This is a genomic window from Butyrivibrio sp. Su6 (assembly GCF_900108105.1).
Classification (GTDB): Bacteria; Bacillota; Clostridia; order Lachnospirales; family Lachnospiraceae; genus Butyrivibrio.
Map to the genome: position 1 here is coordinate 115,343 of NZ_FNUR01000007.1, position 57,671 is coordinate 173,013.

Consider the following 57,671-nt stretch of genomic DNA (forward strand, 5'->3'; position numbering starts at 1 on the left):
AGCATTCCTGCGGATAATGTCCCGCGCCTCTGCAGGCTCTAACACCTCTGCCTTTGCCCCAAAGGTCATTAACCATGTCACAAGGTTTTCCATATCTGTATAATCTGCCGTAAAGAGTAGCCTTCCATCATCGGCTTCTGTAAAACAATGCGGCCCGAATTCTTCAACCAGCCGCCACTTTATATCCGGTGTAAAAAGAGCCTTTACTTTTATACTGCCCGGAAAGATCTTCTCATTCGACAGGTCAGGCATAGGTGCATACCTACAAGTGAAATTCACATCCATTTCTGCAACACAATCCATACGGTTCAGCTTGAACAGCCTGTAATCTTTGCGCTCTAAGCACCATCCCCATACATACCAGCTTGACCACCGGAAGACAAGATAATATGGTTCTATCCTTCGATTGCTCTCTCCATTCGGTCCATAATATTCAAACTGTATAAGATGCCTGCTCTCTATCGCTCTCTGGATCACTTCAATCTTTGGAGCAAGGGAGCCCTTATACCATGAGGACAGATCGATAAGTATAGAATCCCTGCCACTGATAAACTCAGATGATCCGGTTTGGATTTTCTCCATCAACTGGCCATAGTAGCTGCTTCCGCTCACACTGTCCAGACTCCGCAGTCCTGCAAGTATCATCTGCATGTCCTTCGATGTCAGAATAGTCCTGTCCATGCGATAGCCATCCATGATGCTGATTCCTCCGCCAACTCCCTGGGAAGTCTGTATAGGAATCCCTGCTTTACACAGAGCCTCGATGTCTCTATTGATAGTTCTTTTTGAAACCTCGTAGCGTTCTGCCAGCTCAGGTGCTGTAGTTTTCTCTTCCTGAAGTAATACAGAAAGTATTCCAATCAGCCTGTCTATCTTCATTATCTTTCACTCCACTAAAACCATATCATTGCAAACACGACATCTATATGTCATGTTTATTATAACATTTTTTTATTTGATATAAAAAACCTCTATCTCATTACAAGATAGAGGCTTAAAATTATATGATTATATTCGGATAGAACGCTCCACTTTCTAGGGACTTTGAGCGGAAAACTGAAAGTTATATTCCATTGATTTACTTTGACTGTATTGAACAAATCCTCATCTTATTGTTTATCGTCAGAACGCCCCACGCCTTCCTGTTTACGGGAGATGCCGGCGGAATGAATACACCCTCTCTTATAGTGTTGCTCTCCGTTCTTCCAAGGTTCGTGATACAATGGCCGTCGCGCTTTTCATAACCGAACATCTTGCTACCGACAAATCTGCCGGCCTTGCTCTCAAAACTTCCAAGAGTCGATATAGCTATGGCATCGAGGAGTTCCGGTTCCATATTGAAATAACACGAGAGAACGAGCATCTCCCTATCCGGCTTACTTATTATGCTCCTGACTTCATGATCTACAGCCCTTGCGAGTTCCATGATCTCATAGGTTTTCTTCTTAACCACCACGCTGAATGCTGTAGCATAGTTTCCAAGCGAGCCTTCCTTATAGTTTTTAATCTTATTCCTTATGTCAGAAGCTATGACCACCTTATTTGTTTTCTCATCGATCATCATCTTAGCAACAAGATAGTCATTGAGCGATACCCCGTTTTCTCTGCATAGACCAAGGAGCGTATCAAGCTCTTCTCCATCAACTCTCTTTATCTCACGCTTTATATCCTGTTTGCGATCATGATCACGTTCAAACTCAAGATACTCGTCGTAGCTGACCCTATGCCCTTCTTTACGCCACTTCTTATTGGCATCTCTGATCAGCGCCCTGCTGATAAACCTAAGGTCGCTGCCATTCGGAAGATCATCAAGGCTTTCCATCAGCTTCTCATCAACAAGGTGCGGCCTGGCACCGCTAGTATAATGATCCGCAAACTCCTGCACCAACTGTAGAAGCCCTCTCCCGTCGCAAAGAAGATGATGTGTTATAAAAAGGACTCTCGTTCCGCTCTCGGATGGATAAGCATAGACCTTGAGCAGCGCTTCCTTCTGAACATTCCATCCAGCTGAAGATACCGCCTCATAATCAGTCTGCCAGTTATCGTCTGCCTCTTTTATCGTTATCGGAATCTCAAGTTCAGGATGCTCCTCATAATATATCAATGAACTTCCCTCCTCCTCGGCTATCAGACTTCTCATAAGCGGATGAGCCGATCTAAGAACACCAATGCTCTCGATGATACCGTCCGCATCGAACTCCGCTCCGATTTCCGCCATGATACCGAAGTGCATGTTCGGGGACATATAGTGCGCCCTTTCCGTATATAAGTATTTCCTACCTGGCATAAATCTCTCTTTCTCCTTATGAACTACATTCTTTTAGTCAGTTATACTTTCTTTCGCACTGTTGATAAGACCGAGAAGGCCCGTCTCCTTAATAAGAGCTATACCCTGGAATTCATCTCCGAGGACAATCAGATTGTCGCCTGTGTTAATATCGAAGATTTTTCTTGCTTTGGCAGGAATGACGATCTGACCCTTATCTCCCACTTTGACCATTCCAAAGATATGTTTTCCTTTCGGCGGTATAGTATATCCCAGGTTGTCCGAATCATTCTTTTCATATGAGATAAGGTCGTCCATGGATACACCAAAGAGGTCAGCCAGCATCTTACATCTCTTTATGTCCGGCAGCGACTCTCCGGTCTCATATTTTGAAAGCGTCTGTCTGGATACGCCTATCTTCTCTGCAATTTCCTCCTGTGACAGGTTATTAAGCTTTCTTAATTCCATAAGATTGTCTGCAAAACTCATGTTTTCTTCTCCTTTTTTATTCCCAGAACACACCACCTTATGAAAGGTATGCGGCTCATGATTTCATACAGAAGGTAGGAGCCTGCGAATGCTGCTATTGCAACCAACAGGTATACGATGACAGGGGCAAGGAACGGACATAATGTATGCAGATACCATCCGCTGACCGCTATCATCAGATAATGGAATACGTAGAGGCCCCATGATTTTCGGCACATCCACTTTGAGAAAGCATTCGTGAAATTTCCCCATTTTTTCATGAAGGCAAGTATACCGAGAGTTCCAAACCATGCGTATACATTGCACATGATTGTGTCCAGAACTACATGATCCGGATAAGGCTGACCTATATATAAAATCACGAAGGCTACGCAGGATGCGATGGCAAGAATGCTTAATAACAGCCAGCTTTCGCCAAGTCGATCCATCACTTCGTCATGGGACAGTACAAAGTAGCCTATCAAAAAGCCCAGTCCGTAAATACCGAATCTGTATACCACTATTATCGGTGTGTTAAGTATCTGCGCTGCTCCGTATACGGGTATGACAAGAAGTATAAGTGTCAAAAGATTTGCTTTGCCGCATATATTATAGAATCTGTCTTTTTCAATCCTTCTGATCAGTACCAGTATCAGGCTGAAGAGCCAAAGCATCTGAATGTACCACAGCGGACCTGATCCGCTGACTGCCATTATCAGGAAAAGGATTGGCCCTGATACGTTGTTCATGGAATTAAAAGCACCGGACATCAGCATGTTGTAATAGCCAAGAACCCAGCCGAAAACCAAAAGGCCGATTGTTGATGGCACAAGATACTTTCTCGTCCTTACGCTGATAAATTCCTTTTCTGTTCGTTTAATTAGTTCATAGCGGGCTGACATGCCGGATACCACAAACAGAAGTAACATGAACCAAGGATATACAATGTACTGATATATATCCTGTGGCTGATGTTTACTGAAAGGTCCGATGATGCCATGTTGTGTTACACCGTTGAATATGTAGATTACATGATAGATGACAACCAGCACTACTGTTATCCAGCGAATATTATCCAAATACACCTTCCTCATATTTCTACCACCTTTGCCAAATATTTTAACATTTTTATCAATCATAAAAAAGTAAGCTCCACCTGTCTACCAAGCGAAGCTTACATATTTTGCTATTTTTTGTTAAATTTGGTTGCGAGCGCATAGTTTTATAAAAGCGCTCATTCACTGTAACTGTACAAACCTTATATCCAAGTTTCCCCATGAATGGAACCTTTTCATATTTCCTAGTTTCAGTATCAATAATGATCATGGCTGATTCTCCAATCTGCCTTCCATCACTATATGTTGAAAATACATCTGTAGAAATGAAGCCATTCTTTTCTCTAAGTATTATAGCAAGAAATTATCAATCATTTTCTTTATGGTTCTATCATTAAGCACTATGTTTGATGTCTCGAAGGTAAGCATTAGTCTATCCCCGGGTATTATTCCATTATAAATATATGAATTAATCTTCCTTACTGCTTTTTCGGAGTATTTAGGATCATCCATTTTTCCATCATGCTCCCAATATACTTCTTTTCCTGTCTTGCGACTGAGAATTGTAAAGTCCGGATACACCACCCCATAGCCTTTTAAGACAATAGGACATTCATATTTGTATTCAATTCCCAAATCGAATAAAGTATCTGCGATCAGCTTTTCTGACTTTGATCTTACCCTCTCTCCTTTTTTGGTATATATTTCAGGTGTACCTTCATCAAACGCTTTTCCTGTATATGGGATTGCTTTCCAATCAGCCACTTTCTGCTCCCATGTCTTTTCAACAGGTGTAACCAGAGCCTGCCTATTGACGTTCATATTGGTATAGATAAGTTCAAGCTCATCTTCCGAATACTCTTTACTAATGATCTGGATTTGCTTAAGTCTCCTATCTACCAGCTTTTTCATCTTCTGGTCATAAGACTTTTGAGCCAGTCTTCTAACAAGAGGCATATCCTCTTTCTTTAGGTATTCTCCTTGTTTTTGATACTTACCATCCTTTTCTTTGCAATGCATGTACTGAATATGTTTGCCGGATGATGTTATCCTAAGATTGCCTTCAGGCACTTCAACAAGTCTTTTATCTACATCCTGTTTGATTTTCTTTAGTCTTTTCTCTTCTGCAATTAAGTATTTCTTTAGTCCTATCATTTTTTATTTCTCCTTTTTGTTTTTTACTTGTTTGTTACTTGTTTCTTACTTGTTTCTTCTTTTACTTGTTGTTTCTATTGCTTGTTGTTTTTTGCTTGTTTTTTTTGGGGGCAGTGGTAATTGTTTTAGGCTTCCTGCCTATATTAGGCGTTTTCCTGAAAGGAGCATTGCTTTATTCACCATTCGTTCTGCCACTATTCAGTCTTCAGCCAATATAGGCATTGCAATTATCAATTGCTGTTCTGCCTAAATCCAGTTCTCTTGCAATATAGGCATTGATTTTAAGTAGCAATTTTCTGCTACCATTTGCCATTCCCGCCATATAGGCAGTTTGTCCAACGTAAAATTAACTGCCTATAGTGGCAATACTCGGTATATAGGCAGAACTGATACTTCAAAATCAACTGCCTACACAAGCGATACTCAGGATATAGGCATAACTGATCCCTCAAAATCAACTGCCTACACAAGCAACACTAGGAATATAGGCAGACACCCCCCATTTTATTTATAATGATCAACTGCCTATATCAACAAGTCTCGGAATATAGGCAGAGTTCACCTCACTAAAATCAACTGCCACTATCACAGAAATTGCTCAAGTACCAGAAATCATGCCATAAGAAGCAGAAATCATGCCACAAGCAGCAAAAATCATGCCATAAGTAGCAGAAAACATGCTATATGTCGTTAAACTTTGGAATATCAGCAGCGAAAAGAATATAAATAATCACTGCCTGTCTTTCGAATGAAAGAATAGTAGCAGTCCGCCAAGAACAGCGGACTGCAAATTAGTCATATAATTGTTATCTCGCAAAAACAACCGCTCCTGTAAAACTCAGCCTTCGCTGCCGCTCGTTTTCGTTAAGAGAACGACGGTTTCTACATGGCTTGTCCATGGGAATTGATCAACAGCTACTGCGCGGCTCATCATGTAGCCGTTTTGCTGGAAGATCTCCAGGTCGCGGGCAAGAGATGTTGGTTTGCAGGAAACGTAAATTATATAGTTTACGTCATAATTTATGATCTTAGTAAGAGCCTTAGGATTAATTCCATCACGAGGCGGATCAAGGATAATAAGATCTGGCTTTACCTCTATATCATCTAAAACCTTAAGCACATCGCCTGCGATGAATTCGCAGTTATCGAGGTGGTTAAGCTTTGCATTCTCTTTTGCAGCCTCAACAGCCTCCTCAACGATCTCAACACCAATGACCTTTGTGGCAACAGGCGCAAGGAGCTGAGCAATTGTGCCGGTTCCTGAATAGAGGTCGTAAATTACGCCGTCCTGCTTTATGTTCTTCTGATCATAAAGACTCTGGATATAGCCTCTTACTGTCTGATACAGAACCTCAGCACTTAAGCTGTTAGTCTGGAAAAATGAGAAAGGTGTGATCCTGAACTTAAGGCCTAAAAGCTGCTCATAGAAAAAGTCCTGACCATATAAGATCTCAGTGCCTTCATCAATTACAGCATCAGCAAGAGAATCATTCTTTGTGTGAAGAATTCCTGTGATCCTGCCCTCAAGCTCAAGGTTTAAAAGAGCTTCCTTAAAGCCTGTAAGATCATGCTCTTCCTGAGTTGTTGTGATAAGGTCAACCAGGATATCTCCGGTTCTGACTGCCTTTCTAACAAGGAGATGCCTTAAATAGCCCTCCTGTTTCATCCTATGGTAAAAAGAGATTTCTTTTCTGTCATACATAGGTGAAAAATAATCCAGTGTTGCTGAAAGGATAGCCCTGTAATCATCATCGACAATTCTGCAGCCGCTGACAGTTACAATGTCATAAAAGCTTCCTTTTTTGTGCATGCCAAGACAAAGGGGTCCTCCCATGACTTCGTCACCAAATGAGAACTCCATCTTATTTCTGTAGGCAAACTTAATAGGGCTTACTTTGATGCCCTCCCAGGTAAACCTTGTAGTATTTCTTTCTACTGCAGGCTTAAGTAAGCTTCTTACCTGCTGTTCCTTAAGGCCAAGTTCCTTAACATAAGGCATTGTAAGGTAACTGCAGCCACCGCATTTACCAAAATGCATACATGGACTTTCAATGCAGTCAGGAGCTTCTTCTAAGACTTCCAAAAGTCTTCCTTCTGCCTTACCGTTTCTTACTTTCTGTATCTGTACTGAAACTTTCTGATCAGGAAGAACGCCCTTAACAGCGATCTTCCCGTCAGGAGCCTCTATTATTCCTTTGTTAGGGAATTCAACCCTTTTTACTATTCCTGTATAAACTTCTTTTTTCTTCACTTTTTAATTCTTAACTTTCCTTGATGAAGTCATCGTCGTCGAAGTCATCTTCGAAATCATCGAAGTCATCATCATAATAATCATCTTCAAATGCCGGTGTCATGTAGCGATAAACAAGATAAGAAATGATCGCAACAGCTGAAATAGAACCAAGAACAGCCAAACACCACAGGATCACGTTGGAAGGCTTCTTAGCATTTGCAGCCTCTCTCTTGTCGAGAAGTTCGTTAATACGTGTCATTTCAATAATGTCATCGATCTTTGTTTTTACTTCCATAAGTAACCCCTTTCTATAAGAAAAAAATTTATTAATATCAGTATACCATAATTCCCAGCTCATTCATTACTTCACTGAGAATTGTGACATACTCACATCTTTTTTAATTTTGCAAAAGCGGCATACATGATTTTCTGTCCGCAATCGTCAAAATTAACTGTTACCTTGTAATCCCTAGGTCCTTCTTCCAAAGAAGTGACTGTGCCAATACCATATTTGATATGAGAAACTCTGTCTCCTGTCTCATATTCAGGCTTTGCAGTCTTCATAGGCATGCCTTTGGAGATACCTGCAAGTGAGCCCTTAACATGAGTCTTGGCTGCTGTTGCGATATATGGCTTACTCTGCGGAACAGCTCTTGGCTTTTTAGGAGCAGGCTTTGCTTTTATCTTGTAGCTGTTAGAAAGCTGGGACGCGCCATTATCGCTTCCAAAGTTCTTATTCTGGTAGGATGACTTTACGCCAATTCCGGAATATCCGCCTAATTTCCCGTAGGAATCTCCATTGCCGTATCTTCCGGAACTGCGATAGGAATCATCCTCATCACTATATCTTCCAGAAGTTCCATAGGTATTCTCAACACCCTCGTACTCATCGATAGAGTCGCCATCATCAAAAAGAAATGCCGGCTTATCAAGCTGTGGTTTCTCCCTGTCTAAATACTCGCTGGGAATCTCTTTTACAAATCTGCTGAGCTGGTTAAACCATGTCTCTCCTCTTACCATTCTACGCTTTGCCGCTGTAAGAGTTAAGTTTCTCTTTGCTCTTGTTATTCCAACATAGGCAAGTCTTCGCTCTTCCTCTATTCCCTCAGGATCAGAATCTTCAGTCTGCAAAGTCATATATGAAGGGAAAACATTTTCCTCCATTCCTGCCAGATAAACATGTTCAAACTCAAGTCCCTTGGCACTGTGAAGAGTCATAAGAAGAACCTTCTCATTGTCCTCTCCAATCCTGTCTATATCAGCAACAAGGGCAACTTCTTCAAGGAAGCCTGAAAGAGTTGGTTCCTCAACCTCATCATTTTCCTCATATGCTGCGATCTTGGATATAAGTTCGTCCACGTTGGCAGCTCTGTCGTTATCTCCGCTGTCATCGTCATCATCAAGAGTCTTCAAGAAGTCCATATAACCTGTAACATCGATGACATCCTTAAGGAGTTCTTCTAATGAATAGGATTTCTGCTTGGTCCTGAAAGCCCTTATCATAGTCACAAAGTCTTTTAGCTTAGTTACGCTTCTGCTAACAGCCATTATCTGGTCAGCTTCGCACAGAGCATCAAAGAAGCTTATCTGCCTCTCATCCGCATAATTCTGCACATACTCAAGTGTAGTAGCGCCAATGCCCCTCTTGGGCACATTTATTATTCTTTTAACTGCAATGTCATCTCTGCCGTTATCAATAGTCTTAAGATAAGCCAAAAGATCTTTTATCTCTCGTCTGGAATAGAAGTTCGTACCACCGACGATGTCATAAGGAATTCCCTCATGGACAAATCGCTCTTCTATAAGTCTTGACTGTGCATTTGTTCTGTATAAAACAGCTGTATCGCTGTAAGAAAGCTTGCCGCTTCTCTTAAGTTTTCCTATGTCTGAAGCAATAAACTCTGCCTCATCATATGCAGTATCAAACTGACGAAGGTGAACCTTTTCACCATCTTTTTCTTCTGTCCAAAGAGCTTTTTCCTTACGTCCGTAGTTATTTCCAATAACTGCATTGGCTGCATCAAGGATCTGCTGCGTTGAGCGGTAGTTCTGCTCAAGCTTTATGACAGTTGCATCAGGGTATACCTTTTCAAAATCAAGAATATTCCTGATATTGGCTCCTCTGAAGCGATAGATACTCTGATCATCATCACCAACTACACACAGATTTCTGTATTTATCAGCAAGAAGTCTAATGAACTCAAACTGGGCATTATTGGTATCCTGATACTCATCCACCATGATATAGCGGAATCTGTCCTGATAATATTCTAGAACATCGGGATTCTTTTTAAAGAGCTCAACCGTATTAAAAATAAGGTCATCAAAATCCATGGCATTGTTCTTTTTAAGAGCATTCTGATACTCAGTGTAAGCCTTGGAGATTCGTACCTTGTTATATTCATTCTGAGTGTTTAATGCATACTCATTGGTTGTTACCAGATTGTCCTTGCACTTCGAAATACTTCCCATAATACCACGAAGCTTAAGTGTTGTAGTTTCAAGCTGATATTTTTTGCAAATGTCTTTCATGAGAGACTTGGAATCATCTGTATCATAGATTGTGAAGTTGTTTCCATATCCAAGTCTGTCGGCATATCTTCGAAGGATTCTTACGCAACTTGAATGAAAAGTTGAAACCCAGATGCTCTCTGCTCCGAATCCTACAATCTTATCAACCCTTTCACGCATCTCACCTGCTGCCTTGTTGGTAAAGGTGATTGCCATTATATTCCAGGGATTGACATTGCATTCATCTATCAAATAGGCAACCCTGTGCGTTAAAACCCTTGTTTTCCCGGAACCGGCTCCGGCAAGTATCAGCACAGGTCCGTCTGTCTGAAGCACAGCTTTTTTCTGCTGCGCATTAAGTGTATCGTAAATTCCCATTAAATCTTATTCCTTATTTTTTCTTTTTGTCCTTCGCTTTATCTTTTTTGCTGCCATTTGCTTTCTCGTCAAGGACAACATTATCAAGTATCTTCTCTATCAACAGTTTTTTTACATAAACGTCATAGGATAAAAGAGTTATAAAAGAAAACATCTGCATTCGTTTTCTCTCTTCTTCAGAAATATCCGCATCTTCGTAAGTCTCTAATGAACGGGCATATTTCTTTTTCAGATCCTCCATCACCGGCTCAAGCTCTTCGTTCTGAAGCTCATAGGTAGTCTCGTAGATCTTACTTAAATTAAACTCATCGTCACTTATATGAAATCGTTCTTTTAAAGGCTCAATAAGTGTCTGTATGTCATTTATGGACAATATACTCTTGTAGTAATAAATAAAAATGAGCAGTATCAAATGATCTTTTGAATACTTCTTCCTTACAGGAGGAGGTAAAAGATTATTCTTGGCATAGTTATTGATCATGGTCTTAGTCAGTATCTTGTCTGTATCAGGATACCTGGTTGTCTTTTTAAGTCTCTCATCCATGAATGTTGTAAGCTGATCCATATACAGGTCAATATTTGGCATATCTGACAGGGAAATTGTATCTATCCTCCCAAGTGAAGCCATAACACTATTTAAAAGATCATCATTGTCGATAGTCATTTCATTATCCTCGTTTAGTTTCTTCCGCCAGCTGTCGCATTTCTTTCGCGTTTTGTAAACTTGCCTCAGTAACTTCATCTCCGCCAAGGAGTCTTGCAAGTTCTTTCGTTCCATCATCTTCTTTAAGTCTGTAAATATTTGTTACAGTTCTTCCATCTTCAAGACCTTTTTCAATCATGAAATGGGTATCAGCCATAGCTGCGATCTGAGGAAGATGTGTAATGCAGATGATCTGATGCTCTTTTGAAAGCTCTCCAAGTTTTTTGGATACCTTCCAGGCTGTCTTTCCGCTTATTCCCGCATCTATTTCATCAAAAATAAGTGTATTGATATCATCCTTGTCAGCAACCACTGTCTTAAGGGCAAGCATGATTCTTGAAAGCTCACCGCCACTTGCTATCTGGTCCATAGCGCGCAGACTCTCGCCGGGATTGGTTGATATCATAAACTGAGCATCATCATACCCACGTGCCGATATCTTATCTTCATCACTGGTAATCCTTATCTCAAGTTTGACATCAATGAAGTTAAGGTCTATCAAAGCATCTTTTAAGCTTTCCTGTAAAACTAAAGCCTGCTTTTTCCTGATATCTGATATCTTTTTACACAGAGAAAGAACTATCTCCTTCTGAGCCGCTATGTCAGCTATCATCTTGTTTCTGTTGGCATCAAGATCACTTAATGTCTCAAGGCGGGCCATCTTTTCATTGTAGTACTCAAGAACTCTTTCCAAGGTACCACCATATTTGTCCTTAAGGTGATTTAAGGTGTTAAGCCTCTCCTCTGTCGTCCTGAAATCCTCATCATCAAATTCAAGATCATCAAGATAGCCTGAAAGCGCATGATTGAAATCAGTCAAAAGATTCTCCACATCAGAAAGCTGTGAGAGAAGGTCCTCTAAATCCTTGTCATAGGAAACAACAGAAGATAATTCCCTGACTGCTCTCCCAATCATATCAGATGCATTTTCATCGCCATCACCTGATCCTGTCATAGAAGATACTACTCCAACAGCCTCAGAAATCTTGCGGCTGTTCACCATCTTGTGGTATTTTGTCTCAAGCTTCTCATCCTCGCCAACAACTATTTCTGCATCGGATATCTCACCTGTCTCAAATTCAAGAAGCTCCTGCTCACGAAGTCTTGCTGCCTCGTCCATATTAGTACTTTCAAGGTCCTTTTCAAGTTCTTTTAACCTTGAATACTCAGTCGATAGCTTTTCAAAAAAAGGCTTCAATTTGTCCAAACAATAATCATCAAGAATCTCCATGTGTTTCTTCTTGTGAAGAAGTTCCTGATGATCATTCTGTCCATGAATATTGATAAGAACACTGGCAATATCTTTTAATTGCCTTGTGGTCACTGTCTCGCCGCAAACCTTGGAGATGCTGCGTCCCTGCATGATTTTCCTCTGAATCACAACGTTTCCGTCTTCCTCAACAGGAATATCCATATCCAAAAGAAGCTTCTTTTGAAGTTCATTTTCAACTCCAAAAACAAGCTCTACAAGCGCATATTCTTCCCCGGTTCTGATCAGACTCCCATCAGCCTTAGCGCCAAGTGCCAAATTGACAGAGCCAAGAATTACTGATTTACCTGCGCCTGTCTCTCCGGTTAAAATGTTGAGTCCCTTTGAAAACTCAATTTCCTGCTCTTTAATAAGAGCAAGATTCTTTACGTGTAAACTATATAACATATTTTTCTCCTCACAAAAGAGGACCCCGCCATGTTAAAAACTTTTTTACTTATTTTCTTCCCATCAGCGAACGCAGTTCTTCCATGACCTCAACTGCTTCTTCGCTGGTCTTTATAGCAATCATTATAGTGTCATCACCTGCAATACATCCAACTATCTGTGGAAAATCCAATGCATCAATAGCTGCTGCAAGCGCCATTGCCATTCCTGACACTGTCTTTATTACAAGCAGATTCTGTGCAACATCCATGCTCAAATATCCTGCTCTTAACACACTTACATATTTATCCTGCATAGCATCACTGTCTGCAGTTGTGTAAACATATTTATATTTACCATCCTCTGTTGCCTGCTTGGCAAGCTTCATCTGTCTTATGTCTCTTGATACAGTAGCCTGCGTAACGTCATATCCTGCTTCCTTCAAAAGAGCTGCAAGCTGCTCCTGTGTCTCGACAACATTTGATGCTATGATCTCAATTATCTTATCATGTCTGTTTCTTTTCATTACGATTCCCCTCTCCTTAATACTTTTTTATCTGAATTTTTCCCCCAGTACTTCCAAAAAGCTTACTCTGTTTAATTTTAAGATCTTAGTAGTCTTACTGGATTTCTTTATACCGATCCTGTCTCCGGTAGTCATCTCTATTATTCCGCTTCCATCAAAAGAAGCTACAACCTTCTGGTTTATACCATCTCTAAAGCCGCCAATTCCAACCTCAATCTTGGTATCCGCTGATAAAACAAGGCTTCTGGAATTAAGCGTATGTGGACAGATAGGAGTTATCAATATCATATTTGCAGAAGGCTCCACGATTGGGCCGCCTGCTGACATATTGTACCCTGTTGAACCTGTCGGAGTAGAAATTATGATTCCATCTGCGTGGTAATTGCACAACAAAAGATCATTGACATAGATCTCATAATCTACGGCTTTGATAGATGAATATCTGGTAATTGCGATATCGTTTAGACAATACCCCTCCTGGCCATTCATGCTTCCATAGAGCATCATCCTGTCTTCTATCTCATACTTCCCGGCAAGTATCCTCTCAAGAGCGTCGTCAATACCACTCTTTTCAACTTCAGCCAGATATCCCAGTGTTCCAAGATTAACACCAATAAGAGGAATATCAAGGCGCGCTGCACTTCTTGCAGCCTGAAGCATGGTTCCGTCTCCTCCAAGCACTATACAACAGTCTGAATCTTCCGGTATAGAACTTTGAAACTCTTTACCCGTGTGCTTGTCATCACGGATCTTTGTGCTCTCTGCGATAACACATTCTTTTCCGTTCTTTTCAAGATATTCTTTAATGTAGTTTGTGATGTCTAGATTGACATCCTTGCTCCTGTTTGTGACAATGCAAAAATTGTGCATCTTTATTCCCCAGCATTTTTATCAAGTTTTCCATGAGCCCTAAGAACAGTTTCTGCTATGAGACTCTCCATATCAGGTTCATGGGATATTCCACTTTTTTCAAGAACAACTTCAGATAACTTCTTTTCGCCATCAGCCTCTGACAGTTCCCCTGCCACATCATTCTTTTCAGGATTTTTCCTTATATGTATAAGGTACTCAATATTTCCCTCGGGTCCCTTTATAGGAGAAAAATCAAGGTGGAGAACGTCAAACCCTGCTATTCCTACAAAGTCCATGATCCTGTGAATTACTTCCTCATGAACTTTAGGGTCCCTGACTACGCCTTTTTTGCCGACTTTATCTTTGCCCGCTTCAAACTGCGGCTTGATAAGGCATACCATTTCTCCATTATCCTTTAAGAGCCTTCTGGCCGGAAGAAGTATCTTGGTAAGTGAGATAAAAGAAACATCGCAGGATGCAAAATCAAGGTCATCCTGTATATCATCCCTCACCATGTACCTGAAGTTTGTTTTTTCCATGCAGACAACTCTCTCGTCGCTTCTAAGCTTCCAGTCAAGCTGTCCATGCCCAACATCCACTGAATAAACCTTTGTGGCTCCATTCTGAAGCATACAGTCTGTAAATCCACCTGTGGATGCCCCTATATCCATACATACTTTTGACTCTAAAGAAAAGCCAAAATTATTAACTGCTTTTTCAAGCTTGAGTCCGCCTCTGCTAACATAAGGAAGCGTATCACCCTTCACCTCAAGGCTTGTTATCTTGGCCTCATCGAAGGTTGTTCCGGGTTTATCTTCTCTTTGTCCGTTGACAAAAACATCACCTGCCATGATAAGTGCCTTTGCCTTTTCTCTTGAAGGAGCAAAGCCTCTGTCAACTAAAAGGACATCAAGTCTTGATTTCTCTTTTGCCATAAATATTACCTTTGTATCTCTTTCATGATTCTGTCTGCTATAGACTGTGCATCAATTCCCAGTTCTTTTCTGAGTTTATCAACATTTCCGTGAGTTACGAATTTATCAGGTATAGCAATCTGCAACACGTTGCAATCCAGCCTGTTCTCATCAATATAGGCTCTGACCTTCTCACCAAGACCACCACTTGCCACGTTCTCTTCCATAGTGACAAAGAGCTTGTGGTTTGAAGATGCAACATGAATATAATCAGTATCTATCGGCTTTGCAAATCTTGCATTAACAAGAGTACATTTAAAGCCATTATCTTTAAGAATCTGTCTTACTTCTTCACCTATCTTCACCATACATCCAAGTGCAAAAAGACATATATCTTTCTCTTCATAGATAACTTCACACTTGCCAGCTTCCACAGGAGCTCTAAACTCCTTAAGGCCATCATATGCATTGCCCCTTGGATACCTGATTGCTATCGGTGCTCCATAATTCACGGCAAATTTGAGCATGTCTGACAGTTCCCATTTATTCTTGGGTGCACAGATAGTCATGTTAGGCATAGATGAAAGATAGGACAGATCAAATATTCCCTGATGAGTCTCTCCATCGCTTCCAACAAGTCCTGCCCTGTCAATCGCAAAGACAACAGGAAGTTTCTGAAGGCACACATCCTCTAATATCTGATCATATGCCCTTTGCAGGAATGATGAATAAACTGCAAAAACAGGCTTATAGCCACCGGCTGCCATTCCCGCTGCAAAAGTTACTGCATGCTCTTCTGCTATTCCTGCATCAATAAATCTGTCAGGGTACATGTTCCTGAATCTCTTAAGTCCTGTTCCGTCAGCCATAGCCGCAGTTATGGCAACAACCTTGTCATCCCTGTCGCCAAGCTTACACATAACAGTACTGAAAATATCCTGATAATTGGATGTAGTCCTTGGATTTCTTGGAAGACCATTTTCAACAATGAATGGTTCGGTGCCATGGAACCTTGCAGGATGTCTCTCCGCAGGTTCATATCCCTTGCCTTTCTTGGTCATAACATGGATCATAACGGCTTTTTTAACCTTTTTGGCCTCTTTTATAACCTTTACAAGCTCTGCTGTGTTATGGCCATCAACAGGTCCCAAGTATGTAATTCCAAGGTTCTCAAATACCATTCCCGGTACAAAGAGCTGCTTAAAGCTGTTTTTTGCCCTTCTGATATTATCAACCACTTTTGTATTGGTTCGAAGCTGGGCGTAAACATCCTCTTTCAGACTCAGATAACCTTCCGCTGTACGCACTGAATTGAGGTATTTTTTCATACCTCCAACACTCTCAGAAATGGACATCTCATTATCATTGAGAATGATAATGAAATTGGTCTCAAGTTTTGCTGCATTATTTAGTGCTTCATAAGCAAGTCCACCTGTCAGTGATCCATCACCAATGACAGACACTACAGTATAATCTTCTTTCTTAAGGTCTCTTGCCTTTACCATTCCAAGACCTGCAGAAATAGAAGTTGAACTGTGTCCAGTATCAAAACAGTCTGTGTCTGATTCGCATCGTTTTGGGAAACCGCTCATTCCACCAAACTGTCTTAAGGTATCAAATTTATCTTTTCTTCCTGTAAGAATCTTGTGGGTATATGACTGATGCCCAACATCCCATATTATCTTATCTTCCGGAAGATCAAGTGCAACATGAAGTGCCATAGTGAGTTCAACAGTTCCAAGATTGGAAGCCAGATGGCCACCTGAAACAGAGATCTTTTCAATCAAAAAATCCCTTATCTCCTGGGCCAGCTCAGGATACTTAGACTGTGGAATATTCTTTATGTCGCCTGTTTTATTTATATCATCTAGAAGCATAACTTCCACCTACCTAATTTCGTTATACTACAGCAGATTTTTTCTGCAAACTATAGCAATTACTTCTTTCTGTAGATCATATACTGAAATAATTCATCTAAAAACGAATTATCAAAATTCATTTCTTCAAGACTCTCTGTAGCCTCTTTTGTAAGTTCTTTTACCTTTGCCTTGGCATTTTCCATTCCATAGAGGCTTACATAGGTACTCTTTCCATTTTTCTCATCAGAACCTATAGGTTTTCCAAGTTCTTCAAGAGTTCCCTCAATATCAAGAATATCATCCTGGATCTGGAAGGCAATTCCTACATTGCTTCCGATCTTCTCCATCTTTGCAACCTGTGATCTGGCAGCTCCGCCTAGTACGGCTCCAACCATCAGACTTGCTTCAATCAGCGCTCCGGTCTTATTCTCGTCAATATAAAAAAGTACATCCTTCTTTTCACTATCTGAGAGGCCTGTTGAATTCTCTGCCATGATATCAGCACACTGACCGCCCACCATTCCGTAGACTCCTGCCTTTGTTGCAAGGATGTTTAAAGCAGCCAGGTATCTGTTTTTAGTATCTGCGTCATAATCAGAAAGCTCTTTTCCTGACATAGCACCCAAAATAGCTGTTTCAAAAGCATAATTTAAAAGTCCATCTCCTGCAAGAGTCGCCATCCCTGCACCATAAACAGCATGTGTAGTCTTGCGCCCTCTTCTGTATTCATCGTTGTCCATAGCAGGAAGATCATCATGAACAAGAGAATATGTATGGATCATCTCGATAGCTGCCAAAAAAGGCTTTATCACACTATCATCAGCCATTTCTCCTGCAAACATCCTGTAGGACTCAAGCATCATTATAGGCCTGATTCTCTTTCCTCCGGCCATAAGGCTGTAATTCATCGCCTCCAGGACCTTTGCTGCATAGCCTTCCTCTTTGGGAAGAAAAGTCTTTATAATATCTGAAACAAAAGCAGCCTTTTCAGTCAGGCGCTTTTCAAAATCTGCCTTGCTCATATTACTCAAAATCCTCCAGATTGCCATCTGCTGCTATTTTCTGAACTTTCTGCTCCACTTTCTCTATAGCTTCATGGCAATACTTTAGAAGTTCCATTCCCTCCTGATATTCTTTAAAAGAATCCTCTAAAGAAATATCTTCTTTATCAAGAGCCTGTATTTTCTTTTCTATCTCAGAAAAAGCTTCTTCTACTGAAAGCTTCTTTTCCTCTGTATTCTCACTTTTCTTTGCCATACGAAATTTCCTTTGTTCCAACAACGGTACTTCTTATGATTCCATCTGTAACATATATATTAAGTTCATCGCCTTCACTAACTGACTCAATGCTTTTGACATTATCTCCTGCCCCATTTGAGACATAAGAATATCCGCCCATAAGTCTGTCAAGCGGCGATAATCCCTTTAGTTTTTCTATATCAATGTTTAATCTGTGCCTGTACTCTGACAGTTTTCTGTCCATCTTTGAGTTTAAGGCATCACCAAGTTTGTCAATCTTAAGAAGCCTGTCCCTGACCTTATTCATAGGACTTAAAAGTCGTAGGTTCTCTTTTAACCTGTCCTCTATAAGTTTTCTGGCTCTTATCCTGCTCTCCATGCTCTTGGTAAGAGTAAAAGCATAATCCTCAATATCCTGAAGGAACCTCTCGTACTCATACACTGCAAGCTCTGCTGCCGCAGAAGGAGTCGGTGCCCTTCTATCAGAAACATAATCTGCTATTGTAGTATCAGTCTCATGACCAACAGCAGAAATGATAGGAATAGGGCAATCGAAAATAGCCTGTGCTACATTTTCTTCGTTGAAAGCCCAAAGATCTTCTATAGAACCTCCACCACGTCCAACGATCATGACATCAACATTTTTCTCTGTCAGAGCCTGTATTCCTCTGACTATACTCTCAGAAGCTTCTGCACCTTGTACTATGGCGGGATAAAGAATTATTTGAATATGCGGATTTCTACGGGTAGCCACATTTATTATATCCCTCACTGCCGCACCAGTAGGAGCTGTAACTATTCCAAGAGTTTTTATATATTTGGGAACAGGCTGTTTATATACTTCGTCAAACATGCCTGACTCAGCCAGCCTTTTCTTTAGCTCTTCATATTTTTCATAAAGAGCTCCAGCGCCGTCAAGTTCTATCTTTCTGGCATAAAGCTGATATTTCCCGTCTCTTTCGTATACATCAACAGTTCCGCTGGCCTTTATCTGCTGTCCCTCTTTCATCAAAAAAGAAAGACCGCCTCTTTCCTTGTCACCGCGGAACATCACACAAGAAATAGCACCACCGGCATCCTTCATCGTAAAGTAAATATGACCGGATGAGTGGTACCTTAAATTGCTCACTTCTCCTTTTATGGTAATAGTCCTTAAAAGGAAATCCTGAGTAAACATATTCCTGATGTAAGAATTAACCTGTGTGACTGTATATTCACTGCGCAAATTTAGCTAACACTCCGTTTACAAAAGCAGGTGATCCATCCTGTCCAAACTTCTTGGCAAGTTCTACTGCCTCATTTATAGCTACACCTGTTGGAACGCTGTCATCGTATTTTATCTCATAGACAGCAAGACGTATGATGGTAAGATCCACCTTAGCCATACGCTTTGTATCCCATCCTGATGTGGCACTGTTTATTGCCTCATCAATCTCAGGAAGCTTTTCTGCTATCTTCTCATATTTTTCTCTGATCTGATCAGCATCCTTTTTAGAGAACTCTTCATCACTTACAGTTGTAAAGAGCTCTTCCTGCTCTGCCATCTCTTCGATGGAATTAAATTCAACACGAAAAAGCAGCATAAAAATCTGCTCTCTCAGTAAACTTCTATTCATCACGTTTTTCCTATTCTATAAAAAATGTTTTATCACGCCTTAGGCATTGTAATACCAGCTATTCTGATATTAACGTCTGTAACTTCAAGGCCTGTCATATTTTCAATTGAAGCCTTGACCTTTGTCTGTGCCTGCTGGCAAGTTGCCGGAATATTATATCCATAAGCCATCATAAGTGCCAGATCAACCTGCACCTGAGATGCACCTATTACGACCTTTGCTCCCTTTGTAAGGTTTTTACGGCTTACCTTTTCAAGAGCATCACTTGTGTAATTGCCAGCCATAGCTGAAACACCATCAACTTCAAGTGCTGCAAGAGCCGCAATTCTAGCTACTACATCATCAGCAATCTTAACAGATCCAATCTCTGCAATTTCTTTTCCCATAACTTGTCACCTCATTTATTCACAATCATGAATTATTATACCACAATTCTAAGTTCGAAAATACCTCACTAAGAATTCTGGTATCCTTATCGCTAAGCTCGACAATACCTCACTAAGCGAATCAGTATACCACAATTCCCACAATTCCACATCACAGCCAAAAGATGATTGTCTTGGTATCTGCAAATGTTGTATAGGACACGGAAGATGTATCCCCCTGCAGATAATCAAAGACCTTCCTGTCTGTTATCAGCTGTGCGAACATACTGTCATACACATCCTGTGAAGCACACTTCATAGTCACATTATTGCTGCCATCATTGTACCTGCGGTCAAAGAGATCCTTCACAAGAGACATTTCAGCAGATGTGAAGTACTCATCCTCCCTGACATAGTAGTTATCTGCCATACTTGAGCAATTTGGCATATAAATGTCATCAGATATTGTGTGATTCCTAACGATATCTGAAGTCGTCACATTAAGATAGTCATAATTTATGGCAGGAAGCTTGGTTGCATCAGCACTCTCACCATTTGTTGTCTGGTAGGAAGAATCTCCCCAAGTCACATCCACATAGTAATATGCATTATTACACTTCACAAGATTCCAGGCATGCCTGACGCCTTTAGAATTCTTGGTATCTACGGTTCCGGTGACCAGAGTACAGTCAATTCCAATCTTGTTAAGAAGGAGCTGTGCTGCCTTTGCATAACCATTGCATACGCTTCTGCCATTTAAAAACACAGAGCATATATTCTGATTATCAGGAGCTTCTATATCATACTCGGTATTAGTGATCAGGTAGTCATATATATACTTGATCGCATAATAGTCATCTTCTGAGGAAGGCGCATTTGCAAGGCATCTGTTAACAGCCTCATTTATCTGCACCTTTTTTGCCTCAGCCTGTTCCTTACTGCAAGTGTAATTGCCCGTAAAAGAAATCTTGGTGATAACGTTATCAATCGTATAGTTGGTATAATGATAGCCATCCACATAAAAGATCTCCGGATGATCCGCCATTACATAGTCAAAGACCTGTTCTATGGCATCGTCACTTGTAGTTGAGACAATAACATCTGCAGCAAGATTCTGCATTATTGTAAGCAGCTCAACATACAAAGTCTTCCCTGCTTCAGTAAGCCTTTCATATGCATAAAGCCCTTCCTGGCTCTTTTTTATGGTCTCTATTCCCACAGGAGAAAGTCCAATTGATTCTCTGACCCTTTCATCTTCATCATCAGATGCTTTGGATAAGGTAACCCCAGGGCTTTGCTGTTTTTGTTCCTGGGCAAGGCTTGATTTAACAGATGAAGCATCAAAAGAACTATCGGATGAGCTTTCTTCTTTGGAAGCTTCCTCTGCTCCTGTTTCTATTTCTGCAACAATAGTAGTTTCACCAGTTGCCTGATCTGATACGTCATCCCCGGCACTTTCCACTTCAATGGCAGTCTCAGGCACCTGATAAGTGCTGTCAGTAGTTGAAACCGGATTATCCAATTTAGGATCTTTTAGTCCCAAAGCTTCCAGATAGTCATCAAAGCTTTCATACTGACAACCTGAAAGACCAGTTGTAACAACTCCCGCGGCCAGAAGCGCCGCCACTATTCTCTTAACTTTTCCAATGCCTTTTCTCAAGTACTCCCCTCCAACTTACGATAAGCATTAGTTCTTCTTAAACTCAGAAAGAATAAGTCCTTTATTTCTCTCCATTGTCATTCCAACACTCCACTCGTTAATGAATAAGAGAAGTGGTCTGTCATGCATATCCTTGATTTTCTTCATATCTGAAGTTCCAACAAGTGTAGACATATCGATATCCTGATTGTCCACCCATCTGATGTACTCGTATGGAAGATTCTCAAGGATTATATCAACATTGTACTCGCTCTGGAGTCGGAACTTCAATACATCAAACTGAAGAACACCAACTACTCCGACAATTATTTCCTCAAGTCCTGTATTGTACTCCTGGAATATCTGAATAGCACCTTCCTGAGCTATCTGAGTGATACCCTTTACAAACTGTTTACGCTTCATGGTATCTACCTGACGTACTCTTGCAAAGTGTTCCGGAGCAAATGTAGGGATTCCTTCGTATACCACATTGTCTTTTGGCATACAGATCGTATCACCAATAGAGAAAATACCCGGATCAAATACGCCCATGATATCACCGGCGTAAGCCTCACTAAGTATCTTTCTCTCATCAGCCATCAGCTGCTGTGGCTGTGAAAGTCTCATAACCTTGCCGCTCTGCACATGCTTAACTTCGTTGTTGGCATCATAGCGTCCTGAACAGATTCTCATAAAAGCGACTCTGTCTCTGTGAGCTTTGTTCATATTAGCCTGGATCTTAAATACAAAGGCTGTAAAATCTCTCTCAAATGGATCAATAAGCTCTCCGTCTGAAGACTTACGTCCTGTAGGAGGAGTGGCCATTTTTAAGAAATGATGGAGGAAAAGTTCTACACCAAAGTTCTGAAGAGCTGATCCAAAGAACACAGGAGTAAGTTCACCTGCTCTTACTTTTTCAAGATCATATTCAGCGCCTGCTCCATCCAAAAGCTCTATTTCTCCCTGAAGCTTTTCAAAAGCATCCTGTCCAATCTCACTGTCAATAGCAGCTTTATCGTTAAGATCTATGAAAGTTTCTTTTCCTTCCTTAGTTCCCTTTTGCGTCTCTGAGAATGTAACTATATGACCTTCTCGCCTGTCATAGATACCTTTGAAATTCTTACCTGAACCAATTGGCCAGTTCATAGGGCAGGTTGCGATCCCGAGATTATTCTCAATATCATCAAGAAGATCAAAAGTGTCTTTTGCATCACGGTCGAGCTTATTTATAAATGTAAAGATCGGAATATGACTCATGGCGCAGACTTTAAAGAGCTTTCTTGTCTGAGCCTCAACACCCTTGCTGGCATCAATAACCATGACAGCTGAGTCAGCAGCCATAAGTGTTCTGTATGTATCTTCTGAGAAGTCCTGGTGTCCTGGAGTATCAAGGATGTTTATGCAGCATCCTTCAAAGTTGAACTGCAGAACTGATGAAGTAACCGAAATACCTCTCTGTTTCTCGATTTCCATCCAGTCAGATACAGCATGTCTGGCTGTAGCCTTACCCTTAACGCTACCAGCCATGTTAATAGCTCCACCGTAAAGCAGGAACTTTTCGGTAAGAGTTGTCTTACCTGCGTCAGGGTGGGAAATAATTGCAAAAGTACGACGCTTATTTATCTCATTAATTGTTTCTTTTGTATTACTCATTGCTCAATCCTTTATTACTTTAAATAAGACCGGTATGCATAACACGCCGGTCTTAAAGAATATACGTTAGATACGGAAGCTCTGCTCTCACTTCGTTCGCCAGAGCAAGCTTCATACTAAAATCGACTTACGTCTCATTAAGTATTCAGCTTTTAGGGCAATCCTTGATTGAGAAGCTGATTCTTCCCATCTTATCCTTGCCAAGGCAGATAACTTTTACAGTATCACCAAGTGTAAGAACATCTTCAACATGGTCGATTCTCTCTTTAGAGATCTTGCTGATGTGAACCATGCCCTCTTTGCCAGGAGCAAACTCAACAAATGCGCCGAACTCTTTGATGCTTACAACCTTACCTGTGAAGATCTGATCCTTCTCAAAGTCTGTAACGATCACATTGATCATGTTAACAGCCTCATTGATCTTATCCTGATCTTCTCCACAAACAGAAACCTGTCCGTCATCTGTAATATCAATCTTAACGCCTGTTCTAGCGATGATTTCATTGATTGTCTTTCCACGCTGTCCAACAACATCACCAATCTTCTCAGGATCGATCTGCATAGAAACGATCTTAGGAGCGTACTTGGATACTTCCTTACGAGGTTCAGCAATTGCCTTGCTCATGCACTCATCCATGATGAAGAATCTTGCTTCACGGCACTGCTCAATAGCTGTCTCAACGATAGGCTTTGTAAGACCGTGGATCTTGATATCCATCTGGATAGCTGTGATACCGTCTTTTGTTCCTGTTACCTTGAAGTCCATATCTCCGAAGAAGTCTTCAAGTCCCTGAATATCTGTAAGAACGATGAAATCATCATCTGTGTCTCCAGTAACAAGACCACATGAAATACCAGCAACCATCTTCTTGATAGGAACACCGGCAGCCATAAGTGACATACATGATGCGCAAGTTGAAGCCATTGATGTTGATCCGTTAGACTCAAATGTTTCTGATACAGCACGGATTGCATATGGGAACTCATCAACACTAGGAAGAACAGGAAGAAGTGCTCTCTCAGCAAGTGCGCCGTGACCGATCTCTCTACGTCCAGGGCCTCTTGAAACCTTTGTCTCACCTACAGAATATGCAGGGAAGTTGTACTGGTGTACATATCTCTTATCAGCTGCAAAGCTGTCAAGACCTTCAACCTTCTGAGCCTCTGAAAGTGGAGCAAGTGTTACAACATCACAGATCTGTGTCTGTCCACGAGTGAACATAGCACTTCCGTGTACTCTAGGAATAAGATCAACCTCAGCTGAAAGTGGTCTGATCTGCTTTATGTCACGTCCGTCTGGTCTCTTGTGATCTTTAAGGATCATCTTACGAACTGTCTTTTTCTCATACTGGTAGATTGCTTCACCAAGGATTGCAAGCCACTCTTCGTTGTCAGCAAACTTCTCTGTGAGTCTGTCTGTAATATCAGCGATGTTTGCTTCTCTTGTCTGCTTGTCATCTGTAAATACAGCCTTTTCCATCTCTTCTGGTGGAACAACCTCTTTGATAGCTGCAAAGAGTTCTTCAGGAACAGCGCAGCTTGTATATTCGTGCTTTGGCTTACCAACCTCAGCTACAATACCCTTGAAGAATTCAATGATCTGAAGGTTAACATCATGTGCCTTGTAGATAGCTTCCTTCATCTTCTCTTCAGGAATCTCGTTGGCACCGGCCTCGATCATGATTACTTTCTGTCCAACAGAAGCAACTGTGAGCTTAAGGTCACCTGTGTTCCACTGCTCCTGTGTAGGGTTAACGATGAGCTCACCATCGATCATACCGATCTGAGTCATAGCACATGGGCCATCGAAAGGAATATCAGAAATTGAAACTGATACTGAAGCGCCAAGCATTGCAAGAAGCTCTGGACGGCACTGAGGATCAACTGACATAACCATTGTCTCGATTGTTACGTCATTTCTGTAATCCTTAGGGAAAAGAGGACGCATAGGACGATCGATAACGCGGCTTGTAAGAATAGCGTTCTCAGAAGGCTTGCCCTCTCTCTTGTTGTATCCACCTGGGAATTTACCTACAGCATAGAACTTCTCACCATACTCTACTGAAAGTGGGAAGAAATCAATTCCATCCCTTGGCTTTGCTGAAGCTGTTGCTGTACATAAAACTGTTGTGTCGCCATACTGCATGAAAGCGCAGCCGTTTGCCTGTTTTCCTACTTTGCCGATTTCAACCTTAAGTGTACGTCCGGCAAGTTCCATTGAATAAGTCTTTACCATTTTTTCTCCTTCTACTGCTCATCCGCAGTCCTTCATCTACAAATTCAAAAACATACTCATATACGACTGTTTCATTGAATTTTTGTACTTCAGGTGCGTGTGCAGTGTAAACATTATTATTGATATATGGTTTTCAAGGTCATAATAAAAATCACGCATGCATAATCTTTATTATAACTTTGAACCCATATATCTTTTGTTATAAAAATACAAAAAACGGAATAGGCTGATGATAGTACATCAGCCTTATCCCGTCTTCTTTTAACAGATTACTTTCTAAGACCAAGGTCTGCGATGAGCTTACGATAAGCTTCGATATCCTTTTTCTTGAGATATCCAAGAAGGCTACGTCTCTGACCTACCATCTTAAGAAGACCTCTTCTTGAGTGGTGATCCTTAGGGTTCTTATCAAGGTGAGCGTTAAGCTCCTTGATTCTCTCTGTAAGGATAGCTACCTGAACTTCTGGTGAACCTGTGTCTCCAGCTGTTCTTGCGAACTTGCTGATTACTTCTGTTTTCTTCTCTTTTGAAATCATTTCTTTTCTCCTTTAAAAAATAGTATTTCCTCCTAATACGCAGACAAAGGTTGGAGTATCCTGCATCCGAGTATAAGGTAGTCTGTTACAGTTGTCTGAACATTAAGTCAGCAACTAACACATATTAGCACATAAAACAAATTATGTAAAGTGCAGAATATCACTCTACACTATTTATAAGCGCAAAAATTTCTTCTTTTATCTTCTTATTTGTCTCAAGGGCATTTTCTCTGCTGTCCCTGTTTGAATAGAAGTAGAATTTGATCTTAGGCTCTGTACCTGAAGGTCTGATTGCAAACCATGAACCGTTATCAAGGAAAAGCCTTATCGCATTCTGTGCAGGGATATCCTCGTAGCCATTTATATAATCAATGACCTTCTCTACCTTTGCTCCTGCAACTTCTGAAGGGATATTTTCCCTAAACCACTTCATCATACGCTGAATACGCTGTGCGCCCGGAATTCCCTCAAGGACGATGTTTGGTTCATCCTCTGCAAAGAAGCCATACTTCGCATAGATTTCCTGAAGTACATCCCAAAGTGTCTTGCCCTGTTTTCTATAGTAAGCTGCTGCCTCAGCAACAAGCATACCTGCTGAAATTCCATCCTTATCACGGATATCCTCGCATACCGCATAGCCAACTGACTCTTCGTAGCCAAAGAGATATGTGTATCCATTCTCATGAAGATAAGGGATCTTACCGCAGATGTTCTTAAATCCTGTAAGAGTTTCAAACATCTCAACTCCATAAGCCTTAGCCATGATAGTTGAAAGAGTTGATGTAACGATGGACTTAACCATAGCACCCTTAGCAGGAAGTGTTCCGGCGTCCTTTCTTCCCTCAAGAACATAATTAACAAGAATATATCCTGTCTGATTGCCGTTAAGAGGAATATATTCTCCCTTATCATTTCTGATCTCGATAGCAAATCTGTCTGAATCGGGATCAGTTGCCATAAGAAGTTCTGCTCCAAACTCTTTTCCGTACTGCTCAGAAAGTTTGAACGCCTTAGGATCCTCAGGATTAGGATATCCAACTGTTGTGAAATCAGGGTCTGGATTTTCCTGTTCAGGAACTATCTTCCAATTGTTAAATCCCCTGTCTGTAAGCATCTGTCTGAACGGAATAGAACCGCATCCGTTAAGTGGTGTGTATACAAGAGGAATTGAAAGATCAAGCTCATCTCCTTCGTGGATAGCCATGCCCTCGATCTTATCAAGGTATTCTCTGTCGTATTCTTCACCAAGAATTGTGATCTTGCCCTCTTTTACAAACTGGTCAAAATCTCCCTTCTTAATACCATTCCACATGTCGACAGCTTCAATCTTCTCTGTCATACCATCGGCAATTTCAGATGAAACCTGGCATCCATCATCCCAGTATGCCTTGTATCCGTTGTACTCTCTTGGATTGTGAGATGCTGTAATGTTTATACCTGAAACTGTTCCAAGTCTTCTGATCATGAACGCAAGTTCAGGTGTAGGACGAAGATCAGGGAATGTGTAAACCTTGATCCCGTTAGCAGCAAAGATGCTGGCAGCAAGCTGAGAAAACTCTTTTGAAAAATGTCTTGGATCATGGGCAATAACTACACCCTTTTCCATGTTCTCTTTTCCTGAAGCCACGATATAATCTGCTACACCCTGGGTTGCCTTACCAACTGTGTAGAAATTCATTCTGTTGGTACCTGCTCCAACCTTACCTCTAAGTCCTGCTGTTCCAAAAGCGAGATTCTGGAAGAATCTCTCCTCAATCTCAGTGTCATTGTCCTTTATCTCTATAAGTTCTGTCTTTAATGGGTCGTTGTCTGAAAGATTGTTAAGCCATTCATTGTATCTTTCTTTATAATCCATATTAAACCTCCTAAAATATAAATGATCACACAGACATAATTGTAACATAAAATGAGGAGTTACTCCATTTTAGCAACTCCTCATGCCCAAAATACAAGTTTTTACATCATTCCAAAGTTCTTAAGTATTAGTATCCAGAAAAATATTGTCACAATTGACAAAAGTGTTGAAACAAGGACATATTCACCGGCAAGGTCCGCATCTCCGCCCATGCTCTGAGCCATTGGATATGAGGCCGCAGCAACAGGAGTTGCAAACATACAAAATACAACGAATAGCTCTGCTCCGCTTATTCCAACCAGGGACATAACAGTCACCATGATACTTGGAATGATAACGAGCTTAAGAGATATTCCTGTGCAAAGAGGAAGTACATCTCTTTTCATATTTGCTGCATGGAGGCTTCCTCCGAGAACAAAGAGCGACAGTGGTGTTGCCATGCTGTTTAGCTCAGCTATAGGTTTTACAAGGCTTGTTGGCATGGTAACCGGAAGAATATTAAATACCACACCTGCAATAGCGCCGATTATCAGTGGATTTTTAAGGATATTCTTTAAAAGTGTTAAAAAAGATACCTTGCCACCTCTGAAATACTCAAGGATAGCCACTGAAGCTATGTTGTACAAAGGAACAATAAATGCGACCATAATGCTGGCCATCACAGCTCCTTCTTTTCCAAAAACGCTCTCAGTAAGCGGAATAGCAAAAAGGACCGAATTGCTCCTGAAGATTGCCTGCATCACAACTCCGCGTCTTGGATTTTCTTTTACAAAAACAGGAACTATGAAGAAACAGGCAAATATAACTATCAGCGTAGCCACAAATGCAAAGGCCACATATCCTGCATTGCTCAGCCTGCTAAAATCCACATCGTACAGGTTGTTAAACATGATGAATGGGAAAAAAACTTTAAATACAACCCCGTTTAATTCCTTTAAAAAGCTCTCTTTTACAGCGCCACTTTTTTTGGCGATCATCCCCAGAAAAATGTACACCATAAAAGGTATTACAGCGCTCGTTGCAATTTGCAGATTCTCCATACTCTTCTCCTCTTAGCCTATCCCAATTCCCCGTTTTTTTATCTTAATTCGCAGCCCTTTTCAGATCACTTTCAATCTGATGCTTAAGGTCCTCAATACTGTCAAACTTCATTTCAGGTCTCAAAAACTCTTTTAATCTTACAGTGAGACCTTTACCATATACATCCTCATCAAAATCATAGATATAAGTCTCAACTCCAACTGCTTCTTTTTCAGAAATTGTTGGTTTCCTGCCAATATTGGTCATTCCTGCATATTCCTTATCATCTATGACCACAATGCTTGAATATACTCCAAATGGAGGAAGAAGCTTATTGTTTGGAGGAAGGATGTTGACTGTAGGAACTCCTATCGTGTGACCTATATGTCTTCCATGCTCCACAATTCCGCTTATGCTGTACTCTGTTCCAAGAAGTCTTTTTACTTCAGCCATATTACCGTCTGCGACTTCATTTCTGACTCTGGTAGAGCTGACTTCTGTTCCATCAAGCATAACCTTCTCAATAAGATCAAGCTCAAAGCCAAGTTCCTTGCTTAAGTTTCTGAGCAGATGCTGATCTCCTCTTCCTTTATCGCCAAAAGAAACATCGCTACCCGCAGCGATATACACAGCTTTCAGATCACCGCAAAGAATATCTCTTACAAAATCCTCAGGATCTGTGGCTGCTGTAGCCTCTGTAAGAGGAAATTCAACCAGGATATCAACACCCAGTTTTTCAAAGGCACGTCTCTTTTCATTTCTGGTAAAAAGCTGTCTGACCGTGTGTCCAACAAAGAACTCCTCAGGTGAAGGTTCAAATGTAAACACACAGGCCTTAAGACCATCCTGCTTCTGCTCAAGAATCTTCCCCAAAAGCTTTTTGTGTCCTAAATGGATACCGTCAAACTTTCCCATTGCTATGGCAGTCTTGCTATTTATATTCAGTTCATCAAGTCTGGTTATTATTTCCAATCAAATCACCACCAATTAAATCATTATTTCTCGAAAAAGAATTTATCGACTTTGAACATCCTTGTTCTCTCATCATATTTATAGATTCCAAAAAATGTTTCGTCTTCCGCATAAACCCTTATCATGTTTCCATCTGTAAACATCTCTTTTTCGAATTCTTTATCATTAACTCCGTTTGGATCTTCATTTACAATATTGTCTTTTCTGAAGCTGTTACCATTTTCAAGGAGAACCCTCGCGCTGTCTTTTACGTGAATCTTATCCAAATCCCTAAAGATATACTCAGGAGACTGAATTGCCTCTGATAATGTACCATTATCGCGCATCTCCTCCACCTGAGACAGTGTTATAGCTGTTTCCAGATTAAATGCTCCGACTCTTGTTCTTGTAAGGTGCTGCATAGCTGCCCCGCAACCAAGCCTTTGTCCAATATCATTACAAAGAGTTCTGATGTACGTTCCCTTTGAGCACTTAACCTCAATGGTAAAAATATGATCACTTTCCAAATGTGAATCATCAAGAACAGTTATTGCTCCGATATGGATCTTTCTTGGCTTTCTCTCGACCTCAATTCCCTCTCTTGCAAGCTCATAAAGCTTTTTGCCATCCTGCTTTATAGCAGAATACATGGGAGGAATCTGATCATAATCGCCAACAAAAGCCTGAACAGCCTCATGAAGTTCAGCCTTTGTTACATTTACAGGTTGCTCTCTAAGAATATTTCCTGACATATCCTGCGTATCAGTTGTAACCCCAAGCCTGCAGACCGCGATATACTCTTTATCATGATCTGTAAGCATCTCAACAAGCTTTGTACCTGTCCCGAGGCACACCACCAGTACACCAACAGCATCCGGATCAAGAGTTCCGGTATGTCCAATCTTTTTTTGCTTAAGGATTCCTCTTAGTTTAGCCACCACATCATTAGATGTAAAGCCAGGCTCCTTATATATATTTATCAAACCATTATATTTGTTCATGTTCTTATTCTCATTCTTAGTCAAAACAAGCCACAAGACATCTCATATCTTGTGGCTATATTATTATAACTGTTGCTGAATATATTTTGTAATGTTATTTATAACATCATGCTGTGTTCCATTGACAGTACAACCTGCAGCTCTCATATGTCCGCCGCCGCCAAAAATCTTGGCAACCTTCGAAACATCTACACTTCCGTCGCTGCGAAGGCTTACCCTGTAAGTCATTGGTTCCTCTTCATACATGAATATTGAACAACCAACACCGATTGTAAGAAGCATCTGGTTAACGATTCCATCCATATCATTGCTGGTAGCACCGTAAAAATCCATTGTCTGCCTTGAAACAACTGATACAATACACTTGCCATTCATCAGGAGAATGCTCTCAAGAAGCGCTCTTCCCAAAATCTGATTCTGAAGATATGTCTTTTCATAAAATACATGGTCTATAAGACTTCCAAAATCAAATCCGTATCCGATAAGCTTTGCAGCAATCTCCATTGTCCTGGGAGAAGTGCAGGAATACTTAAATACACCTGTATCTGTCACCATTCCGGTATAAAGAGATTTTGCAATATCTTCATCCATCTTATCTGTGTCGATCACAGTATAAACAAGCTCACATGCACTACTTGCCGTAGGAACTATATAATTCACATTGCCTGTCCCCGGATTACTGATGTGATGATCGATATTTACAGTGTTTTTAGCTGCATCAAAAAAGCCTTCTGCATTTCCAAGACGATCCTTGCCACAATCAAGGGCAATGAACAAATCATAACTGTCAATATCTGTTGTGTAGTCTTTATTGACCTTATCTGAATCTTTGATGAATTCAAGTTCAGGTGGAATACTCTCAAGAAAAACATCCACCCTTGTATCAGGATAATTCTTGGATAGATAAAGATACATTCCCATGCATGATCCAACACAGTCCCCATCTGGCCTTATATGACCACTAATACCTACTGTCTTTACGCCTTGCATTAATTCATCTATCTTCATATCTACCTACTCTTTCCTATCAATCTTCGTTATCTTCTTCGTCCTCAAAAGAATCTTCTACTTCTTCTCCGCGGGCTGCCCTTGCTTCATTGTCCTTTGCTGTAACTTCATCAATCTTCTTGGACATATTGATAGCATACTCAATTGAGTCGTCCATAATGAATCTAAGTTCTGGAGTGTATCTCATATTGAGTTCTTTTGCCAAAGTGCTGCGGATGTAACCTGAAGCGCTCTTAAGTCCCTCCTGAGTGCGAAGTCTGTCTTCTTCATCACCCATTACAGTTACCCAGACCTTACATGTCTTAAGGTCTGGAGCAACTTCAACTTCCATAACAGATGTCATGGGACTGATCCTTGGATCTTTGCTATAACGAATGGCCTCTGAAATAACTTTCATTACTTCGCCATTTATTCTTTTATTTTTATTACTGTTTTTTCTCATTGACGAGGTACCTCTACCATCTCATACGCCTCTACCATATCACCTTCATGCATCTGGTCGAAGCCATCAAATACAAGACCACACTCGAAGCCTTCCTTAACTTCCTTAACATCATCTTTGAATCTCTTAAGTGAAGCAAGGTCACCTTCAAAGATCTGCTCGCCATCTCTTGAAATACGAACTTTGCAGTCTTTCTTAATGATACCATCTTTTACGAAGCTACCTGCGATATTACCAATCTTGGAAGCCTTGAATATCTGACGAACTTCTGCATGTCCTGTAACTCTTTCTTCATAGATAGGAGCAAGCATTCCCTTCATAGCATATTCAATCTCTTCGATTGCCTGATAGATAACCTTGTAAAGCTTGATCTCAACGCCTTCATGCTCAGCCATGCTCTTTGCTGTAGCATCAGGACGAACGTCAAATCCGATAATAATAGCGTTAGATGCAGCAGCAAGTGTTACATCTGACTCATTGATGGCACCAACACCACCATGGATAACCTTAACAACAACTTCATCGTTAGAGAGCTTAAGAAGACTCTGCTTAAGGGCTTCTACGCTACCCTGAACGTCAGCCTTGATGATAATATCAAGTTCCTGAAGTCTTCCTTCCTCAATCTTGGAGTAAAGATCATCAAGAGACATCTTAGCCTTTGTCTCTTCAATAAGGTCTTTCTTGTGCTGCTGAAGGTATGTATTTGCATACTGTTTAGCCTGTTTGTCAGTCTCATGTCCAAGGAATACTTCACCTGCATTAGGAACATCAGAAAGACCAAGGATCTCAACAGGCTGTGAAGGACGAGCTTCTTTAAGCTTGTTACCCTTATCATCAACCATGGCACGAACCTTACCTGAGCTTGCACCAGCAGAGATGAAGTCACCAACATGAAGTGTTCCCTTCTGAACAAGAACGTTTGCAACAGGGCCACGTCCCTTATCAAGTCTTGCCTCAAGAACAAGTCCTCTGGCCATTCTGTCAGGATTAGCCTTAAGCTCTAAGATATCAGCTGTAAGGATGATAGTTTCAAGAAGGTCTTCAATACCTTCACCTGACTTAGCTGATACAGGAACAAATTCTGTTGTTCCGCCCCAATCTGTAGAAATGAGGCCATACTCTGTCATTTCCTGTTTAACTTTATCAATATTTGCGTTTGGCTTATCAATCTTGTTGACAGCAACGATAATCTCAACTTCAGCTGCCTTAGCATGGTTGATAGCTTCAACTGTCTGAGGCATTACACCGTCATCAGCAGCTACTACAAGTACTGCGATATCTGTAGAATTAGCACCACGCATACGCATTGCAGTAAACGCTTCATGACCAGGTGTATCAAGGAATGTGATCTTCTGATCATTTACAGATACTGTGTAAGCACCGATTCTCTGAGTGATACCGCCGGCCTCTCTGTCAGTTACGCTTGTCTTACGGATTGCATCAAGAAGTGATGTTTTACCGTGGTCAACGTGACCCATTACGCAGACAACAGGTGGTCTCTTCTTAAGTGTCTCAGGTGCATCCTCATCCTCTTTAAGAAGCTCTTCAATAACGTCTACAGGAACCTCTTTCTCGCAGATGATATCGTACTCAATTGCTATATTCTCAGCCTCTTCATAAGTAAGCTCTGTATTTACAGTAGAAATCTGACCAGCCATAAAGAGCTTCTTGATGATAACTGAAGGCTGCATCTTCATCTTCTCAGCAAGTTCCTTGATGGAAACCTTCTCAGGAATAGAAATAACTTTGATCTGCTCTTCAGGTTCCTCAACCTTCTTAACTTCAGGCTTAATGAATCTGCCAACTCTCTTGCTTCTTGGCATCATCTCTTCCTGCTCGTAAGCAAGATCCTTCTTATTTCTCTTATCCTTCTCCTGACCGATACGACGTCTCTCTTCGTCTCTGTGGCTTCCTCCGTCCTTTACAGGAGCTGCGTCAGCAAATGAGCCTCTCTGGTTCTTATCGAACTTGTTATTTCTATCGTTTCTGTCATTTCTGTCGTTGCGATCGTTTCTTCCGCCGAACTTGCCGCCAGGCTGGCCACCGCTCATCTGACCATCACGGCCACCGCGCTGACCGAATCCGCCCTGATTATTATCTCTGCGGAATCCGCCATTCTGTCCATTATTTCTGTTCTGGAAGCCGTTTCTGTCGCCTCGCTCGTTCCTTCCGGAATTATTTCTGTTATCTCTGTTATTATCTCTGTTATTATCTCTGTTGTTATCTCTGTTATCCCTGTTATCTCTAGGTCTCTCATTCTGAACAGGTGCAGCATTTTCTCTCTTAGGAGCTTCGCTGCGAACAGGTGCTGCCTGCTGAACCGGCTGCTCTTTAACAACCTTATTTTCCTGAACTTCAGGTGCTGCTTCCTTTTTAGGAGCCGGCTTTGGATTAACACTCTTATTTACAGGAGTGTTATAGCTCTCAAGCTGTGAAGGAGCAGTTAATGGCTTAATTGGATGGTATACATTCTGAGACTGTGCAAAAGTGCCTCTTCTGTTATTACCATTATTCTGGTTATTGCCATAACCACCTCTGTTATCACGGCGCTGATTGTTGTTATTGTTATTCTGAGCACCGCTGTTGTTTCCACCCTGGTTATTGTGATAGCCACCCATTTTTGAGTTGCCGGCATTTGTAACCATGATGATCTTCTTCTTTTTCTTTGGCGCTTCAGCATCTGCTTTAGGCGCCTCAGCCTTAGGAGCTTCTGTTTTTGCAGGTGCCTTTTTCTCTTCTGTCTTGGCCTCATCTGCTTTTTTAGATGAACCCTTGAAGTGATTTCTAGCCACCTCCGCATCAGCATCCTCTATTGAACTGTTCGAACGTTTTGCCTCTATGCCTTTCTCCTGCAAAACACTTATCAGCTCCTTTGCGTCGCATCCAAGCTCATTTGCAAGTTCGGATATTTTTATCTTTGCCATTCACATTTCCTCCGTACTTTTTTCTGAAAGTAAGTTCTTTATGAGCGTCTTGGCAAATCCCGCATCAGTAATAGCCAAACTCGTTCGAACGTCCTTACCTATTGCATGTCCCAACTCATCCATGGTTCCATAGAAATAAATCGGAACTTTATAATAACTACATTTATCACTAAATTCTTTTTTGGTATTGTCTGAGGCATCGTTGCTCACAATAACCATGATAGCTGTCTTTTTCCGGATTGCTTCCAGAACAGCAAATTCACCGCTCTTTAGCTTACCGGCTCTCTGACACAGCCCCAGCGTACCAAGTAACTTTTCTTTAGAATCCAATCTCGCTTAACTCCTTTTTAAGCTTTTGAAGCTCGTCTTCAGGAACAGGTGATTTAAGAGATCTTTCAAGGCCCTTATTCTTAAATGCTTTCTTCAGACATTCCTCTGATCTGCACAGATAAGCACCTCTGCCATTAGCCTTTCCGGTGAAATCAATCTTTACTTCACCTTCAGGAGACTTGATGACTCTGATCATCTCCTTCTTTTCCTTCATCTCCATGCATCCAACGCACTTTCTCATCGGAATCTTTTTCTGCATATTATTCCTCTACTTCAGAATCGGAAGCTTCTACTTCGCCTTCCTCATACTCGCCTTCTTCGTACTCATCATAATCTTCATCATCAAGATAATCTTCCATACGGAATCCAGGAGCATCCTTAGCCTGTGTCTCACTCTTGATATCAATCTTGTATCCTGTAAGTCTTGCAGCAAGCCTTGCATTCTGACCTTCCTTACCAATTGCAAGTGAGAGCTGGTAATCAGGAACAACTACCTTTGCGCTCTTCTCATCAGGATCAGCAAAAACTGCTACGATCTTAGCTGGTGAAAGTGCATTCTGGATAAGGTTTCCAGGGTTTTCATCCCAGTTGATTACATCAATCTTTTCACCGTTAAGCTCATCTACGATAAGGTTAACTCTTGCACCATTTACACCTACGCATGCACCAACAGCATCTACGTTAGGGTTATTAGAATAAACTGCAATCTTTGTACGGCTTCCTGCTTCTCTTGCTATTGACTTGATCTCTACAGTTCCGTCCTGGATTTCAGCAACTTCCTGCTCAAAAAGTCTCTTTACAAGATCAGGGTGAGTTCTTGATACAAGAATTCTTGGTCCCTTTGATCCGTTCTTAACTTCAAGTACGTATACTCTGATACGTGATGTTGGTCTGTATACCTCACCCTTAACCTGCTCATTCTCGTTAAGGATTGCATCTGCACGTCCAAGGTTGATGCTTACATTTCTTCCAATGAATCTCTGAACAACACCTGTTACAATGTCATGCTCTTTCTCAAAGTACTCATTGTAGATAGCACCGCGCTCTTCCTCACGGATTTTCTGAAGGATAACATTCTTGGCGTTCTGAGTAGCGATACGTCCAAATTCCTTAGAATTAAGAGGAACTGCAACTATATCACCAATCTTTGCCTTTTTTGTTATCTTCTTTGCATCATCAAGGCAGATCTCAATCTGTGGATCCATAACATCGTCTGCAAGCTCGACTACTTCTTTATCGGCATAGCATTTGAAGTCGCAATTATTTCTGTCTACCTCTACTCTGATATTTTCAGCCTTGCCAAAGTTATTCTTGCAGGCTGTGATAAGTGAATTCTCAATTGCATCGAACAGAGAATCTTTGCTGATGTTCTTCTCCTTTTCTAAAAGGTCAAGGGCATCCATTAATTCTTTACTCATCGTAATCTCCTTTTTCCGCCTGGATCAAAAATCCAGTGCAAGCTTAATCACTGATATCTCTTTTCTGGAAAAAATCTCATCTTTATCATTTATTGTCACGGTAACACTGTCGCTGTCATAACCTTTAAGTGTACCGGCAAACTCTTTAACACCATCACGTGCTTTAAAAAGTTTAAGCTCAACATCCTGTCCAAGGCTGTTCTCAAAGTGTCTGTCCTTTTTGAGCTGTCTGCCAAGTCCCGGACTTGAAACCTCCAAGGTATAAGCATCCTCAATAAAGTCATCTGCATCAAGAGCATCTGAAAGTGCATGACTTACATCAACGCATTTATTGATGTCAACGCCGCCCTCTCTGTCGATATAAGCTCTAAGGTACCATTCACCGGCTTCCTTAACATACTCTACATCGTAGATGCTGACTTCATTTGCCTTAGCAATAGGTACAAGCATTTCTTCTACTTTTGCTTCGATCTCATTTTTCTTCATTCATTTTCCTCTTTGCATGCCATGGTACAACCCGATGGTTACCATGCGCATTATTACATAAAGAAAGTGGGCTTTCTTCAAGCCCACTTACAATTACCATGTTGACCATATCACAAAAACGGCATTTCGTCAAGGATATGCACAAAAATTCCCAGGTTGCAAAGCAATCTGGGATTCGGGTTGGGCTGTTATAAACAGTCAATACCTCGTAGCGGAATCGAACCGCTGATTCTGCCGTGAGAGGGCAGCGTCTTAACCGCTTGACCAACGAGGCTTATCAGTTTGTTTTGTCGCCGCCGTATCGCGGCGACTTGTTTATAATATCTTATTACAAATAAAAATGCAAGCACTTTTTTAAAAAAAATTTAAAAATCGTTATACCGATGATTTGTTAACTATATACTTTAAGGGTTAACTATGTTTCTCATCTGACCCTTTTGCCAGGCTACTACGTTCTCCTTCACCTCTTCAAGGCATCTCTTTCTTGCCTCAGTACTTGCCCACGCCATGTGAGGTGTTACAAATAGTTTTCCACTGTCCTGTATCTTAAGAAGTGGAGAATCCTTTGCCATAGGTTCAGGATTTAATACATCAAGACCAGCTGCAGCGATCTTACCCTCTGTAAGAGCATCGTAAAGATCCTGCTCACTTACCACTGCACCTCTGGCTACATTTATGAGGATAGCGTTTTTCTTCATCTTATCAAAAGCGTTTTTATCGAAAAGATTTCTTGTTCTGTCCGTAAGAGGACAATGCAAAGATATAACATCTGAACGGGATAAGAGTTCATCAAACTCAACTCTCTCATAATCTGTACATGTGCTCTTTCCGGAAGCAGAATAAAAAATAACCTTTGCACCAAAAGCAGTTGCTATCTCAGCAACCTTTCTGCCGATGTTTCCCATTCCTACTATTCCATAGGTTTTTCCATCAAGTTCATTAAACGGAATATCAAGGCAGCAAAAATGAGACTGGTTAGCGTATTTTCCACTCTTAACAAATTCATCATAGTGTCTGGAATTCTCCATCAGATAAAAAAGAAGTGAAAAAGTATGCTGTGCCACTGACATGGTTGAATAACCAACCACGTTAGCCACTTTTACGCCATGCCTGTTGCAGGCTTCAATATTGGCATTGTCAAATCCTGTAGCAAACTCACAGATAAGTTCAAGATCCGGAGCCGCATCAAGAATCTTGTCTGATATTGCGCTTTTATTGATCATAAGCACCTTGGCGCCTGCAAGTCTTTCTGCCGCATTATCATCAGTTATCTTATCATCATAATATGTGCACTCTCCAAGATCATCAAAGAGTGTGTAATCCATATCTGATCCTACGCTGTCCGTATCTGCTACAACAATTTTCATATCTGTTATTCTCCTACTATAAAAATGTTTTTATTATCCTGTTTCCAAAGACACATAGATACTTTATAAAAGAACCTAAGATCAATAAATCTTAGGTTCACCTAAATAATAACCTTGAGCAAGGTCAATCTTCATATTCTTAAAGAAATTGTATTCTTCCCTGGTCTCAATTCCTTCTGCAAGTATAATTATATCTCTGGATCTTAGTTCATCTATTATTTCTTTTACAATATGCTGCTTGTTAAAATCTTTATCCACACCGGATACAAATTTCCTATCGATCTTAACAAGGTCAGGTCTGTAAAAATCAAGACACTCTTTATCTATGTTAGTTCCGGTACCAAAATCGTCAATTGCCACTAATGGAGTAGCACCTTCTATATTAAAGGCAACTTTCTTCATTTCCCAGGCATATTTTTCGAGTTTTGTATACTCAAGCATTTCATATACCAGGCGATTCATCATTTTTTCGCCGCCAAGCGCTGCAACCTGTTTAGTCTGCTCTATCCTCATGCACACTGACGGAAAAGAATTCATGAAAAGCTTACCTTCAAGCCCCGCCTCCATAAAATGCTTTGTTCCATAATAGTTTGTTATTTCCTCTATCTGAAAGAGCCTGTCCATACCTACTACAGCCTTGATAAACTCAATAGGAGTATAAGGCTGTGGCCTCATCAGTGCCTCATAACCATAGATCGAATTATCCGAAATCCTAAAAATTGGTTGATACGCAAATTTAATCTCTTGTGGATTATCCAGCAGATACTCAACCGTAACTTCCTTGTTATTCATTAAAACCCTTTTCTAAAAATAAAACCCTTTTCACTCAAAATAAACAAAACATTAGAAATATATCAGTTTTTTTAAATTAATTCAAGCACAATTTATTTCAATGAAAAAACTTCCCACTTCAGGGCAATCACCCCTAGTGAGAAGTTCTTAAAATCACTTATTGTTCAGTTATTTTGCCAAGCGCCTCTGAAAACAAACTGATATAGCACAGACTTATAAGGCACCCACCGAGAATATCAGTAAACCAGTGAACACCGCAAACAAGTCGCCCGATCACAGTCAGCGCTATGATCACAAGGCATACAATCTTACATACTTTAACAGTTTTTTCGTTCTTAAGATACTTTGGAAGAACATACATCAAAGTTCCAAATATTGTAACGATAAGCATTGTATGTGAAGAAGGGAAAGATGCCTCAACATGCTCAGCACCTTCTTCAATTATAGGTCTGTAGTTCACAATGACTTTTTCAAAAAAAGCATATGTGACAAGAACAACAGCATAGAGGCCGCCAAGGCAGAGAATTTCTCTGTCAACCTTAGCTATACTCTTTCCCTTGATGAGCTGGATCATTCCAAGGCAGGCAAAAACTGCAACAACTAAAATAGCAAGAACTCCAAAAAGTTCTGTGAGTTTATACCATACCATGTTGATTCCAAAAAACTCATGAATAAAGCCGTTGATATGTGAAAGTCCTATAGAAGTATCCTCCGGACCTATAGCTGCTACATCAACTCTTTTCACCAAAAAGATCAGAACAAGAAATGCCCCAAACATAATCCTGGCAAACATATTGCCCTTCTTCTCCATGTTGTCATTTGTTTCCATTATTTTTCTCCTCCTCGTCATTTTCCACTATAATATCCTGTTAATATTACAGTGAAATGACTTTTAAATTACAGTTTTGTAATCATCCCTTCATCAGGTCAAAAATACTGATCTGATTGGAATCAGGTATATCACCCAAAAGTCCCATGTCGGCCATCTTTTCAAGTACAGTCTGAGGACATTTGGTTCTTGCCTTAAAGTCATCCTTGGATAAGAATGGACCATCTTTTGCAGCTTCAACAATCTGATCGGCAGCTTTTTCACCCATACCATCGATACTTGTAAGCGCTGGCATGATCTTATCTCCGATAACCTGGAAGTCTCTGGACTTAACCTTAAAGATATCTATAGGAAGGAATTCAATTCCACGCTCATACATTTCCTCTACAAGTCTCATATCACCATACTCAGCCTGCTGTGCATTTGTGAGTTCATCCTTTTTATTGTTGTACTCACGCATGATAGCTCTTAAGTGATTTTCACCCTGGCACATATGCTCGTAGTTAAAGGCCTTTGCTCTGATACTAAACCAGGCAGCATAGAAAGCCTGCGGAACATATACTTTGAAATATGCAATTCTCCAGGCCATCATAACGTAAGCTGCGGCATGAGCCTTAGGGAACATGTACTTGATCTTTTCGCAGGACCAGATATACCAGTCAGGAACACCGTGATCTGTCATATCCTTCTTCCAGTCAGCCCAGTTACTCTCTTTTCCCTTGGCAACCTTTCCTTTTCGAACAGCTTCCATGATCTTGAAGGATTCTGACTTATCCAGTCCCTTCTGGATCAGATAGATCATAATATCATCTCGACAACAGATGCAGGTATCAATTGTCGCTTTGCCTTCCTGGATAAGAGTCTGCGCATTACCAAGCCAAACGTCTGTACCGTGTGACAAACCGGAAATTCTTATAAGGTGGGACAATGATGAAGGTCCCGCATCAATAACCATCTGCATGGCAAAATCTGTACCAAACTCAGGAAGTCCCAGACATCCAAGCTTTGTTCCACCAATCTGATCAGGAGTGATATTAAGAGCCGTAGTGTTCATGAAAAGGCTCATAACATTTTTGTCATCAAGTGGCACCGTCTTTGGGTCAAGCCCCGTACAATCCTGCAGGAATCTGATCATAGTAGGATCATCGTGTCCGAGAATATCAAGCTTTAGCAGGTTGTGGTCAATAGAGTGATAATCATAATGAGTCGTAATGGTCGCTGTTGTCATATCATTGGCCGGATGCTGCACAGGACAGAAAGAGTTAATATCTTCACCCACAGGCAAAACTATGATTCCACCGGGATGCTGACCTGTTCCTCGCCTTATACCGGTACAGCCCTGAACGATTCTGTTGATCTCACATTTTCTCTTGCTGGCTCCGATTCCGTCGTAATATTTTTTTACAAAACCATAAGCTGTCTTATCCGCAAGAGAAGCTATTGTTCCCGCTCTGAAAGTCTGTCCGTAACCAAAAATAACTTCAGTATACTTATGAGCTTTAGACTGATACTCACCAGAGAAGTTAAGGTCAATATCAGGCTCCTTATCACCCTTAAATCCAAGGAATGTCTCGAAAGGAATATCAAATCCATCCTTGTTCATCATGGCTCCGCACTTAGGGCATCTCTTATCAGGCATATCACAGCCTGAATTACCGCCATACTTAAGCACTTCCTCAGAATCAAAGTCACTGTATTTGCACTTAGGGCACACATAGTGCGGACTAAGCGAATTAACTTCCGTGATACCTGATGTAAATGCGACAAAGGAGGAACCTACAGATCCTCGAGAGCCAACCAGGTAACCATCTTCATTGGACTTCCAAACAAGCTTCTGGGCGATGATATACATAACCGCGAAACCGTTCTTTATAATTGAGTTAAGCTCTCTCTCAAGTCGCTCCTGAACTATTTCAGGAAGATTTTCACCATATATCTCATGGGCCTTGTCATAACAGATCTTTGTGAGGATCTCATCACTGTTTTCAATGACAGGGGCACACTTATCAGGTCTTACCGGTGATATGCTCTCGCACATATCAAGGATCTTCCTGGTATTATCTATAACAATTTCTTTTGCCTTTTCGCCACCGAGATAATCAAATTCCTCCATCATCTCGTCAGTAGTCCTTAGGAAAAGAGGTGCAGGCTCTTCATCATTCATACCCTTTCCAGCCATGATGATCGTTCTGTATATCTCATCCTCAGGATTTAAGAAATGGGCGTCGCAGGTAGCAACAACAGGTTTGTTGAACTGCTCGCCAAGCTTAACTATTTCTTTGTTGATCTCTCTTATGTCGTCGTCACTGTTGATGTCTTCATATCGCTCTGAATCCACCATGAAATGGTTGTTACCCACAGGCTGGATCTCAAGATAATCATAAAAATCAACAATTCTTGCTATCTCTTCAGGTGGTCTTCCCTCTACAACTGCTCCATAAAGTTCGCCGGCACAGCATGCACTTCCTATGATCAGCCCTTCCCTGTGCTTCATAAGTTCGCTCTTTGGTATCAGAGGGAATCTTCTGAAATAATCCACATGAGACTCACTTACAAGGGTATAGAGGTTAACTCTTCCCAACGTATTTTTTGCCAGAATAATGCAATGATTGGGGCGGAGGTGCCTTATCATCTCTTTTGTTGGCTTACCGAGAATATTGACATCAGTAAGCGTTACAGCTTTCTGCTCCTCCAACATAGGAAGGAATTTATTGAAAATAAGCGCAGTACACTCAGCATCATCAACAGCTCTGTGGTGATGCTCAAGCACAACTCCCAAAGTCTTGGCAACAGCATCAAGTGTATGCTTGGCCTGAAGTGGGAAGAAATATCTTGACAGCCATAAAGTATCAACAGTTGTATAATCCGCAGGAATGCCAAGTTCAAGGCAATTCTGATTTATAAAGCTTATATCAAATCCAACATTATGTCCTACTAAGACTGCATCCTTACAAAACTCCACAAACTTAGGAATGATGACTTCCCTTGTTGGAGCATCCATTACCATTTCATCGGTGATACTTGTAAGTTTTTCAATTCTATAAGGAATTGGAACCTGAGGATTTATGAATTCAGAGAATCTCTCAATTATCTCCCCATTTCTTACCTTTACGGCACCGATCTCAATGATCTTATTTTTTATAGGAGAAAAACCTGTGGTCTCAATATCGAATACAACAAAGGTTGTATCTCTAAGTGGCTGGCCCTTGTCATTTACAACAATTTCCTTAAGGTCGTCAACAAGATACGCCTCTACTCCCAGGATCAGTTTAAAGAAATCCTGCCTCTCTATAGGTGGCTCACCGGCTTCTTTTCTTCTCTTTTTCTCATCATTAAAGAGGTCTTCCCAAACATGGTTGGCATCTGTAAGAGCCTGAACAACGCCGTGGTCTGTTATTGCAATACCGGGCATTCCCCATTTGTAGGCCTGCTTAACTATATCCTTAACTTCAGAAACGCCATCCATATCACTCATCTTGGTATGGCAATGAAGTTCTACTCTTTTTACTTCCGCCCTGTCTACTCTCTTTGTAGTAAAATCAGGGATCTTTTTTACTCCGACTATAGACTGAAGAGACAGCTCATGGTCAAACTTATCAACAGCAGCAATACCCTTGATCTTAAGGAAAGCTCCGGGTTTAATATCCTTTGTGATATCAGGAACATCCTCTGTTTTTACAAACATCTTTACAGTGATAGAATCTGTAAAGTCAGTAATGTCAAAGATCATGATACTCTTTTCATTTCTGATATCTCTCTGATCATAAGCTGTAACCTTACCGTGAACTGTAACTTCACCAAGCTCTCCTATAAGGTCGGAAAGCTTCATGGTTTCATCATCAAAGTCCCGGCCGAATACAACATCAGGATTGTCACTTCGCTTGTAGCTGCCGCCAAAGTCTCTCTTTGGAGTCCACTTGCCTTTTGAAAATCCAGCCTTTGCCCCTTCTGCTGCACTCTTTTGAGGTTCCTCTTTTTTCTGAGCTTTTTCTTCAGCAGCCTTTTCTGCTTTCTTCTCGGCAGCCTGCTTTTTCTTTTCTTCAGACTTCTGCTCAAAGTCCTCAAGCTTCTTGGCCATTTTAACTGATTCATCAGTATAATCAGGCTCTTTTGTTTCCTTCTCTGTATCTACAAATTCAGGAGAAATAGCCACAGACAGTCCGCATCTCTCATTCACGATCTTGGATAAAACTCTGATAAGATCCGGAGCTTTTTTCTTGCCCACTACACTGTTTTCAAGCTGAATAACCACATTTCCATCATCCGGGTATTCAAAATTGGCAGCACGAAAAAGACTATACTCCATATGGTCATAGTCTTTTAACTCCATCTCTATGCTCTCTCTGTAGATATCAAAAAGATTCTGTGGTGTATACTGAGCAGACAGGCTGAACTTCTCATAGATTTTGATAGTCAGATCCTGTCCGTTAAATAACTGCTTTTTTATACCAGTTTCAGTCTTGTAAATATCTGCCTTGTCGATAAGGGCATTACTGGATATATATATTCTGATAAAATCCTGTTTTCTTGTGGTTGAGACCTTAACAACCTCAGTTTGTTCCATAATCTCCTGAGTGCGGTCATCAAGCTTAAGGCCAGGAAAAACCTCGAAAAACTTCTTCCCCATTAAAACTCCTAAATAAAACTACCTCGCCAGAACACGTTAGAACCAGACTATATATTGCTTATCAGTCATTAGAAGGCCACGCGTCAAGTTCCGCCTTAAGAACAGCAAGCAACTGATCTTCAGGCACTTTTTTGATGATCTCGCCGCGCTTAATAAGAAGGCCTTCTCCATCACCGCCTGCAATTCCTATATCAGCCTCTTTTGCTTCTCCAGGGCCGTTTACTGCGCATCCCATAACTGCAACCTTGATGTTAAGAGGATACTTCTGAACCATTGTCTCTACCTGATTGGCAAGGCCGATAAGATCAATCCTTGTTCTTCCACAGGTTGGGCAGGATACAACTTCAATTCCGCCCTTTCTGATATCAAGCGTTCTGAGTATCATTTTGGCTGTTTTTATCTCTTCTACAGGATCGCCTGAAAGAGAAACCCTGATAGTATCTCCAATGCCTTCATTTAAGATAATTCCAAGTCCTACAGAAGACTTGATATTGCCTCCATAAACAGTTCCAGCCTCTGTGATTCCTACGTGAAGAGGATACTTACACTGTTTTGCTAAAAGTTCATGTGCCTTAACACAGAGCATAACGTTAGATGACTTGATGCTGACTACCATGTTATCGTACCCAAGGTCTTCAATGATACCAACCTTGTCAATGGCGCTTTCTACAAGTCCTTCAGCAGTTACACCATGGTACTTCTCAACGAGATTCTTCTCAAGAGATCCGCTGTTAACACCTACACGAATAGGAATATTTCTCTCTTTTGCGCAGGAGACAACAGCTGCAATCCTGTCCTTTGATCCGATGTTTCCCGGATTAATTCTGATCTTGTCAGCACCATTTTCCATGGCCGCTATAGCCATCTTGTAATCAAAATGTATATCTGCAACAAGCGGTATGTGTATCTGCTTTTTTATCTCTCCAAGAGCCTTAGCTGCCTCGATATTGGGAACTGTGCATCTGATAATATCACAGCCTGCTTCTTCAAGTCTTTTTATCTGAGCAACCGTTCCCTCTACATCTTCAGTCCTTGTATTGGTCATGGACTGAATAAGGATTGGGTTTCCTCCACCGATTACCCTGTCTCCTATATGTACAACCTTTGTATTATCTCTATATGCCATACATTTCATCCTTTCTTTATCTTCAAATGTCAGTACGATCTTGCATATAAACATGCAAATCGTATGCCGCTTGACGGATTACCTTGTAAACTTTGTAATATCATTAAAGAGCACGAATACCATTAATCCCAAAAGTGCAACCATACCGATCATGTGCACAAAACCTTCTTTTTCTGGAGGCACAGGTTTTCCAAAGATAACCTCAATAAACTGGAACACAAGTCTTCCACCATCAAGAGCAGGGAGTGGCAAAAGGTTCATAACTCCAAGATTGACTGACAAAAGAACTGTCAATGACATCATAGTAAGGATTACCGCTGATATTCCAAAAGGCTTAACCTCCTCATAGGCATCATCAACAATCTTGACCATTCCAACAGGTCCTGACACATCGTCTGCTGAAAGCCTGCCTTTTATCAAAAGAGCAAGGCTCCTGTATGTGGTCTTGAAATAATAACGCACCTCATACCAGGCATATTTTAAAGCCGCAGCGCCCTTTATCTCTCCATATTCTCCAAGATAAACACCCATATAGTATCTGCCGGCTTCTTCACTGTACTTAGGAACAAGAGTAGTCTCATGTCTTTCGCCATCTCTCTCATAGACAATATCCATGGGAGAGCCTTCAGCAAACTGAGAGATAAGCGTAACTTCTCCTGCCATATATACCTTTTCGCCATCGACACTTATGATCTTATCTCCGGCCTGAAGTCCAGCCTCAGCTGCAGCAGAATCCTCAGTCAACTGATTTATAACAGGAAAATTCCAGGCTGAAAAGCTTACAAGAATTACTGCAAGCAAATAAGCTATGATAAAGTTTGCAAAAGGTCCGGCAAAAAGAGTTGCTATCCTGCGCCAAACCGGTGCGTTTAAAAAAGAATGCTCATCATAGGTCTCATTTTCTTCTGCAACGGGATCCATCCCATCAAATACACAGGCGCCACCAATAGGTAATAGCTTTATGCTGTAAAGAGTCTCACCCTTTTGCTTTTTCCACAGAGTAGGTCCCATTCCAACAAAAAACTCATTAACTCTGATTCCACCTGCCTTGGCTATTATAAAATGACCAAATTCATGAGATGTAACAAGTATTCCGAAGATTATAAAGAATATAATAATGCTGATTATCATATGTTATATTTTCCTCCAAGAAACTCATAGGTCTCTTTTTCTGCCAAAAGAATCGCATCAACATCAGGATTATCAACCCTTTTATGATGCTCCATTGCCTCTTCGATCATGTCATATATCTCAAGGTATCGTATATCACCCTTTAAGAATCTGCGAACCGCCATTTCATTGGCTGCGTTAAATACTGTTGGCATACTTCCACCTTCATACGCAGCATCAAAAGCAAGCTTAAGTCCCCTGAATGTTTCTATGTCAGGTTTCTCAAAAGTCAGGCTTCCAAGTTCAAACAGATCAAGTCTCTTTTCAGCCATAGGCCTTCTGTCCGGGTAAAAAAGAGCATACTGAATAGGAAGTTTCATATCAGGCACACCAAGCTGAGCAATGACAGCTCCATCTACGTACTGAACAGCACTGTGAACAATACTCTGTGGATGAACAAGCACCTGTATATTATCAAGGCTCACATCAAAAAGCCATCTGGCCTCCATGACCTCAAGTCCCTTATTAACAAGTGAAGAAGAATCAATGGTTACCTTTGGCCCCATATCCCAGTTAGGATGCTTTAAAGCATCTGCAGCAGTCATATTCTCAAGTTCAGCCTTTTTCTTTCCTCTAAAAGGACCGCCACTGGCTGTCAAAAGAATTTTCTCAACTTTATCCTTTGGCTCTCCGTTAAGTGACTGGAAAATAGCGCTATGCTCACTATCTACAGGAAGAATCTTTACTCCCATCTTTGCAGCAAGTGGCATTATGATATGTCCTGCGCAAACAAGGGTCTCTTTGTTGGCAAGAGCAATATCTTTTCCGCTCTCTATAGCTTTTATTGTTGGTCTTATTCCAATCATTCCTACTACGGCAGTAAGAACAGTATCAGCCTCAGGTACGGATACGATTTCAAGTAATCCTTCCATACCGCTGTATACTTCTATGTCAATGTCAGAAAGTCTCTGTTTCAGATCTTTTGCAGCGTTTTCATCAAACATGCAAACATATTTTGGTTTAAACTCTCTGACCTGTTTTTCCACCATCTCGACTCTGGTGTTTGCAGCAAGACCGACTACTTCCAGTTCTTTGCTGTTATTTCTTACAACATCCAAAGTCTGTGTTCCAATGGAACCTGTACTTCCAAGTAAAACTATCTTTCTCATTTTTTCTCCTCAAATAACGAAGCAATTTACATTTATAAAAATATATACGCCGTATTAGAATATTTCACTAATACAGCGCTTATTATACGAATATTGATTAAAAATGTGAAATCATAACTACTGCCAAAAAATAAATACATGGTATCACAAAGATTACGCTGTCAAAGCGGTCCATTATTCCGCCGTGTCCAGGGATCAGATTGCCATAATCTTTAATATCATGATCTCTTTTTATTCCGGAAGCAAGCAAATCGCCAAGCTGAGCAATTATGCTTCCAATAAATGTGATCAGCATAAGCATATAGATCACATTCACATTGTGGACTTCATTTCTGTATAAAAGGTATCCGAAAACAGCTCCTACCGCAACTGATCCCAGTATCCCTCCTATAGCTCCCTCAATGGTCTTCTTGGGAGAAAGAATCGGTGCCATCTTATGTTTGCCAAATGCTCTTCCTGCAAAGTATGCACAGGTGTCGCACACCCAGGCGATAAAAGGAATCCACGCCAGATACTTTCCATATGGGCGAAGTCTAAGCAAATATACAAAAGACATGTTCACCGGAGCATACACAAAGCAAAAGAAAGCCGCCATAGCCTGCATGGACTTGAACTTTGGAAAGTTCACAACATAGCAGACCATTAGTAAAAAGAAGGCAAACATGATTGAAAAAATGTAGTATTTATGAGTTCCTATCAAAAGCATCTGGATATAATGAACTACTATCGCAATATATCCACAGATCTCCAAAATACTGAATTTGCCATCTTCCTGATGCACTCCGGTTGCCCTTGTAAGCTCAAAATAGCTGATAAGAGAAACCGCAAACAGTACCGCTGCCAAAATGATTCCACCGGGAATAAGCACTCCGGCAAGTACTAATCCAATAACAACACCACTTAAAACCCTTGTTTTCAATTTTTACACCAGCCTATATTGATCAGTTTTTGAGTCCGCCAAACTTACGATTGCGCATGCCATATGATTCAACAGCAAGTTCAAGCTGTGTCTTATCAAAATCAGGCCAAGCCACAGGAGTATAATAAAACTCTGTGTAAGCACACTGCCAAAGCAGGAAATTGGATATCCTCTGTTCGTTGCAGGTTCTTATCATAAGATCAGGATCTGGGAGGAAATTGGTATCAAGGTTTGCTCCTATCATATCCTCTGTAATTTCCTCAGGATTTACTTCGCCATCCTTAACTTTCTGAGCTATCTTCTTAACAGCTCGTCTTATCTCATCCCTGCTGCCATAGTTGATGGCAATAGTAAATGTAAGACCTGTATTTTCTGCTGTTGCCTCTTCAAGCTCCTGAATGGCTTTCTGTATATCCTCAGAAAGAGCCTGTCGCTCACCGATTACACGACAGCGAACATTATTCTTCATTGATTTTTTAATACTTGTCTTCAGGTAATTGCGCAGGATCGTCATGAGGGCAGAAACCTCCGCCTCAGGGCGACTCCAGTTCTCTGTTGAAAACGCGTATACAGTCAGGTATTTTATGCCCATATCTCTGGCAACAACCAGAATATCTTCAACAGCTTTTGCACCCTGCATATGCCCATAATTTCTGGGCATACCCTTTGCCTTGGCCCATCTTCCGTTTCCATCGAGGATTATAGCCACATGGGCGGGAATCTTCTTTTCTTCTTCCATAACCTTATACCGTCATGATCTCTTTATTCTTTTCTTCAACTGCTCCATCGATATCCTTGATAAATTTATCAGTGATCTTCTGAAGCTCGTCGTTAAGATCATTGATCTCATCTTCTGATACTTCTGAGCCCTTAAGTTTCTTAAGCGCATCATTACCGTCACGTCTTACATTACGAACAGCAACCTTGGCATCTTCACCTTTTTTCTTGATATCCTTTGCAAGCTGTTTTCTTCTCTCTTCAGTAAGCTCAGGAAATACAAGACGGATAATAGCACCATCGTTACTTGGAGTAATTCCAAGATCTGATGTCATAAGTGCCTTCTCGATATCCTTGATAAGAGCCTTGTCCCAAGGTGCAATCTGGATAATTCTTGCCTCAGGAACTGAGATGTTACCTACCTGGTTAATAGGTGTAGGTGTTCCGTAGTAATCAACCTTGATCTTATCAAGAACATGTGGATTAGCTCTTCCTGCACGGATAGATGCAAGATCCTCTTTCAAAAAGTCAAATGACTTCTGCATTTTGTCATTATACTCTTTTAACTTTTCATTCATACCTTAATCTCCTTAAAATGTGATATCAGTCAACAGTAACTGTTGTTCCATTGAAATTGCCATCAGCAGCCTTAACAATGCTGTTTTCTTCCTGAAGAGCAAACACTCTCATAGCAACCTTGTTGTCTCTTGCAAGAATTGAAGCAGTCATATCGACAACCTGAAGGTTCTTGGCAATAACCTCATCGATAGTAACTGTATCATATCTCTTTGCATCAGGGTTCTTGGCCGGATCGCTGTCATAAACACCGTCAATTGCCTTGGCAAGAAGGATATAATCCGCTTCAACTTCGATAGCACGCAGTACCACGCCTGTATCAGTTGAGAAATATGGATGTCCGGTTCCTCCTGCAAAAAATACAACCATACCTTTTGCGAAGTACTTGTTTGCTCTGTCTTTTGAGAAGAGCTTTGTAAATGAACCACACTCAAAAGGTGTAAGAATATTTGTCATCATTCCTTCGCTTCTGAATATCTCAGAAACATAGATGCAGTTCATTATTGTGGCAAGCATTCCAATCTGGTCAGCCTTGACTCTGTCAATGCTTTCACTGCTTCTGCCTCTCCAGAAATTGCCACCACCAATAACGATACCAACTTCTACGCCTTTATCAGCAAGTTCCTTAACCTGAAGTGCCACCTTTCTTACTGTAGCTTCATCAAAACCGGTCTTTTTGTCCCCAGCAAGTGCTTCACCGCTGAGCTTTAATAGTATTCTCATAATTTCTCCATTTTAATATTTGATTATCTGTTTTTAAGTCCCTCAAAGAACTCTGAAGGATTAACATCTGCATAAGCCTGTGAGCACATACCTTCGATAACTGCACCGTTGTTGATCTGTACTGACTGAGACTTGATGTTACCCATAACAATTGCTGTTGTATCTAAAACTACAGGACCATGTACATCGATATCGCCCTTTACAGCACCTGCGATAACAGCGCTTGATCCGAAGATGTTTCCAACGATAACTGTGCTCTGGCCAACCTTTACACTGCCCTTACTCTTAACTTCACCTGTAATTCTTGCTGACTCAGCATAAATCTCTGCTGCGTCTGAATCACCTACGATCTCACCTGTAACATTAAGTTTGCCAAGGCACTTGATATTACCTGTAACCTTACCGATAAGATCAAGAGATCCTGTTGTCTGCAAGTCACCTGTTATGACCATACCCTCAGTAATGCTTGCTGTTTCATCTGTTGGTGTCTGCTGTTCAAAGTCCATCATTTCATTCCCCCCATTGTTTGTATTATTTTCAGAAACTGTTGTCTCTGCAATATACTCATTTGCATTTGCTGCCGCTACCATTTCAATAGCACTTACAGGAGCTTCTTCTTTTACTTCAGCTGCTGTCTGCTCCTCGATCTTTTCTTCGAGAGCTTCCACTTCCTCGCTTACAGAAAGCTCTTCTGTAGTTTCTTCCTGAACAGGTTCTATTACAGCCTCTTCTTCAAGAACAGGCTCTGAGATTTCCTCTTTAACCTCTTCCTTTTCAGGTGCCTCATCAAGTTTGATATCATCGATACGGTCGAGCATACTTCCGATATCTACCTTCTCGCGGTCAGCCCCCTTCTTGGCTGATTCCTCTGCCCCATTTTCATTATCAAGACCCGCTGTCTCATCAAGCTTATCTTCCGGCATCAGTGTGTTCACTGCCTGAGAAAGATCGCTCTTAAGCTCAGAAAAAAATCCCATCCTGATATCCTCCATTCGCACTTTTTCTATTATTATTTTTTGATATGTTGAACCGGTAACGTATCCTCTGTTATCGGTACTATCACTGTGTCATCCATTGCCTGTACAGCTTCTATTATCTCAGGCAAAGCTTCAACTGTATGCTTTTTATCGGCTGCGTCATGCATAAGAACCACGCAGTGCTTAAACTTAGGAATATTGTTCACTATGTTGGCGTAAACAGTATCCTTAGTGGCTCCGGACTTATCATCACCGGCTGATACATTCCAGTCAAAAAAAGTAACCTTTTGCTCATCAAGGTAAGCTGTCAGTTCACTCATATCAACCTTGCTGACTCCGTTAGAGCTTCCTCCCGGAAACCTGTAAAACTCAGGCCAGACGCCTGTGGTCTGATACAAAAAGACTCGAAGCTGTTCAAAATCCTCTTTAAAAGAATCCAGAGAAGCATAGATCTGACTGTATTTGTGACTATAGGAATGCATTCCCAAAGTATGACCATCTTCAACAATGCGCTTATAAAGCTCTGTGTATCTGGTGTCAGGCTTTCCACAGACAAAGAATGTAGCCTTGACATTGTACTGATCAAGTATATCAAGTATCTCATCCGTAGAAGAGCTTGGCCCATCATCAAATGTAAGATACACATAGCGCGTTCCCTCAATATCTTCAGGGTTCTGCGCTCCGCTTATATATATATCCGAATAATCCGTCTCAAATTCTTCTGTCAAAGGCTCGCTGTCACTTACAACTTTATCGGAGGTATTAACCGTTTCATTCCCCCCTGCCAAAATAGACATTTCATCGCCAAATCTGTCTCTGTACCACTCAAGGTCTACTTTATTCTGATCATATGCAGATTTAAGCCTGTCATATCTGATTGCCAGTATCACACAGATACATGTAGGCACAAGACATGCAGCAGCGACAGTGATAAGTATCATTCGCCGTAAATTACGTATTCTTTTACTATATACCTTTTTAGGTTTGTCTAAACCCATTACAAATAAAAATCTCTTTCTGTAATTATATATAATCAACGTATAGTATAGCATAGAATCTGAAAGTCAAAAAGATGTTTTTAGGCATTAAATAGGCATAAAAAAAGCCTGATCAAATTGACCAGGCTCTAAAATCAAAGGTTAGAAAGTCTGCTCGGTGTCAAAACCGGCGGATATATATGTAATTATGTAGTTGTCATAGTCAGAGGCATTTAAACCTATCATCTGTGAATTGGTGCTTCCACCGTGGAAAGTATATCCTACATCAGCGATATTTACAGTATCAAAAGCAACTGCTCTGCCGTTTTTTGTGAAAAGAGTTCTGACTCCTACGCCCTGGATGTCTTTTTCCGAATAATTGGTTGCACTTACCTCTATGCACTTTTCTTTTGCATTCGTGTCTATATCCACCATGTTATAAGTGCAGTTGTCAGTTTCTGCTACATTAAGGTCATATGAAAAAGTTGCTCCGCCCTTTATATTCTCGTTTAAAAACTGTCCGTAAAGAATAAACTGCTGCCCGTCTTTTACTGCATCTGCCCTGTCGTGAACAAGCGAAACCACACTTTTCTTTGAATCTGTAGCAGAAAAATCTGCATTTATCTCCACATCTCTTCCGGTATTGTTGGTTGCAACCAAAACATAATATGTGCACCAGTCAAATTTATCCGGAATGATGTATTCATCTTCGATCGTAATGCCATTTTCTAAATTTCCGGCAGCATATACAACATTTGAAGGAAATACGCATTTATTAACACCAAACAGGATAAGTAAAGACATTCCCACAGTAGATAAAATAGAAAAAATCTGCTTTTTCATGACCATTTCCTCCATCAAAATTATTTTTTGATAGTATTAATTATCATGTAAAAGCAGATTTTTTTCGAGTACCCAGAGCCATTTTTAATGCTTTTTTAACCTTTATAAATTATCTATAAAGCGCCATTTTATGCGATCTAGATGTAGTATGTCACTCCTTGTGGACCACAGAATATCCACCCATATTTTCCACAATATAATTGCCCTCATCTTCAAAAAGAGATACCTCAGAGCTTGCTACCACAAACACTGTATTTGCATACTCCTGCGCATCAAAATTCTCAGGAATATCAGCAAAAACGAAGTTTCCAAAACTCTTTGCTGTCCTGAACATTGCTTCATCGTCGTAATATTCAACAGTTTCATTAAACAAAACCGGATCATAATCCGTATAATAAAGAGCCACGATAAATGGTGCAGAAAGGCCTTCATAGGTAGAATAGATCTGTCTGTCATCACCTGCAATCTCATAGGCCCTTGCTATGGCATCTCCATAAGTTGGCATGAAAATACTGATCACATTGCTGTTAAAGCCGGTAAAATAGTCTTTCACAAAAGAGATATCTGCAAGCAGGATCACAGACAAAAGAGCTATGGCAAGCTTCTTACTGTTTGAAAGAATAAAGTCAAAACCTCTTACAAAGGCATAAATAAGCGGAATAAACAAAGTTACCATTCTGCTTATGTCAGTTTCTACAGCTATGGACAAAATCACATTGGCAATGAGAAATGCCGCAAAAGCAGCATTTTTGCAAAGATATTCCGTATCTTCCTGTGTTTTTCTCTTAAGCCCTTTGAAAAAATCCCTAAATACAACAAAAAATCCAATAAAAGTAACAGGGAAAGTAAACTCAAATAAAGTTGCATACCCCGGATAAAAATGACAGAGCATGTCTTCATCATTGCCCACCGTCAAAACAAGCCCCAGGACTTTCAGGTTATTTAGCAGCTTTCCGGGAAGCGAAGAATCAAGTGTAAGGAAAACCTCTCCGCTTCTTGTAGCCGTAAGCTTATTTATGCAGAAATAATCAGTTACAATTTCCGGAAGTCCCAGATAATTCACTGCATAGAACAAAAACAGGGGCATGAAGATGATCATGAACACCAGACCGGAAATTAAAAGCTCTTTTACGTTAAGAGTCCCTTTTAAGAGTGCATAGATACAGGCAATCACGATAAACATAGGAATTATCATTGTTCCCGCACCATATCCGTACATTCCAACCGCCAAAAGAGCCGCACTAAGCGCAAAGCTTTTTGCAGTTCTTTTTCTCAAAGCCACAAGGAAAGTATAGAGTCCTATTATCTGAAGAAATGGCATTATATTGCTGTCAAGGCTCCATCTGCTCAGGATCACATGCCAGGGACACACTGCCAGAAAGGCGGTTCCCACAATTGAAAGTGTATTCTTTTTCCCTGCAAATAAAGAAGCTGAAAAAATCTCTTTTAGCACAAAGAAAAAAACAAATACTGTTGCAATCCCTAAAATTGCCGGAAGGAGTCTTAATTTCACAATACCTGTTCCAAAGAGCTTTACCGATATCATATTAAGGTAGATCATAAGCTCACTGTTTCCGCCGCTTCCAAAGGCAAGAGGGTGAACGGGATATGCATAGCCATTTCTGTCCACGCCGTATTTTGCAAGCGCAAAGGCCTCATATCCTATCGAAGCCTCATCCTGCTGAAGTCCGTTTGGAATGCTTCCCAGTAAAAAGAGCCTTAGAAATGTGGCAATACCTATCGTGACAGCCAAAAGAATATGCGTTGTCTTATCAGAAAGATCGCTCACTTTGCCTTCGTTTGTGCTTTTCTTTTTAGAAATAACAACAGCTGCTGCGCAGAAAAGAACGCATGCAGCTGTCATTATATAATTGTAATAGTCAATTATTCTCATTTTTATCTCGCATTCATAGCAGCGTTCCAATCAGCTATTCCCATGATAGAAGCTGCTCTTTGTATATAAGTTCCGGAATTTGGCCCATTCATCTGCTGATAGAATTCAAAAGCAAGCTTCCTTGTTCCATCCTGCTTAGAAAGTCCAACAGACAATCCCTGTGATACCTCTAAAGGATAATCTGTCTGCCTGTTAAATGCAATAAGTTTAATGTACTGATTAGTCGCAACTCTCTGATAAGCATAGACAATTGCTGCTGCCTGAGCTTCTTCTCCCTGGGTTGAAGTATATCCAACCTCAGTCAAAAGAATTGGCCTCACCGCGCCTTTTGTATTTCTCATTGCAGGCTGACACATATAATCAGTGAGCTGCTCTATATTCTCCATGGACAGATATGGTGTGTTGATATCGCGCCTTATCATGGCCTGTGCCGCTTCATTTTTTGGACTCCAGAAAGTAGTCCAGGTCATGGGATAATTGTAGGGATGCTCAGCAAGTCCCCAGTCGATATTTCCCTGTGCTGTTATGCAGGCATTTATCGCTTCAAGAGTCGCTCTTGCTGAATAATAGGAACCTGTATTGTGGATCTGAGTCCAGTTCTGATCAAGACTTATGCAGACATATGCATTGGCATTTCTGCTCTTTATGGCATTGTAGCAAACTCTTAGTTCATCAGCATATAGCTGCGCATAAGCCATCAGATCATTTACAGTAGAATAATTCCACACATTTTTGGCATTTACTTCATTCCCGATAACCCAGTTATCAACCTGTCCAAAGCCATTCTGACCATTGTATCTGTAGGCAAGATATGAAACAACTGCCTCAAGATACTCAAGGCCCTTGTCCTCTGAAGTGTTCATCATATAGTAGAGCGCTTTTCCGCCTCTTGATGAAGGGGAGATCATAAATTCCTCACCTGCTGCCCTGGGGTTTAGCAAAACAATCGTAACCCCCATCCCCTGCTGCGTGCAGGTTCTGACGCAGTGGTCATACTGACTTAAATATGCCGAATCAAAGTTATAGGTTTTTCCATTATATTCGTAGACAACCTGGCCATTTCCACCAATGACATCTTCCAAATTGATGTTATAAGCGGCCTGCTGAACTCCAAGCTGTGAATTTTCTGTATTTCCATTGCCAATCTTGGCTCCGTCAAGAATAAGACCCTTTTTGCCATTATTTTTTCTGGCGGGAGATGCTGACGCCAGAGCTTCAGGATTTGTAATATACTTGGCCCCTGCCACAGCAACATATTGTCCGCCCTGCAGCACAGCAACCTGGAACTTGTCATAAAGCCTGCAATCTGCTGTTTTGTTGTTTAGAGGAACCTGAAAAGCTACCGATCCGCCCATAGCTGCCGAAGCAATTGGTGCTCCTGCTACTGTACCCTGATATGGTTTTTCAGAGAAAAGATAGAACTTGCCATCATCAGAATCCGGCAGATCTGATGCCGATACACTGATATTGACATTGCTACCGTTTATGGTAGCTGAGCCGATGGATACAGCTCCAACACCCTGTGCATTAACAGGAAAACCGGTAAAAGAAAAGACGCCCAGTGCGATAACCGCACCAAAAAGCGCCTGAAGAAATGATGAAAAGAATTTCTTTGCCATAAATAACCCCACATTATTTTATGATTTTACGTCAAACGCATTTATATCATAAGTGAAAGCTAACTTTATGGCAAATGATTTCTTTTCTTTTTTATTGTATTAATGCTTATCTCCAAAAAAATACTGTTCAA

51 protein-coding genes and 1 tRNA gene (2 of these 52 running past the window's edge) are annotated in these 57,671 nt (G+C 40.9%); all 52 read right to left on the bottom strand.

Annotated elements, in window-relative coordinates; all coding sequences use genetic code 11:
- Positions 1 to 879 carry the 5' portion of a helix-turn-helix transcriptional regulator gene (locus C4S54_RS09340; protein ID WP_103869297.1) on the bottom strand. It extends 36 nt beyond the left edge of the window, so the window shows 879 of its 915 coding nt (coding positions 1-879); the start codon lies at positions 877 to 879; its stop codon lies off the left edge, out of view.
- A 199-nt stretch (positions 880 to 1,078) separates the two neighbouring features.
- Positions 1,079 to 2,245 carry a condensation domain-containing protein gene (locus tag C4S54_RS09345; protein WP_160110740.1) on the bottom strand — a complete coding sequence of 389 codons (1,167 nt, stop codon included), beginning with the start codon at positions 2,243 to 2,245 and terminating at the stop codon, positions 1,079 to 1,081.
- Between the two features lie 75 nt (positions 2,246 to 2,320).
- Positions 2,321 to 2,755, bottom strand: a complete 435-nt coding sequence (locus C4S54_RS09350) for a helix-turn-helix domain-containing protein (RefSeq protein ID WP_103869299.1) — start codon at positions 2,753 to 2,755, stop codon at positions 2,321 to 2,323.
- Entirely contained in the window at positions 2,752 to 3,873 is a 1,122-nt protein-coding gene (locus tag C4S54_RS09355; RefSeq protein WP_200821060.1) for an acyltransferase family protein, read from the bottom strand. The genes C4S54_RS09350 and C4S54_RS09355 overlap by 4 nt, the downstream gene beginning before the upstream one ends.
- Before the next feature lie 267 nt (positions 3,874 to 4,140).
- Entirely contained in the window at positions 4,141 to 4,944 is an 804-nt protein-coding gene (locus C4S54_RS09365; RefSeq protein ID WP_103869301.1) for a hypothetical protein, read from the bottom strand.
- A gap of 838 nt (positions 4,945 to 5,782) precedes the next feature.
- Complete coding sequence (rlmD, locus tag C4S54_RS09370; protein WP_103869302.1) at positions 5,783 to 7,195, bottom strand: 23S rRNA (uracil(1939)-C(5))-methyltransferase RlmD; 1,413 nt, start codon at positions 7,193 to 7,195, stop codon at positions 5,783 to 5,785.
- 10 nt (positions 7,196 to 7,205) lie between these two features.
- Positions 7,206 to 7,472, bottom strand: a complete 267-nt coding sequence (locus C4S54_RS09375; RefSeq protein ID WP_022775848.1) for a hypothetical protein — start codon at positions 7,470 to 7,472, stop codon at positions 7,206 to 7,208.
- Between the two features lie 92 nt (positions 7,473 to 7,564).
- On the bottom strand, positions 7,565 to 10,066 hold the full coding sequence (locus C4S54_RS09380; RefSeq protein WP_103869303.1) for a UvrD-helicase domain-containing protein: 2,502 nt from the start codon (positions 10,064 to 10,066) through the stop codon (positions 7,565 to 7,567).
- Between the two features lie 13 nt (positions 10,067 to 10,079).
- Entirely contained in the window at positions 10,080 to 10,730 is a 651-nt protein-coding gene (locus C4S54_RS09385; RefSeq protein WP_103869304.1) for a DUF1836 domain-containing protein, read from the bottom strand.
- Positions 10,731 to 10,734: 4 nt separating this feature from the next.
- The gene (recN, locus tag C4S54_RS09390) at positions 10,735 to 12,426 is read right to left on the bottom strand and encodes a DNA repair protein RecN (RefSeq protein ID WP_103869305.1); all 1,692 of its coding nucleotides are present in this window, start codon (positions 12,424 to 12,426) and stop codon (positions 10,735 to 10,737) included.
- Positions 12,427 to 12,475: 49 nt separating this feature from the next.
- Positions 12,476 to 12,931, bottom strand: coding sequence for an arginine repressor (gene argR, locus C4S54_RS09395; RefSeq protein WP_022775842.1), 456 nt, complete (start codon positions 12,929 to 12,931; stop codon positions 12,476 to 12,478).
- A gap of 27 nt (positions 12,932 to 12,958) precedes the next feature.
- Positions 12,959 to 13,801 (bottom strand): NAD(+)/NADH kinase, encoded by an 843-nt coding sequence (locus tag C4S54_RS09400; protein ID WP_074886715.1) that lies wholly within the window; start codon positions 13,799 to 13,801, stop codon positions 12,959 to 12,961.
- A 2-nt stretch (positions 13,802 to 13,803) separates the two neighbouring features.
- On the bottom strand, positions 13,804 to 14,718 hold the full coding sequence (locus C4S54_RS09405; RefSeq protein WP_022775840.1) for a TlyA family RNA methyltransferase: 915 nt from the start codon (positions 14,716 to 14,718) through the stop codon (positions 13,804 to 13,806).
- Positions 14,719 to 14,723: 5 nt separating this feature from the next.
- Complete coding sequence (gene dxs / locus C4S54_RS09410; protein WP_103869306.1) at positions 14,724 to 16,574, bottom strand: 1-deoxy-D-xylulose-5-phosphate synthase; 1,851 nt, start codon at positions 16,572 to 16,574, stop codon at positions 14,724 to 14,726.
- A 59-nt stretch (positions 16,575 to 16,633) separates the two neighbouring features.
- Positions 16,634 to 17,578, bottom strand: coding sequence for a polyprenyl synthetase family protein (locus tag C4S54_RS09415; protein ID WP_103869307.1), 945 nt, complete (start codon positions 17,576 to 17,578; stop codon positions 16,634 to 16,636).
- A gap of 1 nt (position 17,579) precedes the next feature.
- Complete coding sequence (gene xseB / locus C4S54_RS09420; RefSeq protein ID WP_103869308.1) at positions 17,580 to 17,813, bottom strand: exodeoxyribonuclease VII small subunit; 234 nt, start codon at positions 17,811 to 17,813, stop codon at positions 17,580 to 17,582.
- Positions 17,797 to 19,020, bottom strand: coding sequence for an exodeoxyribonuclease VII large subunit (gene xseA, locus C4S54_RS09425; RefSeq protein ID WP_103869309.1), 1,224 nt, complete (start codon positions 19,018 to 19,020; stop codon positions 17,797 to 17,799). The genes xseB and xseA overlap by 17 nt, the downstream gene beginning before the upstream one ends.
- The gene (gene nusB, locus C4S54_RS09430; RefSeq protein WP_022775833.1) at positions 19,010 to 19,411 is read right to left on the bottom strand and encodes a transcription antitermination factor NusB; all 402 of its coding nucleotides are present in this window, start codon (positions 19,409 to 19,411) and stop codon (positions 19,010 to 19,012) included. The genes xseA and nusB overlap by 11 nt, the downstream gene beginning before the upstream one ends.
- A 32-nt stretch (positions 19,412 to 19,443) precedes the next feature.
- Entirely contained in the window at positions 19,444 to 19,797 is a 354-nt protein-coding gene (locus C4S54_RS09435) for an Asp23/Gls24 family envelope stress response protein (protein ID WP_022775832.1), read from the bottom strand.
- A 151-nt stretch (positions 19,798 to 19,948) separates the two neighbouring features.
- Positions 19,949 to 21,436 carry a transglutaminase domain-containing protein gene (locus C4S54_RS09440; RefSeq protein ID WP_103869310.1) on the bottom strand — a complete coding sequence of 496 codons (1,488 nt, stop codon included), beginning with the start codon at positions 21,434 to 21,436 and terminating at the stop codon, positions 19,949 to 19,951.
- 27 nt (positions 21,437 to 21,463) lie between these two features.
- Positions 21,464 to 23,068: a peptide chain release factor 3 gene (locus tag C4S54_RS09445; RefSeq protein ID WP_022775830.1), complete on the bottom strand. Its 1,605-nt coding sequence runs from the start codon at positions 23,066 to 23,068 to the stop codon at positions 21,464 to 21,466.
- A gap of 145 nt (positions 23,069 to 23,213) precedes the next feature.
- On the bottom strand, positions 23,214 to 25,304 hold the full coding sequence (locus C4S54_RS09450) for a polyribonucleotide nucleotidyltransferase (protein WP_103869311.1): 2,091 nt from the start codon (positions 25,302 to 25,304) through the stop codon (positions 23,214 to 23,216).
- A gap of 269 nt (positions 25,305 to 25,573) precedes the next feature.
- Positions 25,574 to 25,840: a 30S ribosomal protein S15 gene (gene rpsO / locus C4S54_RS09455; protein ID WP_022775827.1), complete on the bottom strand. Its 267-nt coding sequence runs from the start codon at positions 25,838 to 25,840 to the stop codon at positions 25,574 to 25,576.
- 160 nt (positions 25,841 to 26,000) lie between these two features.
- Positions 26,001 to 27,695, bottom strand: a complete 1,695-nt coding sequence (locus tag C4S54_RS09460; protein WP_103869312.1) for a phospho-sugar mutase — start codon at positions 27,693 to 27,695, stop codon at positions 26,001 to 26,003.
- Between the two features lie 101 nt (positions 27,696 to 27,796).
- Positions 27,797 to 28,735 carry an AEC family transporter gene (locus C4S54_RS09465; protein ID WP_103869313.1) on the bottom strand — a complete coding sequence of 313 codons (939 nt, stop codon included), beginning with the start codon at positions 28,733 to 28,735 and terminating at the stop codon, positions 27,797 to 27,799.
- A gap of 43 nt (positions 28,736 to 28,778) precedes the next feature.
- Positions 28,779 to 29,687: a bifunctional riboflavin kinase/FAD synthetase gene (locus C4S54_RS09470; protein WP_242973772.1), complete on the bottom strand. Its 909-nt coding sequence runs from the start codon at positions 29,685 to 29,687 to the stop codon at positions 28,779 to 28,781.
- A gap of 23 nt (positions 29,688 to 29,710) precedes the next feature.
- Complete coding sequence (gene truB, locus C4S54_RS09475; RefSeq protein ID WP_103869342.1) at positions 29,711 to 30,667, bottom strand: tRNA pseudouridine(55) synthase TruB; 957 nt, start codon at positions 30,665 to 30,667, stop codon at positions 29,711 to 29,713.
- A 63-nt stretch (positions 30,668 to 30,730) separates the two neighbouring features.
- The gene (locus C4S54_RS09480; RefSeq protein WP_103869314.1) at positions 30,731 to 31,675 is read right to left on the bottom strand and encodes a DHH family phosphoesterase; all 945 of its coding nucleotides are present in this window, start codon (positions 31,673 to 31,675) and stop codon (positions 30,731 to 30,733) included.
- Positions 31,676 to 31,694: 19 nt separating this feature from the next.
- Positions 31,695 to 32,117, bottom strand: coding sequence for a 30S ribosome-binding factor RbfA (gene rbfA, locus C4S54_RS09485; RefSeq protein ID WP_103869315.1), 423 nt, complete (start codon positions 32,115 to 32,117; stop codon positions 31,695 to 31,697).
- Positions 32,114 to 35,041, bottom strand: a complete 2,928-nt coding sequence (gene infB, locus C4S54_RS09490) for a translation initiation factor IF-2 (protein WP_103869316.1) — start codon at positions 35,039 to 35,041, stop codon at positions 32,114 to 32,116. The genes rbfA and infB overlap by 4 nt, the downstream gene beginning before the upstream one ends.
- The gene (locus tag C4S54_RS09495) at positions 35,042 to 35,371 is read right to left on the bottom strand and encodes a L7Ae/L30e/S12e/Gadd45 family ribosomal protein (protein ID WP_103869317.1); all 330 of its coding nucleotides are present in this window, start codon (positions 35,369 to 35,371) and stop codon (positions 35,042 to 35,044) included.
- A complete protein-coding gene (gene rnpM / locus C4S54_RS09500) occupies positions 35,361 to 35,630 on the bottom strand; it encodes an RNase P modulator RnpM (RefSeq protein ID WP_022775536.1) in 270 nt (89 codons plus the stop codon). The genes C4S54_RS09495 and rnpM overlap by 11 nt, the downstream gene beginning before the upstream one ends.
- A 1-nt stretch (position 35,631) precedes the next feature.
- A complete protein-coding gene (gene nusA, locus C4S54_RS09505; protein ID WP_022775537.1) occupies positions 35,632 to 36,789 on the bottom strand; it encodes a transcription termination factor NusA in 1,158 nt (385 codons plus the stop codon).
- Positions 36,790 to 36,813: 24 nt separating this feature from the next.
- A complete protein-coding gene (gene rimP, locus C4S54_RS09510) occupies positions 36,814 to 37,275 on the bottom strand; it encodes a ribosome maturation factor RimP (RefSeq protein WP_022775539.1) in 462 nt (153 codons plus the stop codon).
- 202 nt (positions 37,276 to 37,477) lie between these two features.
- Positions 37,478 to 37,549 (bottom strand) — tRNA-Glu (locus tag C4S54_RS09515).
- Between the two features lie 130 nt (positions 37,550 to 37,679).
- Complete coding sequence (locus tag C4S54_RS09520) at positions 37,680 to 38,642, bottom strand: D-2-hydroxyacid dehydrogenase (protein ID WP_103869318.1); 963 nt, start codon at positions 38,640 to 38,642, stop codon at positions 37,680 to 37,682.
- An 81-nt stretch (positions 38,643 to 38,723) separates the two neighbouring features.
- The gene (locus tag C4S54_RS09525) at positions 38,724 to 39,434 is read right to left on the bottom strand and encodes an EAL domain-containing protein (protein ID WP_103869319.1); all 711 of its coding nucleotides are present in this window, start codon (positions 39,432 to 39,434) and stop codon (positions 38,724 to 38,726) included.
- Between the two features lie 157 nt (positions 39,435 to 39,591).
- Positions 39,592 to 40,263 (bottom strand): phosphatase PAP2 family protein, encoded by a 672-nt coding sequence (locus tag C4S54_RS09530; RefSeq protein WP_160110741.1) that lies wholly within the window; start codon positions 40,261 to 40,263, stop codon positions 39,592 to 39,594.
- A gap of 82 nt (positions 40,264 to 40,345) precedes the next feature.
- Entirely contained in the window at positions 40,346 to 44,890 is a 4,545-nt protein-coding gene (locus tag C4S54_RS09535; protein WP_103869321.1) for a PolC-type DNA polymerase III, read from the bottom strand.
- A gap of 61 nt (positions 44,891 to 44,951) precedes the next feature.
- Positions 44,952 to 46,025 (bottom strand): flavodoxin-dependent (E)-4-hydroxy-3-methylbut-2-enyl-diphosphate synthase, encoded by a 1,074-nt coding sequence (ispG, locus tag C4S54_RS09540; RefSeq protein ID WP_278308914.1) that lies wholly within the window; start codon positions 46,023 to 46,025, stop codon positions 44,952 to 44,954.
- A 69-nt stretch (positions 46,026 to 46,094) separates the two neighbouring features.
- On the bottom strand, positions 46,095 to 47,147 hold the full coding sequence (gene rseP, locus C4S54_RS09545; protein WP_103869323.1) for an RIP metalloprotease RseP: 1,053 nt from the start codon (positions 47,145 to 47,147) through the stop codon (positions 46,095 to 46,097).
- Positions 47,144 to 48,295: a 1-deoxy-D-xylulose-5-phosphate reductoisomerase gene (locus tag C4S54_RS09550; RefSeq protein ID WP_103869324.1), complete on the bottom strand. Its 1,152-nt coding sequence runs from the start codon at positions 48,293 to 48,295 to the stop codon at positions 47,144 to 47,146. Before C4S54_RS09550 ends, rseP begins: the two co-directional genes overlap by 4 nt.
- 97 nt (positions 48,296 to 48,392) lie before the next feature.
- A complete protein-coding gene (locus C4S54_RS09555) occupies positions 48,393 to 49,214 on the bottom strand; it encodes a phosphatidate cytidylyltransferase (RefSeq protein WP_022775550.1) in 822 nt (273 codons plus the stop codon).
- 22 nt (positions 49,215 to 49,236) lie between these two features.
- Positions 49,237 to 49,953, bottom strand: a complete 717-nt coding sequence (locus tag C4S54_RS09560) for an isoprenyl transferase (protein WP_103869325.1) — start codon at positions 49,951 to 49,953, stop codon at positions 49,237 to 49,239.
- Positions 49,954 to 49,957: 4 nt separating this feature from the next.
- Entirely contained in the window at positions 49,958 to 50,509 is a 552-nt protein-coding gene (gene frr, locus C4S54_RS09565) for a ribosome recycling factor (RefSeq protein ID WP_022775553.1), read from the bottom strand.
- 25 nt (positions 50,510 to 50,534) lie between these two features.
- On the bottom strand, positions 50,535 to 51,230 hold the full coding sequence (gene pyrH / locus C4S54_RS09570; protein ID WP_022775554.1) for a UMP kinase: 696 nt from the start codon (positions 51,228 to 51,230) through the stop codon (positions 50,535 to 50,537).
- A 23-nt stretch (positions 51,231 to 51,253) separates the two neighbouring features.
- Positions 51,254 to 52,207 carry a polymer-forming cytoskeletal protein gene (locus C4S54_RS09575; RefSeq protein ID WP_103869326.1) on the bottom strand — a complete coding sequence of 318 codons (954 nt, stop codon included), beginning with the start codon at positions 52,205 to 52,207 and terminating at the stop codon, positions 51,254 to 51,256.
- Positions 52,208 to 52,239: 32 nt separating this feature from the next.
- Positions 52,240 to 53,205 carry a polysaccharide deacetylase family protein gene (locus C4S54_RS09580; protein ID WP_160110742.1) on the bottom strand — a complete coding sequence of 322 codons (966 nt, stop codon included), beginning with the start codon at positions 53,203 to 53,205 and terminating at the stop codon, positions 52,240 to 52,242.
- Positions 53,206 to 53,346: 141 nt separating this feature from the next.
- Positions 53,347 to 54,027, bottom strand: a complete 681-nt coding sequence (locus C4S54_RS09585) for a hypothetical protein (RefSeq protein ID WP_103869328.1) — start codon at positions 54,025 to 54,027, stop codon at positions 53,347 to 53,349.
- Positions 54,028 to 54,178: 151 nt separating this feature from the next.
- The gene (locus C4S54_RS09590; protein ID WP_103869329.1) at positions 54,179 to 55,921 is read right to left on the bottom strand and encodes an ArnT family glycosyltransferase; all 1,743 of its coding nucleotides are present in this window, start codon (positions 55,919 to 55,921) and stop codon (positions 54,179 to 54,181) included.
- A gap of 2 nt (positions 55,922 to 55,923) precedes the next feature.
- A complete protein-coding gene (locus C4S54_RS09595; RefSeq protein WP_103869330.1) occupies positions 55,924 to 57,540 on the bottom strand; it encodes a DUF5722 domain-containing protein in 1,617 nt (538 codons plus the stop codon).
- Between the two features lie 99 nt (positions 57,541 to 57,639).
- Positions 57,640 to 57,671 carry the 3' end of a permease prefix domain 1-containing protein gene (locus C4S54_RS09600; RefSeq protein ID WP_103869331.1) on the bottom strand. 1,168 nt of this gene lie beyond the right edge of the window, so the window shows 32 of its 1,200 coding nt (coding positions 1,169-1,200); its start codon lies beyond the right edge, outside the window; its stop codon occupies positions 57,640 to 57,642.

Coding starts and splice junctions, on each gene's coding strand:
- truB (WP_103869342.1), bottom strand. CDS start 30,667: ATGAACAAATATAATGGTTTGATAAATATATATAAGGAGCCTGGCTTT.
- C4S54_RS09550 (WP_103869324.1), bottom strand. CDS start 48,295: ATGAGAAAGATAGTTTTACTTGGAAGTACAGGTTCCATTGGAACACAG.
- C4S54_RS09450 (WP_103869311.1), bottom strand. CDS start 25,304: ATGGTAAAGACTTATTCAATGGAACTTGCCGGACGTACACTTAAGGTT.
- C4S54_RS09365 (WP_103869301.1), bottom strand. CDS start 4,944: ATGATAGGACTAAAGAAATACTTAATTGCAGAAGAGAAAAGACTAAAG.
- recN (WP_103869305.1), bottom strand. CDS start 12,426: ATGTTATATAGTTTACACGTAAAGAATCTTGCTCTTATTAAAGAGCAG.
- C4S54_RS09595 (WP_103869330.1), bottom strand. CDS start 57,540: ATGGCAAAGAAATTCTTTTCATCATTTCTTCAGGCGCTTTTTGGTGCG.
- C4S54_RS09405 (WP_022775840.1), bottom strand. CDS start 14,718: ATGGCAAAAGAGAAATCAAGACTTGATGTCCTTTTAGTTGACAGAGGC.
- rseP (WP_103869323.1), bottom strand. CDS start 47,147: ATGATAATCAGCATTATTATATTCTTTATAATCTTCGGAATACTTGTT.
- C4S54_RS09575 (WP_103869326.1), bottom strand. CDS start 52,207: ATGGGATTTTTTTCTGAGCTTAAGAGCGATCTTTCTCAGGCAGTGAAC.
- nusB (WP_022775833.1), bottom strand. CDS start 19,411: ATGAATAGAAGTTTACTGAGAGAGCAGATTTTTATGCTGCTTTTTCGT.
- rimP (WP_022775539.1), bottom strand. CDS start 37,275: ATGAAGAAAAATGAGATCGAAGCAAAAGTAGAAGAAATGCTTGTACCT.
- C4S54_RS09385 (WP_103869304.1), bottom strand. CDS start 10,730: ATGACTATCGACAATGATGATCTTTTAAATAGTGTTATGGCTTCACTT.
- pyrH (WP_022775554.1), bottom strand. CDS start 51,230: ATGAGAATACTATTAAAGCTCAGCGGTGAAGCACTTGCTGGGGACAAA.
- rnpM (WP_022775536.1), bottom strand. CDS start 35,630: ATGCAGAAAAAGATTCCGATGAGAAAGTGCGTTGGATGCATGGAGATG.
- C4S54_RS09435 (WP_022775832.1), bottom strand. CDS start 19,797: ATGGGAAAAGAAATTGCAGAGATTGGATCTGTTAAGATTGCTGATGAT.
- xseB (WP_103869308.1), bottom strand. CDS start 17,813: ATGGCAAAGAAAAGTGAGAATACAGAGGAAAAGAAGCTTTCAGTAGAA.
- C4S54_RS09530 (WP_160110741.1), bottom strand. CDS start 40,263: ATGGAAACAAATGACAACATGGAGAAGAAGGGCAATATGTTTGCCAGG.
- C4S54_RS09525 (WP_103869319.1), bottom strand. CDS start 39,434: ATGAATAACAAGGAAGTTACGGTTGAGTATCTGCTGGATAATCCACAA.
- C4S54_RS09520 (WP_103869318.1), bottom strand. CDS start 38,642: ATGAAAATTGTTGTAGCAGATACGGACAGCGTAGGATCAGATATGGAT.
- C4S54_RS09585 (WP_103869328.1), bottom strand. CDS start 54,027: ATGAAAAAGCAGATTTTTTCTATTTTATCTACTGTGGGAATGTCTTTA.
- ispG (WP_278308914.1), bottom strand. CDS start 46,025: ATGAAATGTATGGCATATAGAGATAATACAAAGGTTGTACATATAGGA.
- C4S54_RS09460 (WP_103869312.1), bottom strand. CDS start 27,695: ATGGATTATAAAGAAAGATACAATGAATGGCTTAACAATCTTTCAGAC.
- C4S54_RS09535 (WP_103869321.1), bottom strand. CDS start 44,890: ATGGGGAAGAAGTTTTTCGAGGTTTTTCCTGGCCTTAAGCTTGATGAC.
- C4S54_RS09590 (WP_103869329.1), bottom strand. CDS start 55,921: ATGAGAATAATTGACTATTACAATTATATAATGACAGCTGCATGCGTT.
- C4S54_RS09580 (WP_160110742.1), bottom strand. CDS start 53,205: ATGGGTTTAGACAAACCTAAAAAGGTATATAGTAAAAGAATACGTAAT.
- C4S54_RS09350 (WP_103869299.1), bottom strand. CDS start 2,755: ATGAGTTTTGCAGACAATCTTATGGAATTAAGAAAGCTTAATAACCTG.
- nusA (WP_022775537.1), bottom strand. CDS start 36,789: ATGAGTAAAGAATTAATGGATGCCCTTGACCTTTTAGAAAAGGAGAAG.
- rbfA (WP_103869315.1), bottom strand. CDS start 32,117: ATGAGAAAAAACAGTAATAAAAATAAAAGAATAAATGGCGAAGTAATG.
- frr (WP_022775553.1), bottom strand. CDS start 50,509: ATGAATGAAAAGTTAAAAGAGTATAATGACAAAATGCAGAAGTCATTT.
- C4S54_RS09380 (WP_103869303.1), bottom strand. CDS start 10,066: ATGGGAATTTACGATACACTTAATGCGCAGCAGAAAAAAGCTGTGCTT.
- rpsO (WP_022775827.1), bottom strand. CDS start 25,840: ATGATTTCAAAAGAGAAGAAAACAGAAGTAATCAGCAAGTTCGCAAGA.
- infB (WP_103869316.1), bottom strand. CDS start 35,041: ATGGCAAAGATAAAAATATCCGAACTTGCAAATGAGCTTGGATGCGAC.
- argR (WP_022775842.1), bottom strand. CDS start 12,931: ATGAAAAGAAACAGACATGATAAGATAATTGAGATCATAGCATCAAAT.
- C4S54_RS09465 (WP_103869313.1), bottom strand. CDS start 28,735: ATGGAGAATCTGCAAATTGCAACGAGCGCTGTAATACCTTTTATGGTG.
- C4S54_RS09445 (WP_022775830.1), bottom strand. CDS start 23,068: ATGAGTAATACAAAAGAAACAATTAATGAGATAAATAAGCGTCGTACT.
- C4S54_RS09415 (WP_103869307.1), bottom strand. CDS start 17,578: ATGAGCAAGGCAGATTTTGAAAAGCGCCTGACTGAAAAGGCTGCTTTT.
- dxs (WP_103869306.1), bottom strand. CDS start 16,574: ATGCTTCTAGATGATATAAATAAAACAGGCGACATAAAGAATATTCCA.
- C4S54_RS09355 (WP_200821060.1), bottom strand. CDS start 3,873: ATGATTGATAAAAATGTTAAAATATTTGGCAAAGGTGGTAGAAATATG.
- C4S54_RS09345 (WP_160110740.1), bottom strand. CDS start 2,245: ATGTCCCCGAACATGCACTTCGGTATCATGGCGGAAATCGGAGCGGAG.
- C4S54_RS09480 (WP_103869314.1), bottom strand. CDS start 31,675: ATGAAGATAGATGAATTAATGCAAGGCGTAAAGACAGTAGGTATTAGT.
- C4S54_RS09400 (WP_074886715.1), bottom strand. CDS start 13,801: ATGCACAATTTTTGCATTGTCACAAACAGGAGCAAGGATGTCAATCTA.
- C4S54_RS09560 (WP_103869325.1), bottom strand. CDS start 49,953: ATGGAAGAAGAAAAGAAGATTCCCGCCCATGTGGCTATAATCCTCGAT.
- C4S54_RS09375 (WP_022775848.1), bottom strand. CDS start 7,472: ATGGAAGTAAAAACAAAGATCGATGACATTATTGAAATGACACGTATT.